The organism is Psychrobacillus antarcticus, assembly GCF_029533155.1.
GTDB lineage: Bacteria > Bacillota > Bacilli > Bacillales_A > Planococcaceae > Psychrobacillus > Psychrobacillus antarcticus.
The window spans coordinates 1-57,671 of the sequence record NZ_JAIZDB010000020.1 but is presented as its reverse complement, the minus strand read 5'-3'; the positions used below and the strand labels follow the sequence as shown (position 1 = coordinate 57,671).

Sequence of the window (57,671 nt, the reverse complement as noted above, 5' to 3'; positions counted from 1 at the left end):
ATATTGTCCGTCGGATTCTTCTATATCCACACGGGGCAATTTAGGTCCTCCGGAAAACAAAGAAACTGCTTCCTCTGACTCTAAAATATCATTTAATATAGGACCGGTTACTTTCAATGCGATATTTCCATGAAATCCACTGGCATCATGAGGGTTAGAAGACGTCACCATTGCCTTTTTCTCCGTTACTATACCCTTCCGATGATTTGCTTTTACATTGAGTAATGTCATATAGGAGGCAATCGTCATTTTAGGAGCCTCACTTGCCATCGCATTTGATATCCAGCCCTCTCCTCCAAAGTCAAACCACTGGAAAAAAGTGCGGTAAATACCCGAATAGACTGGGACAGAATCGCGCAAAAGGTCTAAATCGGTATAAACAATTTCTACGCCAGCTTCTCTCATTTTCTTAAACCATTTACTTTCATAGGATCCATAGCCTTTGTTAATTGGATCCGTGATAAATATAACAGGCATATCCGGATGGTCTAATTTTTTATTAGCTAATGTTGTAGACAACGTGTCAGCAATCTTCGGGAAGTCTTCCTTTTCATCGTAAAACCCATCAATTAGAAAGAAATCTACTACGACAAATTCTTCGGCTTCCTCGATCATCTTATAAACTTCATCAAATATATTATTTTCGTGTACCATGCCAGTTCCTTCTTGGTCCTGTGCGTAGGTTAAATCAGTAATCATCTCAACCGTATCTGTATTATGTAACTCTCCTTTAAAGGAAACCCCTTCTGGTAAAGGTTTATATGTATGCCACAGTATAGCTGCAATATAAATAAGTCCAAATATACCTATAGAACCCATCACGATCCTCTTCCGCATACTCCATGACTTTTTTTTCTTTTTAGCCATTTTTCTTCCCCCTACTAATTCTCTTTTAAATGCTTTTCCCTTAAATTGAGAAATACAAACCACTTACAGAAAACTGGGAGTTGAATAGTTAATGAATATACTGGCATTCTTCTTGTTATTGTTCATAATAAACCAAGGTTGTATTCCAAGATAAAAAAACTCCTGACGGCAAATTAAATGCGAGTCAAGAGCTCTCTTATAGAATAACTAGTCGGCATTTATGCTTTAACTAGTAATCCGCCTTCTTTTAAATATTTTTGAATACCTTCTGCTGCACGATAAGAAAGTGCACCTAGAGTACCAGTTGGGTTAAAGCTACTATTATGTGGGAATGCAGATGAACCTAAAACAAATACGTTTTCAGCTTCCCACATTTGTAGGTAAGTGTTTAGCGCTGATTTCTCAGGGTCTGTTCCCATAATTACTCCACCTGTATTATGAGTGTTTGAATCTTTGTTTACGTTAAATGGACCTTGCTCTTCATTTGTATCAATAATATCTGCACCAATTTCTTCTGCAAATTTACGCGTGATAGCCGACATGTATTTACCCATCGCACGGTCATTATCTGTATATTCATATGTCATGCGTAATAATGGATATCCAAATTCGTCTTTAAATTCTGGATCAAGATCTAGATAATTTTCTTTATGTGGTAAAGAAGCACCTTGCGTCTTAACTGGGAAGTTTGAATTTGCATATTTAATCGATTTCTCTTTGAACTCAGCTCCCCATGTTGGTGTTCCAGCAGGTACACGGTTTACTGCAATTGGGCGGTCCCCGTATTGTGTTGAACGAATACCAGCGCCATGTATGAAGTCTAGGTCAGTATGATCAAAGTTATCGCCCATATATTCAGCAATTTCCATTCCTAATGCACCAGCACCACCATATAGATTAAACTCTCTATCCTCGAAGAATAGCTGAGAACTTCCAGAAGTTACTTGATAACAATAGTTTTTACCAATTGTCCCCTTACCTGTATTTGGATCATAAGGTGTACCAATACCAGAGTTTAGAAGTAAACGAGAATTGTTGAATACATAACTTGCAACTACAACTACATCTGCAGGTTGTTCAAACTTCTCTCCAGTTAGCATATCTACATAAATAACTCCGTTTACTTTCCCACCACTTTTAGTTAATTCTAAAACATTAGAATGAGTACGAAGATCTAGCTTACCTGTTTGTTTTGCAACCGGAATTACCGTTACAGCAGGGTCACCTTTAGCTCCATATTCACATCCGAAGTTTTCACAATATGCACAGTATTGACATGCTCCACGAGAGATGCCATCTGGATTTGTATATGCTTCAGAAAGGTTAGCAGCAGGAATAACGAAAGGTTTGTATCCGAAGCTTGTTGCTGCTTTTTCGAATTCTTTCATTAATGGAGTTTTCACTAAAGGAGGCGTTGGATATGGATTAGTACGTTTCCCCCATAGTTCGACTGTTTCACCTGAAATACCAGCCATTTTTTCAAAGGTATCATAGTATGGTTCCATTTCATCATAAGTGATACCCCAGTCGTTAAGACCTTCCATCCAAGCAGGAATTTTTTCGATTCCGTAACGCTCAATTGTTTTCGAACGAATTTCAAAGTCATAAGGCAAGAATCGATATGTTTGTCCATTCCAGTGACTACCTGCACCACCAACTCCGTCTCCTACTATGAATGTACCGTAGTGGCGCATCGGTAAAGCTTTACCTGAAACTGTATTTCTATAAGTAACAGTTTCCTTTGATAGATCTTGCATTAATTCTTGACGATGTTGGTAACGAAGTTCATCATGTCCCATTGTATAGTCAGCTGTTGTACGGTCTTTTCCGCGTTCTAATCCAACAACACTTATTCCAGCTTTTGTTAGTTCAGCTGAGACGATTCCACCAGCCCAACCCATCCCTACTACTACTACAGGTACTTTAGGTAATTTTGCAACCATTTATATGTCCGCCCTCTCTATTATTAGTGTCCCATATGAGAATTTAAACTTTGTGGTTCAAGTTCGATAAATTTCTCATCTTGTATTTCAGTCACATATTGCATACGAGATCCTGGGTACTTACGCATACTCCAGCCAACCATTTCATTATTACCACCATACATTGGGTCCGCATATACACCCTCAATAGTTAATGTGCGTAGTAAACTGAAAAATTGAGCAGAAGAAACTTTCCCGTATAATTCAACTTTACCTTCACTAAAAGCAAGTAGAACTTCATCTTGTTGAGCTGCTTCTAACTCTTTAAAGTTAACTTCAAATTGTTTATTACTATACTTGTCTAAACTATCTAAACCAGCTAAGAACAAATCTTTACGAAGAATTTTAATTTGTGGACCTTGGTTTTCTTCTGCTTTATAAAACGCCCCTAAACGGTAATCTTTTACGTTAGAACCCCATGGACCAGCCAATTGGTGATCAATATAAACAGCAGCATTAAGTTCTTTGGCACCAGGGCCATTTGCATCTTCAGGGAAAATACGTTCTACTGCTGCTTGAGTAACTTGATATTGGTTTGGTGTGAAGAACATTAGAGCTACATTTGGATTAGCAGCAGGCGTTGTTGCGTGTTTCTGAGTTTCCGTAGTAGTTGTTGTTGATTTTTCATCTTTTATTAGAAGACTTCCTAAAGCTCCACCTAAAACAACTCCACCTACTGTCAAACCAGAATTTTTGATAAACGTACGTCTAGACGAAAGTTTGTCTAAAACGGAATTTTTCTTTTCTTGTTCTGACATATTAAAACCTCCCATTTAACTAGATAAATAAAAAATGTGTAAGAAATTTTCTTCCTTTAATGCACAATAGAGCTCCAATTATAAACAATTGTATGAAGAGCCGAAAAAACAAGTAATGAAACTATGAAAATAGTGTATTTTCTTCCTGACCAACAAAGCACAATAATGGCTAAACCAATTTCAGAACCTAATAGGGCAAACCAAGGGAATGGACTATTATAAAAAAAGAGTAAAAGGGCAAAATCAGCTACGATAAAAAGGGCAAGTAGCATTTGATTGAGCATCCTCAATTCTTCTAAATTGTACTGCGTCATACTTATTCTCCTTTCTTATGCAATAAATAAGAACTATTTTAAAAAGATGCTTCTTTTTGTATACAAAACAATTCTTTTTGTATACAAAATGACATCATTCATTTTACTATAAACGTTTGTTGTTTGTACACATTTAATAATTTGTATATGAGGATAAATAATTGTTAACTAGTATAAAATCTATAAAATAAATTGGATATTTATAGTAAAGTTTAAAAGAGGTTTTGAAGTTTACTTGAAAACTTTCTTAAAAGATAAGAAAGTATATAAAAATACAGCATGAACACCAGTTTTGCAGGGCTTTTAAGAATGATTGCTGCTACTGATTTGCATTTCAGTGGACGCTTTCCGTGGGCATGGCTTCAATCTCCTCGGGCCAACAGGATGTTGGTCACGAAGGTGTTGCCACACGATGTGGCGCTCTTAGCCTTTGTCCCTTTCAAACGTTCCTGCGGGGCTTTCAGCTCGTGCTGTTCCCACAGGAGTCGCCACTTTCACTCCAATCAATTAAATGAGTAGTACTAAACTAGGGGATATTGCATAGACTCTCGCTTAGATTATAATAGTAGCCAGATTTAATATAGTGAAAAACCGTCTGAAGCATTAGGGATACTATTCTGGAAAGAAGGATGTAGAAAGTAGATATCCTTTTATACCAGAGGAAATAAAGAGAAATAGTTAGTGTTCACTAAATAAAGAAGCGAAATAGCGAACGAAATTGCATCTTCGTGAGCTACTTCTCTGTATAGGAATTTAGCTTTTCTCTAGTTACCCCAAAAATGAACTAACCCGTTTCTAAAAGTTGTAGAAGGGCGACGGACAGTTAATAGCCATAAGATTACCGAGAAAAAAAGATGCTGGTCGTGACTTCAGTCACGACCAGCATCTTTTAAAAAATCAAACGGTAATTATATAGCAATAAATCTGTACAAAGCCCTTCGAAAACAGTAGAAACAGGTTTAGATCCTAGAGGACCGGGCGTTTTATTGCCCGGTTTTTCTTAAAGGGGGACTATTGCTTTGGATCATAAAGGGCGGAGGTATGGAGTTTAATGGGTATTCTTTAATGCGAATAGGTTATCTCTTATACTATTCGTGGTGAGTTGAACTTTAATGAAAAAATAATAAAACAAAAAAGCACTAAATCAATCGCTGATTGGATTAGTGCTTTTTTGATAGTAAATTGCAATTTCATCAAAGTATAAATTGCTTAAATATTTAATAATGTCCTTTTCTACCAATAATCTCTAGAGTGAAATTCATGTCTTTATATAAATGTTTGGCCATTAGTTCGCCGGCAAGTAGTTCATTCTTATTCTTAATGGCTTTGTATATTTCCTCATGCTCATCTATTAAATGTGGGCGATTATATATATCAAGCCTTAGGCTAAACAAATAGAAAATTGTCTGAGCTTTTTCTAATTTTTCAATCATTATGGGATTTTGGCATTCATTTATGATTAATTCATGAAAGCGTTGGGTTTCATTGTATATATTTTTTGAATGTCCTTCCATAAGCAAACTACGAGATTTCTTTATGGTATTCTCAAGTTCTATTACCGTTTCTGTTGTCATATTTTCCGCTGCTCTTTTTGCTGCAAAACTTTCTAGTACTATGCGTAACTCATATATGTATATCAAATCCTGTGCAGTGGGATTATAGATTTGCTTATTTTTAATCAAACCTTCTTGCTCTAATCTTTTAATTGCTTCACGAATTGGTGTACGACTAACACCAATCTCACCAGCAAGACGTTCTTCTACGAGCTTCATTCCGCCTTTATAAGTTCCATCCAGCATACGTTCTCGAATGTATTCATAAGCCAATTTTTGTGCATTCATTTTATCTGAAGCCATATCTTAACCCCTCAAAATTATTTTAATTAAATACTCACCTATTATACTTTATAAATTATTTTTATTGAAGAATACTACATCCTCAGGTAAAAGATTACTTTTTATAGACTAGTGATGAGTTATATAATCTGATAAAAGATGAGTAAAAACGTTATGAAGGTGTTACGCATGGTTGTTTAGGAAAATGGACGCATCTCGATGAATATAAAGGATTTATAGATTTATAGGGGATTTTTTATAAAAGAATTTTCTAGTTATAAAAGTTAATAACAGACAAAGAAAAGTGCCCAAATGGGCTCTTTTCTTTGCCTATTATTTAGAGGAAACGACAAGAAAACGAATTGGTTTTTCTGAATAGTTATACCAGTAATGAGATTTGCTTGCATCGAACATGATAGATTGTTGCTCCTGTAATTCCTGTTTTTCCTCATCTACAACAACGGTCAAAGTCCCTTCTATGACAAATAAAAATTCATGACCGCCGTGTGAAAAGGCATTTCCTTCATTTTCACCTGGCTGTAGTGTTACTAGTATAGGCGCATAGGATGCTTCTTTTATACCGCAGGATAAGTCCTTGTAATAGAATTGCTGTCTTATTTCTTCTAATTCCTCTGCATTCGTGTTTTCAGGGAAAAATACTGTTGGATTCACTTTTAATGCATCGGCAATTTTTTTAAGGGATTCTAGTGTAACGCTAGACTTTCCGCGTTCTACCTGAGAAAGGAAGCTAATGGAGACATTTGTCTGTTCTGCTAGCTCTTTTAACGTTAGTTTACGTTCTTTTCGAAATTCTTTTAAAATCTTTCCTATTGAATGAGAAGACATATATTATTCTCCTTAACTGTTAAGTATATCTATCATACCTTACTCTATTTAATTCTTTCTATAAATTTAGTAAAACTCAGTTGACAGAAAATTCGAAACTATTTAGAATAAAGACGGAAAAATTAAAGTGTCACTTCAATTTTAATAAGGGGAGATGTAAGATGGATCCAAAGAGTATGAGAAAAATATGGATAGCTAGTTTGGTAGGAAGCTCAATAGAATGGTTTGATTATTTCTTATATGGTACAGTGGCAGCACTAGTATTTAATCAAGTATTTTTCGTTACAGAAGACCCATCGGTAGGGCTTATACTAGCGTATGCATCCTTTGCTTTATCGTTCTTTATCCGTCCATTTGGAGGGATTATCTTCAGTCATATTGGAGATAGAATTGGACGCAAAAAAACACTAGTTGTTACGTTAACGCTGATGGGTGTTGCTACATTTGGGATGGGGTTACTCCCGACTTATCAGGCAATCGGTATTTGGGCACCAATTCTGTTAATCACTTTACGCTTAGTCCAAGGGATTGGTATTGGTGGAGAATGGGGAGGGGCATTGTTATTGGCAGTTGAGTATGCACCAAAAGAAAAAAGAGGATTATATGGATCTATACCTCAAATGGGTGTGACTATCGGAATGGTAATGGGAACAGTTGCGTTGTCGATCATGACCTTACTTCCGGAAGAATCATTCATGACATGGGGCTGGCGCGTACCATTTTTATTAAGTGCTTTACTAGTAATTTTCGGATTGTGGATTCGTAAAGGTATTGATGAAACTCCTTCATTTAAGAAAGTGCAGGAATCTGGAGATATTCCTAAATTACCAATTTTAGATACGTTAAAGTATCACTGGCGTGAGGTATTAATAGCAATTGGTGCAAAGGTTGTAGAGACAGCACCATTTTATATTTTTGGAACATTTGTGGTTTCATATGCAACAACGGAGTTAGGTTTTTCACGGACTACAACGCTGAATACGGTTATGGTAGCTACAATTATTACGACCATTCTTATTCCTATCATGGGAAGCTTATCGGATAAAATTGGACGGAAAAAAGTATATGTTACCGGAACGATAGGGATGATTCTATTCGCATTCCCGTACTTCTGGATGCTTCAACAACAATCAGTTGTTCTGCTGGTTGTGGCAACAGTAATTGGATTAGGAATTATTTGGGCTCCTATTACAGCGGTACTTGGTACTATGTTCTCTGAAATTTTTAATGCGAAGGTTCGTTATACAGGAGTCACACTAGGTTACCAAATTGGAGCAGCTTTAGCTGGAGGTACTGCACCATTAGTTGCAGCAAGCCTAATGCTACAGTTTAACGGTTCTTATGTACCAGTTGCAATTTATATTATTTTCACAGCAGTTATTTCGTTAGTAGCTATATGGGCAGTGAAAGATCGTAGTCAGGAAAATTTAGATGAAGAAAATGAAACAGTAGAAAAAGATAAAAAAAGTGTTTTGGTTAATAAAGGATTAAGCGGAGTTTAAATAACAAAACTCGTCTTTGCTTTTGATGGAAAGACGAGTTTTTCATCATTGGAGGAATACATAATGTTAGTAGTAAATGAACAACAAATTATGCATACATATAATATGAAAGAAGCGATAAAGGATATAGAAGATGTGTTGAAGGCCAAAGTAGCAGACAAAATTGCAAATCCACATCGAACAGTTATCGAATTTCCACAACATGAAGCATCGGCACTTTACATGCCGAGTGCGGATTTAGTAGAGGAAGTAACTGCAGTTAAAGTAGTAACCATCTATCCAAACAATCCATCTAATGGGAAACCGACGACCCAAGGGGTTGTATTATTATCGGATGCACAAAATGGAGAGCATGTGGCAATGTTGAACGCTTCTTATTTAACTCGATTACGTACAGGTGCACTGAGCGCTATTGCGACAAATTATTTAGCAAGAAAAAATGCAAATGTATTGACGATTATCGGTACTGGGGCGATGGCTTTTGAACAAGCTTTAGGTGTCCTTGCTGTCCGAAATATCAAACGTATTATTTTATTTAATCGGACTGCTGAAAAAGCACGTAGATTTGGAGAAAAGTTAAGAGATTTTGGAGTAAAAGTTCCATTTGAAATAGTAGAAGATGTATCGGTAGCAGTACGTCAAGCACATATCATTTGTTGTGCAACTCGCTCTAATGAACCCGTATTTAATGGAGTGGATTTACAACCTGGCACACATATCAATGGTGTAGGTTCTTATTTACCCCATATGTTGGAGATGGATGTAACAACTATTAAACGGGCTTCTAAAATAGTTGTAGATGATTTAGCTGGAGTGAAGGATGAAGCAGGTGAACTGATGCATGCAGAGAAAATTGGGGAGTGGTCATTTAATGATGCCCACGGGGAATTAGGACAGCTTGTTGTAAAGGACATAATTGGTCGAGAAAATGAAGCTGAAATTACCATATTCAAATCTGTTGGAGCAGCCTATTTTGATTTGGCTGTAGCTAAAGGTGCTTACGTAAAAGCCAAAGAACAAAACATTGGAACACATATAGAAGTTTGATGAATAAGTAGAAACTGTCTTAACAATAGGACAGTTTTTTTATTGGCGAAAATAAACTAATTGGTGTTTTCTTTTATGGTTTGGTGGAAGAATAGAATTGTTGACATGTTTAATTAACAATGTTAAAATTACTTTGAATTAGAGATGTTTAAATTAAAGATAAAATATTGGAGGAATATATATGAATCATTTAAAAGGTATGCACCATGTTACTGCCATTACAAGCAGTGCGGAAGAAAACTACAAATTTTTCACTTATGTATTAGGTATGCGACTTGTTAAGAAAACGGTCAATCAAGATGATATTAAAACTTATCATTTGTTTTTTGCAGATGATGTTGGTGGAGCAGGGACGGATATGACGTTCTTCGATTTTCCAAACATTCAAAAGGGGACACATGGTACAAATGAAATATATCGTACGGCCTTTCGTGTACCAACAGATGCTGCTTTAGATTATTGGGTAAAACGTTTCGATCGCTTAGATGTGAAGCATTTTGGGATCCAAGAGCAATTTGGAATAAAAGTACTGTCTTTTGTTGATTTTGACGACCAACAATATCAACTAGTATCAGACGAAAAAAATATTGGAGTAGCAGCAGGTACACCGTGGCAAAAAGGTCCCGTTCCACTAGATTATGCTATTACTGGTCTAGGTCCGATTACTATTCGTATTGCTGAATTTGACTATATGAAAGAAGTGCTCGAAAAAGTTTTGCTATTTAAAGAGATTGGACAAGAAGGATCATTCCACTTATTTGAAGTAGGTGAGGGTGGAAATGGTGCACAGGTTATTGTGGAGAAAAACATCATTCTTCCTCCAGGTCGTCAAGGTTTTGGAACAGTTCACCATGCAGCATTCCGAGTAGAAGATCGAGCTGTGCTAGATGAATGGACAGAGCGTATAGAAGGCTTTGGCTTCCAAACATCAGGATTTGTTGATCGTTTCTTTTTCCAATCATTGTATTCGAGAGTTGCAAACGGCATCCTATTTGAATTTGCAACAGATGGTCCAGGATTCATGGGAGACGAACCATATGAAACACTAGGAGAAAAATTGTCATTGCCTCCTTTCTTAGAGCCAAAACGCGACCAAATCGAAGGTCTCGTGCGATCAATCGATACAGTCCGCAGCACAATTGAGTTTGTAAAAGAATAATTTTAAAGAAAATCGTTTCCTGAAAGGGAGACGGTTTTTTGTATGACTGAATCAAGTACATATATATGGGGAAATTAGCCGTTTAGCAAGTAAATGATCTACGAGCGCCGGTAAATACAGTAAATGAGCAAGTAACCCGGCTAACAGAGCAAGTAAAGATCCGGCGAACGCCAGTAAACAGTTGGTAACCGCAAGTAACAAACAGTATGGAGAGCGATCAGCCATTATACGAGAGAGAGTGTGTTCTATACGAGAACGAATAAGTCCTATACGAGAGAGCCACTGCTATACGAGAGAGAAAGTGCTATATACGAGAGACCGCACCAAATTTTTTCACGAAATGGATAAAATGAAGGCTTTATCTCGAACTTTTTAGGGTAAACATGATGAAGAGTAAATATAGTAGAAGAAAGGAGGTAAGGGAGTTGATTCGTTTTGAAAATATTATCAAAGTGTTTCCAGATGGAACGAAAGCTTTGCAGAATGTCTCATTAACAATTCCAAAAGAGCAATTAGTCGTCATCATTGGACCGAGTGGATGCGGTAAAACTACACTTCTAAAACTTATCAATCGCTTAGAAACTCCTACGTCTGGTGAGGTTTACGTGGAGGGGAAAGCGATCTCCACTATAGATCCTGTGGAACTAAGGAAAACGATTGGATATGTTATTCAACGAATTGGATTGTTTCCGCATATGACGATCGAAAAAAATGCAGGACTCGTACCAAATTTGAAGGGGTGGGCAAAGGATAAGACGACTGCTCGAATTCACGAATTAATGAATATGGTTGGACTTGAACCTGAACAGTATCTGCATAAATATCCGCTTGAGCTAAGTGGTGGGCAGCAGCAACGAATAGGTGTAGTGCGTGCGCTTGCTGCGAATCCGGATATTATATTAATGGATGAACCATTTAGTGCACTTGATCCGATAAGCCGTGAACAATTGCAAAATGAGATGAAGTATTTACAGGAGAAGATCAAGAAAACAATCATTTTTGTTACGCATGATATAGATGAAGCACTAAAAATTGCGGATATGATCATCGTCATGAAAAATGGAAAGATTGAGCAAGTAGCAACTCCAACAGAGTTAATAGAAAATCCTATGAATGACTTTGTGAAAAACTATATTGGTGTCGAACGAATCAATAGGAAAAAATCGGTTGGCAAAAGAGAATTACAAGACTTTGTGTCATTTTTTGAAAGTGAAACGGCAACACATTATATAGAGGTTGATGCTTCTATGTTAGTGGAGGAAGCTATCGCTTTATTGGAAAACGACAGTACGAAGGGGATACAAGTAAAGCGAAACGATAGGGAGCTAGGCTTTGTGAATCAATCTATACTTCTTCGAGCAATACTTGCAAAGGAAGAGGTGCGATAAGTGAGCAACTTTATAGAGACGATTCAAAGTCGTTCAGATTTAATACAAGAGGCATTTATTCAGCATATTTACTTATCCTTTATTGCTTTAGCGATCGGAATTGCCATTGCCTTACCTCTAGGAATATTAGTGGCAAGGTATCGTAAACTAGCAGAGCCAGTTATAGGAATCACCGCTATCTTTCAGACAATACCTAGCTTAGCATTATTCGGATTTCTTGTTCCACTCATTGGAATAGGTGCGAATACAGCTTTAATTGCCTTAATCATTTATGCACTTTTACCTATTTTACGTAATACATATACTGGTATTTCAAATATTGATGAATCTATGATAGAGGCGGGAAGAGGGATGGGCATGACGAAAAGTCAGCTGCTTTGGCAGATTGAATTTCCGCTTGCTTTGCCATTTATAATGGCAGGTATTCGAACGGCTACAGTTCTGACTGTAGGGATAGCAACACTGGCGACATTTGTTGGAGCAGGTGGGTTAGGGGATGTAATATATCGAGGATTGCAATCATACAATAACTCGCTTGTTTTAGCAGGTGCATTACCTGTAGCATTATTAGCAATTCTGTTTGATTTATTATTAAAATGGATTGAGAAAAGAGCTACACCAAAAGGAATGAAAATGGGAGGTTAATGGGATGAAAAAGTTAATGGGGATAGTGGGACTTGCAGCAATAATGCTTTTAAGTGCTTGCTCGGATTCAGAGGAATCATTAGTAATTAGTGGGAAACCGTGGACGGAACAATTTATTCTGCCTCAAATTTTAGGGCAATATATTGAGGGAAATACAGATATCAAAGTGGAATATAAAGAAGGTCTTGGAGAAGTAGCGATAATGACTCCAGCATTGGAAAAAGGCGATATTGACCTGTATGTGGAATACACTGGAACGGGTTTAAAGGATGTTTTGAAAGAGGAATCTGAAGTGGGAGAAAGCTCAGATAGTGTGATGGAAAGAGTAAGAAAAGGCTATGAGGAGCAGTTTGAAGCTACATGGTTAAGTCCACTAGGGTTTGAAAATACGTATACATTAGCTTATACAAAGGATAATGAGTACAATGCGGAAACTTACTCTGATTTAGTAGAGGCTTCTAAAACAGGCGGTATGGTTTTTGGTGCACCTCATGCATTTTATGAAAGAAAAGGAGATGGCTTTGATGATCTAATAAATACGTATCCATTTGTATTTACGGAAACGCAAAGTCTAGACCCAAATGTTATGTACGAAGCATTGAAAAATGGAGATGTGGATGTCATCCCTGCATTTACGACGGATGGCCGAATTGAGCGTTTTGATTTGCAAACGACAACCGATGATTTAGGATTCTTCCCTAAGTATGATGCCGCTCCAGTTGTTCGTATGGATGCACTGGAAAGATTTCCAGAGCTAGAAGATACGCTAAATGAATTGGCAGGAAAAATATCGGAAGAGGATATGCTGAAGATGAATGCGAGAGTAGATATTGATGGTGATAAACCGGAAGATGTAGCTCGTGACTTTTTAGTAGAAAAAGGATTAATAAAGGAATAACAAAACACCCGGTTCTAGATTTCCTAGAATCGGGTGAAATTATTTAGATGAGTGTTTTGAAATTCAGACGCTTGTTTAAAGCAAGCATAAGCGGAGTACCAACTGCTAGGACACCGAATTCACCAATGGCAACGGTTAGCCACGTATATAAAAATGGTATATCAAACCAAAGCATTAATTCGAATGCGATAATAAACATCGTAAATGTAAATAAAATGGTATTAATAGCTAAACGAGCAATATTTCCTTTTACATACTTCGTCGCTAAAATCGATAGTGATAACGTAATGATCGAATGTGCTACTCCAAACGTTAGGTCATAAGCCATCATTGGGGAGAATAAATTTGTGATAAATACTCCTAATACAATTCCTAAAAAGTATTTTTTATTAAATACGATTAAGTGATTAAACATCTCCGCAATACGAAACTGTACTGCACCAAATGCAAAAGGAGCCACTAGTAGAGATACCGCGACATAAAGAGCGGCAATAACACCAGTTACTGCTATAGTTTTTGTTTTCATTATTCATTTCTCCTTAGTTTTTTTCCGTGGGAGGTTCTCGAACCACGTTAGTTTTCACAATCTGTTATTCTATGCGAAATGTTAACAACTGTCAAGGTATTTGTCATAAGTAAACCTTGTTTTCCTATGGTAGAATGAACAAAGTACGTAAAGGAAGGTTTTAGATGAGAACAAGTTAACGGAGGGAATCTATATGGAGCAAGAGCTACTTAAAATATTTGACGTGCATCATAACCAAATAGGTGTGGAGACCCGGGAGAAAATCCATAAAAATGGTTTGTGGCATGAGACTTTCCAATGCTGGTTTATAGGTGAACGTGATGGGAAAGAGTATGTTTACTTGCAGTTACGAAGTGAAATGAAAAAGGATTATCCTGGGCTATTGGATATTACTGCGGCTGGGCATTTATTGGCGAGTGAAACCGTTTTTGATGGGATAAGAGAGGTAAAAGAGGAGCTTGGGATTGACGTGCTCTTTGAGGAATTATATTCACTTGGTATTATGAAATATTCCGTAACAACGGGTGAATTATTAGATAATGAATTAGCCCATGTATTTTTATATAACTGTTCAGCGGAATGGGAGCAATTTACGTTGGAAGTAGAGGAAGTTTGGGGAATAGTTCGAGTGGAGCTTTCCGAGTTTGTGAAACTATGGAAAGGTGAAATAATGGAAGTAGGAATTTCCGGTTACAAATTAAAAGAAGATGGTGCTAAAATTCTGATTCATCAACAGGTTGGAAAAACGAGTTTTGTACCGCATGAGCAATCTTACTACGAAGACATTTGCAACCAAATGATAAATTTTACATTAAAAAACCAACTTTCCAGTTAAGAAAGTTGGTTATATTTTATTCTAAGATTTTAATTGTCACACTTTTACGACCCCATTTATAGGCCTCGCTTTTCGCTGCGAAAAATACATCGATTTTATTACCTTTAATGGCATTTCCTATATCTCCAGCTACTGCATATCCATAACCTTCCACATGAACTTTTGTACCAAGTGGAATTACTTTTGGATCTACTGCGATGACTTTTACATCTGGATTACGTTTAAGGTTAATGCCTGTGCTAGTGATACCAGAGCATCCGTTGCAGTTTGCTGTATATGCACTTGCAGAAACAATAATTTCTTTCACTACTTTATCATCGTTAGATCTAGACGGGATTTTCTTTTTCTTTGTAGCAGTTGCCACTTTTGATGAAATATTTAACTTTTGATCGGTCTTAATCGTATCTGATTTTAAATTATTCGAAGATATTAAAGTTGATACGGACACTTTGTGTTTTTTCGCAATTTTATACAAAGTATCTCCTTTTTGAACAGTGTAAGTTGAAGATGCGGCTAGGCTTGTGCTTGACCCGCTAACCAATATTGCAATTGTGATGATGAGTGTCCCAAGAATTCTTCTCAAATACTCTTCTCCTTGCTATTTAGTCTAAGAATATCTTACCAGTACTTTATTACGAGAGTATTACGGTAACTTACCAATGTCATTACAAATCCGAATAATATTACATATATTAACATTAGTAGATTATAGTCTATTAAATAGATTTGAATTTTATACCAAAACTTATAAAGGGCTGTAATTGTTTATAGCCCTTAACACGTCCAAACTCGCCGCTTATACCAATGAAAGCCCATAAAGTACTCAGTTTAGGCCATAACTGCTCAATAATAGCCCATAAACTCACCAACATAACCCTTAACCACTCGATTCATCCTACAAATAATACAAATAAAAAAACCTCTCTAGTTTTCACTAGAAAGGCTCTCTACCTATTATTACACTAAAATTTCTCCATCAAAGACGGTCACTGCAGGCCCTGTCATATATACTCCTTCATCGGTGTAGCGGATGACAAGATCTCCACCTAATAGTTTGACGGTTATATCGGAATCTTTGTCGCAGTGACCATTTAGGACTGCTGCTACCACTGCCGCGCAAGCCCCAGTTCCACAGGCAAGTGTTTCTCCACTGCCGCGTTCCCATACGCGCATATGAAGCGTGTTGCGATTTTCTACCGAGACAAACTCTATATTGACACTTTCCGGGAAAAAAGCATGGTGTTCAAATTTTGGTCCAATCATGGGTAAGTCCACTTGCATTGGGTCTACTACGAAGGTAACACAATGAGGGTTACCCATTGATATGGTTGTAATGTGGTAAGTTTTATCCTCCACCTGGAATGGGAAGTTAATTAAAGGGTTTGATCCTTTTGACTGTACCGGTATAAGTGCTGGTTCTAAAATGGCTTTGCCCATATTTACTTTGGCGGAAGTCATTTGTCCATTTTCGATAAAGAGTTCAATTGTTTTTATACCACTAAGTGTATCGATGCTTAACACTTCTTTTGTTGCAATATTACTATCGTACACGTATTTGGCGACACAGCGAATAGCATTCCCACACATTTTCCCTTCACTGCCATCTATATTGAACATGCGCATCTTAGCATCTGCAATATCGGATGGACATATTAATACAATCCCATCTCCACCAATACCAAAATGTCGGTCAGATAGATGCTTGCTTAGCGTATAAGGGTCATCAATAGCATGCTCAAAACAATTAATATAAATATAATCATTTCCGCAGCCATGCATTTTAGTGAATGGAATTTTCATGATAAGCGTGACTCCTTTTGTCTAAATCCTCTTTTATTTATCCCATTATAGCATAGGAATTAATGAGGAAATATACTATGGAGTTTTGCTATTAAACGTGTCCCCACCTTGAATCGTCCCGTTTTCATAGCCTTTATAAAACCAACCTTTACGTTGCTCAGAGGTACCATGCGTGAAACTTTCAGGAACGACATAGCCCATCGCTTGCTTTTGAAGTGTGTCGTCACCAACAGCACTTGCAGCAGTCAGTGCTTCATCCAAATCTCCTTCTTCTAGATATCCCATTCCTTGCGCATGCTTTGCCCATACTCCGGAGAAGTAATCAGCCTGAAGCTCAAAGCGGACAAGGTATTTATTGAATTCTTCCTCATTAAGTTTTTGACGTAGGGGCATTACTTGTTCAGTTGTTCCTAGTAAAGTTTGGACATGGTGACCGACTTCATGTGCAATAACGTAAGCCATCGCAAAGTCCCCAGGAGCATTGAATTTTGTTTGTAGTTCCTGATAGAAACTTAAGTCAATATATAATTTTTGATCACCCGGACAATAGAAGGGCCCAACTGATGCACCAGCTGCACCACATGCCGAATTGACACTTTCTGTATATAACACTAAAGTTGGCTCCACATATTCCATTCCGTTTTCTTGAAATATTTTAGTCCAAACCTTTTCTGTATCAGCAAGCACAACGGAAACAAATTCCGATAGTTCTTTTTCTTGTTCGGTTTCCTCATAAGGCACACTGTTTGATTGACCGGTTGTACCAAGGTTACCCATCAGATCTTCAGGGTTTCCACCAAGTAACGTAATAATGATTACAATAATTAGCCCTAAACCACCGCCTACGCCAGCGATGGCTTTGCCTCCACCCATTCCCCTGCGGTCTTCTACGTTGGAACTACCTGTTCGACCTTTCCATTTCATTACTCACACATCCTTTTCCACTTCAAATTGTATGTATATTATTTTTATACCCAATAATATTTAAATTAGACATTCAAGGACGACAGATTGCTTTATAATGAAAAAAAGGGGGATTTATGATGCTAATAAAACCAAAAATGCTAAAAGCTGGCGACAAGGTAGCGACAATTAGTTTGTCATGGGGAGGAGCAGGCGAACCCGATTTACGCTGGAGATATGAACAAGGAATAGACAGATTACAGAATGTGTTTGGTCTGGAAGTTGTAGCTATGCCAAATAGTTTAAAAGGTGGAGACTATTTATATGAAAACCCACAAGCTCGTGCAGAAGACCTTATGAATGCATTTAAGGATCCTTCCATTAAAGCTATATTTTCAAATATTGGTGGTAGTGAAAGTATTCGATTACTACCATATATTGATTTTGATGTAATTCGAGACAATCCTAAAGTTTTTATAGGCTATTCGGACTCTACTGTAACGCATCTATTTTGTCATAAAGCAGGGGTTTCCTCCTTTTACGGACCAGCTATATTAACGGATTTCGCGGAAAATGTGGAAATGCATGCATATACAGTTAAGGCATTGAAAAAGACTTTGTTTGCAAATGAGGCAATTGGTGAAGTAAAGCCAGCAACTGAATGGACGAGTGAACGATTAGAATGGAACATTGGAAACAAGTATAAAAAACGTCAAATGAATCCCAATAAAGGCTATGAATTATTACAAGGTTCTGGAGTAGTAAAAGGAAGATTAATCGGAGGTTGTATCGAAGTATTAGAATTTGCAAAAGGCACATCACTTTGGCCAACAGAAGAATATTGGAGAGACAGTATTTTATTTTTTGAAACGTCTGAAGAACTACCTTTACCTGGGAATTTGGAATATTGGCTTCGTAATTATGGTACCCAAGGAATTCTTCAGCAAGCAAAAGGAATTATTTTTGGTAAGCCCCAAAACGAGAAGTACTATGAGGAATACAAAGAGTCCATTCGTTTAATCATGAAGGAGCTTTTCTTAGAAAATCTGCCAATTTTGTATAACTTGAACTTTGGACATACGGAACCTAAATTCGTACTACCATATGGGGCAATGGCAGAAATTAATTGTGAAAATGTAACGTTTTCTATTTTAGATAGTGGAGTGGAGTAATCGATGACTTCTTATGTAGTTATAGGTGGGGGGATTCTAGGGGCATCAACTGCGTATCATCTTGCGAAACGAAATGTGAAAGTTACGCTTATCGATCGTCAGGATAAGGGACAGGCATCTGCTGCAGCAGCGGGGATCATTTGTCCTTGGATTTCCCAACGGAGAAATAAAAAATGGTATGAATTGGTGAAAAATGGAGCGAACTATTATAATCAGCTTGTAGGGGAGCTAGAGGCTCTAGGAGAGACTTCCACAGGTTATAAAAAGGTGGGGGCAATTGCTCTTCAGAATGATTCCAAAAAACTACAGAAAATGCTAGAACGAGCACTTGAAAAAAGAGTGGATGCACCTGAAATAGGTGAACTGAAAATATTATCACCCGAAGAAACGAAAGTCCGATTTCCTCTAATATCAGAAGATTTTACTTCTTTGTATGTGGAGGGTGCTGCTCGAGTGGATGGAAGTGCGATGCGGGATGCATTAATAAGTGCTGCTAAAAAATTAGGGGTAGAAGTAATTTACGGCAATGCCACCTTGTTAAATGGTGATTTAACAGTGGATGGTTACCTATTGGAAGCAGATACGATCGTGTTAACTGCAGGTGCATGGGGTAATGAGTTACCACAGGAGCTAGGTGTGGATATGAAAGTTAGTTTTCAAAAGGCACAGATCATGCATTTTCAAGTGGATAATATGGACACTGGAGAATGGCCGGTTGTATTGCCACCTACGAATCAGTATTTATTAACATTTGATAACGGAAAAGTTGTAGCCGGGTCAACATACGAAGAAAACACTGGTTATAATACAGAGGTCACAGAGGCAGGTAAGAACGAGCTTTTAGAGAACGCTATAAGTATCGCAAGTTCACTAAGTAGTGCAGCTATTACAGAAGTTCGTGTAGGATTTAGACCATATACGCCAGAATTTCTCCCTATAATTGGGAAGTTACCTGGTTATGAGTCCATTTATTTTTCCAACGGATTAGGGGCATCTGGTTTAACGGCAGGACCGTTTGTTGGTTCAGAGTTAGCTAGATTAATCTTAGGGGAAGAAACAGTTTTAAATCTGACAGATTATGCACCAATGTAAAGATTTATAGGGGGGTTGGAGTTTATGAATTATTCACAAGTAGAAGAAGTAAACGATATGTCAGTGGTTGAGGCTTTAGAAAAGAACTTAGCTATTATCCGATTCGATTTAGATCGTCGTGTTGCTTATGTTAATGAAAATTTTGCGAAAGAAGTCGGCTATTCCGTTAGCGAGTTAATGGGGAAAAATCATAAAGAACTATGTTTTCCAGTTTTTTTCACAAGTCCAGAATATGAAAAATTTTGGAAGGATTTAATTGGTGGGAAGAACTTTCAAGATAAGGTAGAGCGTAAAACTAAACAAGGTAATAGCGTTATGTTAGAAGCGACTTATATGCCGATATTCGGCTCTACTGGTAAGGTGCTAGGGGTCACAAAAGTTGCAACAAATGTAACGGAGCGTCATGAAATATTGGTGGGTGTGACAGAGGAACTGAAAGATATGTCAATCGACTTAAGTACGCGCGCAGAGGTTGGCACAAATAGAAGTGAGGAATTACTTCAGCGAATTGATGAAATTGCAACTAGATCAAAAGAAAATACAGAAACGTTGCAAAGTCTACAAGTTCAAGCCGATTCAATCCGTGGAATCGTGCAAACAATCCGAGAAATTGCTGCTCAAACGAACTTACTTGCATTGAACGCAGCAATAGAAGCGGCACGTGCAGGAGAGCATGGACGTGGATTTAATGTCGTTGCTCAGGAAGTGCGAAAATTGGCTGGTAGAGTGGAGAACTCAATCGTAGAAGTACGTGAAAATATCGAAGGCATTGCGAAGCAGGTTGAGAAAGTAACGACTAGTAATAACAGTTCCCAGGCAAGTATAGAAAAAAGTCAGGAAGAAATACGGTCTGCTTTGGAGGAGTTCAAAGATATCTCCTCAGCAGCGATTAAATTAGAAAGTCAAGCTGCTGAATTTGTGAAACTGATTTAAACAGGGAGAGCCATCAATATGTATATTCCCACTCCAATCATGCTAAACTAGATGAGGTATAGGAGGTACAGCGAATGAGTACATATTTCATAGGGTATATTGAAATTGAACGACAAATAGATTTCTATTTTCAAATGAAGCAGATTGAAAAACAATTCGAACTCCAGTTAACAATGGATGGAATCATAACTGAGCGGCATAAGTTTAAGCTGCAACATGTGTATGATGTATCTCATAAACCATTCTCGTTTGGAGGCGGCTTTTTGTATCTCCATACAAATCAAGGCGTTTTTTCATTTCAAATTCAAGAAAATCCATTGCACTTTATACAAGGCTTCAAGTCATTGAAAACTGAACAATCGTAAACATCTACGTTTTTAAATAAGCGTGGGTGTTTTTTTGTAGGGAACGTATAGCAGTGTGGCTCGGGCTTATGGGCTATACTCTCGGGCTTATAGCGCAAAATGGCGGTCGTTCGTTTACCGCTCGGTCACATACGCTTTTATCCTAGGCATAAAATCCCATTGGTTGTTATTTCGACTGAATTTTATGAATCATAGAACAAATCATTAAGCGATTGTAAATGTATTGGTGAGTGCTATAATGAGAAATAATAAATAGAAATAACTCGTATAATAGCAGGGATATGGCCTGCGAGTATCTACCAGCTTACCGTAAACAAGCTGACTATGGGTGGCGATGGAATACTTGGATTATGGCACTTTTGTCACGATTGATTTTATTTCGAATTCGATTTTTTAGCTCGAATGACATTGCTCCACTCCATAAATGAGTGGCTGCGATTTCAATCGGGCTTTTTGTTTGTCCAAATTAAAACTGGAGAGGAAACGATTAATTATGAAATTACTACAAGATAAAATTAAACAAGATGGTAAAGTCCTGTCGGAAAATGTATTGAAAGTAGATACTTTTTTAAATCATCAAATTGATCCAGTATTAATGCAAGCAATAGGCAATGAGTTTGCAGCTCGTTATAAGGATGCTGGAATCACAAAAGTACTAACGATTGAATCTTCTGGTATTGCTCCTTCTATGTTTGCTGGTCTTACATTAGATGTTCCTGTTGTGTTTGCTAGAAAGCGTAAATCACTAACACTCTCTGATAATTTATTTACTTCTAAGGTGCACTCTTTTACTAAAGGAGAAACAAATGATATTTCTGTATCAAAAGATTTTATCCATAACGAAGACAGAGTATTGATCATTGATGACTTTTTGGCTAATGGACAAGCTGTTTTAGGACTTTTAGATATTCTAGATCAAGCAGGAGCGAAAACTGCGGGCGTTGGGATTGTTATTGAAAAAGGTTTTCAACCAGGCGGAAAACTTATTCGTGAAAAAGGTATTCGTGTGGATTCGCTAGCGAATATTAAATCATTGGCAAACGGCAAAGTGGAGTTTTTTGAGGAGGAAACTGTAAGATGAATAACGCTTTAAAAAACACTGCTCTTGGTATTCAGCATGTCCTTGCAATGTATGCAGGAGCGGTAATTGTACCGTTAATCGTTGGAGGAGCAATTGGTCTTACAACAGAACAGCTTACATATTTAGTAGCTATTGATATATTAATGTGTGGTGTGGCAACCATTCTACAGGTTATGAGTAATCGATTTTTTGGGATAGGACTTCCTGTAGTATTGGGATGTACTTTTACAGCAGTTGGACCAATGATTGCTATAGGAGGAGATTATGGGGTATCCGCAATTTATGGAGCGATTATTGTTTCTGGTATAGTCGTTATATTAATAAGTGGATTTTTTGGGAAGCTTGTAAGATTTTTTCCTCCGGTTGTTACAGGTTCGGTTGTAACTATTATCGGGATTACGTTAATACCTGTTGCTATTAATAATATGGGTGGCGGACAAGGAGCGGCTGATTTTGGTTCCATTTCTAACATTTCATTAGCCTTTGGTACCCTTCTATTTATTGTGTTGTTATACCGATTCTCTACAGGCTTTATAAAAGCTATTTCTATTTTAATAGGGATTGTTGGTGGAACGATTGCCGCAGCATTTATGGGGAAAGTGGACTTTTCTCCTGTGCGAGATTCAGATTTTTTCCATATAGTTCAACCATTTTACTTTGGTACACCGACTTTTGAAATTTCTCCTATTATTACAATGACGTTAGTAGCAATAGTATCGTTAGTTGAATCTACAGGCGTGTACTTTGCGCTTGGAGATATGCTTGGGAAGAAAATTGAAAAAGAGGATTTAACGAAAGGCTATCGTGCAGAAGGAATTGCGGTAGTATTAGGTGGGATTTTCAACTCATTCCCTTATACTACATTTTCTCAAAATGTAGGGCTTATGCAAATATCTGGTGTGAAATCGAAAACAGTTATTTATATAACTGGTGCAATGCTGATCGTACTTGGCTTTATCCCTAAGATTGCTGCTCTAACAACAATCATTCCCGCTTCTGTATTAGGCGGAGCAATGATTGCTATGTTCGGGATGATTGTGGCACAAGGGATAAAAATGTTAAGTAAAGTAGTGTCTGATACTGAGGACAACTCGATGATTATTGCATGTTCAATCGGTATCGGACTTGGTGTAACAGTTGTTCCTGAGTTATTTGCTGAATTGCCAAAGAACATGGAAATATTGACGAGTAATGGGATTGTAGCTGGAAGTGTAACTGCAATCGTTTTAAATATCGTATTCAACATGATTCCAAGATGGAAAAATTCATAATTTTTTAGAGACTACGAAGGAGATATTCCTTCGTAGTTTTTTATTTTGGGATCCATAAACACAAAAGAAGTTTTTCTCATACTATAATGTGAGGTGAGAAAATGCCAAGAATAAAGTATCGAGATGTGGACGTTGACTTAGTGGCAAGGATGATGAGAGCGGAAGGCGAAGGCGAAGGAAACCAAGGAATGTTATATATTGGGAATGTAATTGTCAATCGTGCTGTAGCAGATTGTTTAGATTTTAGAGATGTAAGAACAATTGAAGACGTCATTTATCAGGTGCAGGGAGGAAATTATTCTTTTGAAGCTGTTCAAAAAGGTAATTTATTTTATTCGCCTGCGAGAGAAAATGAAAGGAAATTAGCAAGACGAGTTTTGGAAAATTGGAGAGAACACCCAGCGAAATTTGCACTGTGGTATTTCAATCCATATGGCGAATGCCCTCCAACATGGTACGATCAACCTTTTACAGGTCAATTTAAACAACATTGTTTCTATGAACCAATAGCCGGAACATGTGAAAGTGTTTATATGGGGTAGGTAAAAGTATTGTTTACTTGATTTGTATTTAACCAATTTAATGAGCCTTACTACATAGTGTCATGTAGTAAGGCTCTAGTTTTGTTGGCTTCATGCTTGTAAAGAAATTGTTAAATATTGAAAAATGTGAGGAAAGTCACTGTGGACAAAATACCTATTTGGTAGCATGGATAGTAGTGCTAACCACTTTGGAGGTAATAAAATGTTTAGGAAAAAACGAATTACACCATATATCAATTTGTTAAATAGACCGGATATACACTTCGATATCAGGGATAAAGATATACTGATTCAACTGCAGTTGATTGATTTCACCGAAAAGGATCTTGCTAACCTTAAGCAAATGGAATCATATTTGGTACCCCATATTCCAGGAGCAGTGAAGAACTTCTATGACTCCCTAATGGCAAATGAAGAATTACTCGATATTATAAATAAACATAGTTCACGCAATCGCTTAGAACAAACATTAATAATACACATTGGGGAGTGGTTTGCTGGAGTTTTAAACGAGGAGTACATAGAAAAACGAAAGAAAATTGCTAAAATGCATGTGCATATTCAGCTGAAAACGAAAAGCTATTTAGGAGCATGTTATCAGCTTCAAAACAGTTTAGTGGAAAAAATACAATTAGCTCAATTGCCAATTGAAAAACAACTCGAATTTGTAGCATCTATAAACAAAATAATTAACTATGAGCAACAATTAGTTGTAGAGGCTTACGATAAGTATCTCGAGGAGCAAGTAAGGGAAAAAGAAGATCATATAAAAAGAGCTATCAAAGAAACATTGGGAAGTATCGTTACTAACCTAGAATATCAATCTTCTGAGACAACCACCTCGGTAGAAGAGCTAATTGGAACTACAAAAGATGTGGAGATAGAAGTAGCGAAGGGAATCGAAATCTCACAGAGGACGATTGAAAAAGCCGAAGATGGGAAGCGAATCATACAAACCTTGACGGGTCATTCGCAGGAAATTTACGACAAAACAAAGTCGATGTCAAGCTTAATTATCAAATTAAACCGATCCTCTCAAGAAATTCTAAATGTCGTAAAAATAGTCAAAGATATTGCGACAAAAACAAATTTGCTCGCATTGAATTCAGCGATAGAAGCAGCAAGAGCTGGAGAGTATGGCAAAGGTTTTGCAGTAGTAGCAGAAGAAGTACGTAACCTTGCAGAACAAACAAAAAACTCTGTAGAGCAAATTGACTTGCTAGTTGGCGACTCGAATATTGCGCAACAGGGAGTAGTAAAATCTATTGAAGATGTTCAACGATTAGCGAATAATGGTCTGAACAAAAGTGACCAAACAGCCACTTCTTTAGCGAGTATTTCCTCCATGATTCGTGAAGCAGCGGCTGAATCAGAGATTGTCGGCAAAGATATTAAAGACTTAACTGTTGCAGTGGAATCCATTGGTGCAGCATCCATTCAAATACTAGAGTCGACTAAACTTTTGGATGAGACCATTCAAAAAATCTAGCTTATGTAGGGAATCGGTCGAATAACATCAACAATCGGTTGAATGTCACAAAGAATCGGTCGAATCCAACGAACAATCGGGTGAATTACGCTTACAATCGGTCCAATCACACTCATAAACGGTCGACTAGCACGGGTTTTCATACAACCCTCATTCATTAGTTATAAAAATGTCTATTTCGAAAATCGAAATAATGTGGTAGGATAGTCTAATTAATCAATGAGTTGTGAGGAAAAGAAAATGAGAATAAGAGATTGGGATCGTAGTTTGCAGGTCCGTTTATTTGGTGAGTTTTTTAGTAATTCAAGTTTTTGGATGGTATTTCCCTTTTTAGCGATTTATTTTGCTGATGAATTTGGTACGAGCATGGCAGGGATTTTACTGGTTGCATCGCAAGTATTTTCGGTTGGTGCTAATCTAATAGGAGGTTATTGTGCAGATAGATTTGGTCGGAGGACGATGTTGTTTTTCTCTGCAACAGCAGAAGGGTTAGCATTTATGTTATTTGCGTTTGCGAATTCGCCTTGGTTCGATTCACCGATGCTAAGCTTTGTGGCATTCACGATTGCCGGGATGGCTGGTTCGTTGTATCACCCTGCAAGTCAAGCGATTGTCGCCGATGTTGTGCAGGAAAAAGATCGAAGTACTGTATTTTCGGTGTTCTATACGTCCATCAATATTTCGGTAGTTATTGGACCGATAGTAGGTGCAATATTATTCTTTAATCACCGTTTTATGCTTTTATTAGTTTCCGGAATTATTTTCTGTTTGGTTGGATTGGCTATTAGATTTTTAACCGAAGAGACATTACCGACCGAGGTAAGGGCCAAGATGGCAAGCGGCTCGAATAATTGGATTCAGGTAGTCGTCGATCAGGTTAAAGTTTACGGGTTGATCGTGAAGGATAAGGTTTTCTTCTTATTTGTTATTGCTGGTATTTTGTTAGCACAAACATTTATGCAATTGGATATGCTTATACCAGTTTATATGAAAGACGCGATCGATAAGCAAGTGCTTGGTAATTTGTTTAACAGGGAGTGGTCAGTAACTGGAGAAGGTTCGTTTGGTATTTTGCTTTCTGAAAATGGACTATTAGTAGTGTTGTTCACGGTATTTGTTACGAGATGGATGACGAAGTATCCAGAGAAGTGGGTGTTTTTTCTATCCTCATTCTTATACGCAGTGGCAATGCTTATATTCCCGATGACAGCGAATTTTTGGGTCTTCCTAATTGCGATGGCAATCTTTACATTTGGCGAATTGGCGACAGTTGGATTACAGGAAAGCTTTGTTTCCAAGTTAGCTCCTGCGGATATGAGGGGACAGTACTTTGCGGCAGCAAGTCTGCGCTATACAATCGGTCGTACAATTGCACCTTTAGTATTCCCACTAGTCACATGGATTGGTTTTACATGGACATTTGTAATAGTAGCAGCATTAGCATTACTGAGTGGATTCATCTATCTATTGATGTTTAAAGAATACAATAAACGCCAAAAAGAAATGGCTGCATAAATTGGACAAGGGGCGCTCTCATAATGAGAACACCCCTTGATTTTGTATAGGTATAACATAACTTTTGAATTTTAAATTTCATCCCGAAAAGCTCGGGGAATAATTTCCATGAAAGGTTCCTCTTTCAATGCCGCGGTAAATTGTTCCACTGGTTGCCTTCTAACCTAAGCAACGTAAACCCTACCTTCTTTTACGTCCTTGCGACCCTATAGCCGCTCCAGTGTGAATAAGTATTATCAAAAACACATATAGCAGAATGCCAATCGAAAAACTATGTCGTACCAAATGTTAACTGAGTTATTATCTCACACAATAAAATAAATGTCAAATATGGTCAAAAATAAGGAACTAAAATGATATACTAATTTAATCAAATACTGAGTTAAGTGGGTGAAGAAATGGAGCAGTGGGATATCTTAAATGAGTTTAGAGAGAGCACAGGAAAGGCATGGATAAGAGGAGATGAAATGACTGAAGGAGACTATCATCAAGTAGTTCATATTTGGATTGTGAATGAAAGTGGTCAGTTTCTAATTCAACAGCGTCAACCATGGAAAAAGGGATGGCCAAATATGTGGGACTGTGCTGCTGCAGGTGCTGTTTTAGTTGGAGAAACTAGCGAAATGGGTGCTATTCGTGAGGCGAAAGAAGAAATAGGCATAGAGTTACAAATGGAGCACGCGGAGTTGGTCTTTGCCTTAAAGTTTTCTCGTGGTTTTGACGACCATTGGCTAGTAAAACAAGATATAGAACTAACCCAATTAAACCTACAATACGAAGAGGTAGCAGATGCTAGATGGGCAACAGTGGATGAAATACTCGAACTGGTCGAAAGTGGAGAATTCATTCCTTATCATATTTTAGAATCTCTATTTGAGATTAGTCAATCACCTATTTCTCTGAAGAAAGCTAGTTTATCAGATGCGCAGGAATTATTTAAGATGCAGAAGAAGGTTTTTCAACCTATTTATGAAAAATATCAGGATCATGACACGAGCCCAGTGTTCCAAACGTTTGAAAGGTTTAATGAACGGTTGCAAAAAGGGCACTACTTTAAAATCTATGAATATGGTTTGTTGGTAGGAAGTGTTCATGTTTATCCGAAGTCTCCGGGTATTATGCGATTACATATGATAAATATCCTCGAAGAGTTTCAAGGAAAAGGTATCGCGCAAGAAGTCATGAGACGTTTAGAAGGTATGTATCCTGAAGCAATTAGCTGGGAGCTAGATACGATTAAGCAGGAACAAAGAAATTGCTATTTATATGAGAAAATGGGCTATGTGAAAACAGATGATGAATGGAAGGTAAATGACCAGATGACCCTCATTCACTATATGAAAACAAATAGTTTAAATCATTTGAAACCAATATAAAACAGGCTATCTCTATGCGAGGTAGCCTGTTTGTTATCCAACTGTTACTGCAGAGAAAAATTCACTGTATAGGGCACGCACTATTTTGTTCTCACTACTTTCTTGAACTCCAAATGAAAGGCTGACCTCTGAAGATCCTTGGTTAATCATTTCAATATTTGCACCAGTATTTGCTATGGCGGAAGCAGCACGAGCTGCAAGCCCAGTACTATTGTTCATACCTTCTCCAACAATAACAATCATCGAAAAATGATGACGGAAATGTGCATCATCTGCTTTTAGTTCGTTCATTACACGGTTCATAATACGTTCTTCTTTTTCTGAATCGAGTTGATGACTACGCATGATAACGGAAATGTCGTCCAATCCGGATGGTGTGTGTTCATATGAAATATGCTCTTCTTCTAAAATTTGAAGCAGTTTACGACCGAATCCGATTTCACGGTTCATCAAATACTTGCTTACATATAATATAGAAAATCCGTTATCAGCCGAAATTCCAGTTACAGGACGTTTGTTTGCTTTACGTTTAGCTACGATCATCGTGCCAGGTGTTGATGGATTATTTGTATTTTTAATACATACGGGAATACCGGTTTTAAAAACTGGCATTAATGCTTCATCATGAAAAACGGAGAAGCCGGCATAAGAAAGCTCACGCATTTCACGATATGTAATTTCTTCGATTTCCGCAGGATGGTTCACTACTCTAGGATTAGCGCAAAATACAGAATCTACATCGGTAAAGTTTTCATATAAATTTGCTTTGACAGCAGCTGCTAATATAGAACCAGTGATGTCTGAGCCTCCACGATCGAATGTGCGAAGAGTCCCGTTTGGTGTATATCCAAAAAAGCCCGGGAACACAATAATGCCAGGAAGATTGTTTAATGCATGAAGATTGTCGTATGCCTGTGGCAAAGCTTGTGCTCGTTCAGGAAAATCATTGACAACTAATCCAGCAGTTTTTGGATTTACATATTGAGCTTCAAGTCCAATACTTGTGAAATAAGTAGAAATTAGTTTTGCGTTGTTATCTTCTCCACTTGCTTTAATATTGTCTACAAACAATTCAAGAACGCTTTGGTCTTCACTGATACGTGCACGTAGGTCATCTTCAATGACTTCACAAATAGTTTCATCTAGTTCTAAACCCTGTGCAATTTCCTTATAACGTTCCAATACTTGACGGAGTTTTTCTTCTACTTCTTCATTATGTATCGCTGCAACTGCCAATTCAATCAATAAGTCGGTTACTTTTTTATCATCATCGAAGCGTTTACCGGGTGCAGACACAACAACGAATTTTCGAGATGGATCTGCTTTAACAATTGCAGCCACTTTTTTTATTTGTACTGAGCTTGCAACAGATGTTCCGCCAAATTTGCTTACTTTCATCTAATCAAATCCTTACTTTATAATATAATTGTATTTATGGAAAAAACAAATGGTTTTATACAGTGTACAAATTATATCAATGAAGGTCAATAACTTTATAGTTATTTCTTTAAGTATATTTTTTATAATGCGAACTTTAATTGTGTATTAACTATTATAGTTCGTGTTTTATATCGAAAAATGTATACTAACAAAATTTATACTGAAAATACTACTAGAACACGAATTATGAAAAATAAAAATATTTTTTTAAATGAGAAAACTGCATGAAATCAACGTTTTTTGATGGAAAAATAAAATGGTAGCGTTTTCAAGTTATTTAACTATATTGACAATTTTTTTAATGGTGAGTATGATGTATTTAATTCAATAACACGTGAACAATTTTGACGGAGATAGACTTTACAAAGTGGAGATCTAAAGAGAGCTGATGGTTGGTGTAAATCGGTGGTTTCGTTTGTTAGGTAGCACTCTAGAATTGGTGGACTGAAAACAGAGGATTTAGGTTCATCCGTGAATGCGCGTTAAGCATACTAATTGAGATCTGCGAGATGATTGCAGTAAAATTTGGGTGGTACCGCGTGAGTTATTTATAAGCTCTTCGCCCCTTACATGATTGTAGGGAGTGAAGGGCTTTTTATGTTTTCAAAGGCTATGCAAGAGGACAAAAATATTGTAACAAAAGGAGAAATATAATATGACATTCAATATTCTAATCAGTGATCCACTAAGTGAAGATGGTATTTTCCCATTAAGAGAAGCAGAGGGATTTAATATTGTTGTAGATACCACGCTAACTCCAGAGCAGCTGGGCGAAAAAATTGGCGAGTTTGATGCATTATTAGTTCGTAGCCAAACACAGGTTACTCGTGAAATTATTGAAAAAGGGACTAATTTAAAAATTATTGGTCGTGCGGGAGTTGGGGTCGATAACATCGATTTAACTGCAGCCACGGAGCGCGGAATTATAGTAGTTAATGCTCCAGACGGAAATACAAACTCAGCAGCAGAACATTCTATTGCTATGCTTATGTCTCTTGCTCGCAATATTCCACAAGCCTTCCATTCTTTGAAAAATAAAAAATGGGATCGCAAAACATTTATAGGTGTAGAAGTGAAGAACAAAACGTTAGGTGTCGTAGGCTTTGGAAGAATTGGACAAGAAGTAGCATTTCGTGCCAAAGGACAACGTATGAATGTCATTGCGTATGATCCATTCCTAACGGCTGAAAAAGCAGAGAAATTAGGCGTTCAATTTGGTTCAGTAGAGGATGTTATCAAGGCGGCTGATTTTATAACAGTACATACGCCTCTTTTAAAAGAAACTCGTCATATTCTTAATAAAGAAGCATTTGAAAAAATGAAAGACGGCGTTCAAATTATAAACTGTGCTCGTGGTGGAATTATCGATGAAGATGCATTATACGATGCAATCGTGTCAGGTAAAGTTGCTGGAGCAGCACTAGATGTATTTGAGGAAGAACCATTTGTAGAGCATAAATTATTAACACTACCACAGGTTATTGCTACACCTCATTTAGGTGCCAGTACAATAGAAGCACAAGAAATTGTAGCAATCGATGTTTCTTATGACGTTGTCAGCTTCCTGAAAAATGGGACTGTGAAAAATCCAGTTAACCTTTCTTCTGTACCAAATGATGTACTTGCTAAAATTGAGCCATTTTTTAACTTAGCGGAGAAATTAGGTTCATTCCTAAGTGACCTTGCAGAAGGAGTACCGGAGGAAGTTAATATTACTTATTCTGGCGAATTAGCAAATTTAGATACTCGTCCATTATCACGTAATGCTGTAAAAGGCCTTCTAAAAAGCAAATTAGGTGAATCAGTTAATGATGTAAATGCAAAATTCCTTGCAGACCGTTTAGGAATAACTGTAAACGAATTAAAAACAACGAAATCAAAAGGATTTACTAGTTTGATAACGGTTGAAATGAAAACAGCATCTGGAACAAGAAAAGTTGCGGGTACATTGTTAAATGGCTTAGGTGGTCGTATTGTACGTATAGACGACTATATCGTAGACGTAGTCCCATCTGGTTACTTATTATTTATCCGTCATAAAGACCAGCCGGGAGCTATTGGGCGTGTAGGGACATTACTTGCTTCTGAAGGTATTAATATCGCTGCGATGCAAGTGGGACGTTCAGAAGTAGGTGGGGACGCTATTATGATGATTTCTATTGATAAACATGTCGAAGAGTCAGGTATTGATCAACTTAAAGCATTAGAAGACATCTTTGATGCAACACCAATTGATCTATAAGGGGATTGTTATTGATTGTTATCCGCCCGAGAGCAGAGCGCATACGCCCAAGCTAAGTGGCTATCTGCCCGAGATGCGACGAAAAGCCCGAGGTTGATCGTTATGCGCCCGAGAGCAGAGCGTATACGCCCAAGCTAAGTGGCTATCCGCCCGAGATGCGACGGAACGCCCGAGGTTGATCGTTAAGCGCCCGAGAGCAGAGCGTATACGCCCAAGCTAAGTGGCTATCCGCCCGAGCCACGACGGAACACCCGAGGTTGATCGTTATGTTCCCGGGAGCAGAGCGCATATGCCCGCAACAAACAAAAAAGGTGGATCTACGACAAAGTAATTGTCGTGGATCCACCTTTTGCTTATGCAAGCAGGGTTAACAGCTCCCGTAAGTTTTCAATTGTATAGGTAGGCTTTACTTCTTCACTGCTAAGCTTTTCCTCGCGGTTGATCCAAACAGATTGCATGCCGACTCTAGAGGAACCTAGAATGTCGGTCATTAGATTATCACCGACCATCAATACTTCATCTGCCGTTAGACCGACAATTTCTAGTGCGTGTTCAAAAATGGATGGATCGGGCTTCCCTTTACCGAAGGATCCAGAGATAAGTATATGGTCAAAATATGGGGCGATCTCCGGAGTAATTTTCAGTTTAATATTTTGTAGACTTGGTGAACCGTTTGTCATTAGTAGCAATGTATACTTTTCTTTTAATTGACCTAACACTTCATAGGTTTCTTCATATATAAATGGACTTTCTTTTCGCATTTTTGGAAAGTATTCTGCTAGTTCTCTTCCTAATTTTTCATTATCAATCCCTAGTTTTTTTAATCCCAGTGTCCATGCTAATCGTTGATACTCCGGTATGATGACTTTCATTTTTTGGAAATCCTCTGAAGGGTCGTCAAATGTTCCCCATAATCCTTCAAAGGGGTTGATGCCGATCATTTGAGTGAATGGACGTGTTTCGTATGTATCGTATAATGCACTTGCTTCAGCACGTACTTTTTGTTCTAAAGCAAGTGGATCTACATGAACTTGTGTCGCTGCATATGCACATGTTTTGTGAAACGCTACGGCCACGCTTTTATTATCCCATAGTAACGTATCATCTAAGTCGAAGAAAATTGCTTTTTTCATTCACCATAAACCTCCAGCACGTATTTACTTAATACTTTACCGTACTAAAGATATCGTGTCACTAGAAGGAAAGGAATTTTTCGAGAATTCCACCTTCCAGAATAATTCCTTCTATATCTTTGATGGTAATCGGAAAATAAGGGAAGCCATACGCGTATGGAGTCAATTCATACAATTGGAAATAAATAACAAGTGAGTGATCTGCGATGTAAAAATCTTGATCAGTTCGTATTTGTGTAAAATCTTCTATCAGAGGCACATCCCACTCGACCAATTTTTTGTTAATCATCTCAGAGAGAATTTTTACATAATTACTACCCGGTTTAAACAGCTCACTTAGTAAGTATTGTTTACCTGTCTTTACATCGAAAGTGAGTGATCTTGTGATGGTATGTCCGTGCGCGCCACCTGCAAATGAATAAACGGTTAAACTTAAGCTTAGAACCCCACGATTATTCGTTTTGATCTCATAGTTACCGATCATCTCAACTAAAAACTCACTGTAAAATCCTTGATCGATTAATAGTGTGTTTAGTGCATGAATAATAGCTGCATTTATCTTTTTTTCTACTGCAGGATGAGGTAAGTTAGTTACAATAGGATAATACACGTTAATCTTTGGTGAACTTTTTCTAATATATTTCGTTTCTATACGAACAGGTAAATTCAAGGCACACAACCTTTCTTCGGTAATAATAAATAATATGAGTGGGAGAGGAATCATATGTTTTTAAATAGAGTAACCCTTTTCAAAGAACCTCAAATGGAAAGTCAATATCCATTCACAATTCCAGCTATTAATAACTTTAAAGAGTTAGAGTTAACCTCTCCGGTAACTTTTTTTGTAGGAGAGAATGGGACAGGAAAATCGACTTTATTAGAAGGAATCGCGGATAAGTGTGAGTTTAATACAGCTGGAGGAAGTCGGAATAACTTATATGATGTGGATGCTGCAGAAAGTGCGTTGGGGAAATACCTAAGACTTTCCTGGATGCCAAAAGTAACGAATGGTTTCTTTTTACGGGCAGAATCTTTTTACCAGTTTGCTTCACATATGGACGAACTGGAAAGAGAAAATCCTGGTAAGGGTGCACTAGATGGTTATGGTGGAAAATCCCTTCATGAACAATCACATGGAGAGTCTTATTTATCTTTATTTCTAAATCGCTTTAATGGGCAAGCTATCTATATGTTAGACGAGCCGGAAGCGGCATTATCACCACAGAGACAATTAGCTTTTTTACGTATCATGCATGATTTGATCAAGGAACAGAATTGCCAATTTATCATTGCAACACATTCTCCTATAATATTAGGATTTCCAGAGGCAACGATCCTAAGTTTTGATAACGGTGAGATTGAAGAGATAGAATATGAAATGACCGGGCATTATCAAATTACCAAATACTTTTTAGACCATCGGGAAAAATTTTTAGAAGAGCTATTTGAAGGTGAGTAGATAAATGCATGTAATTATAAATTATTTAGATGATATGTTATTTTTTATAGGGATCGCGTTCCCGTTGATTGTCATTTGGCGACTGCTCCGCTGGAAGAAGAGAGGATTCCAGTTAAAAGAAACTTTACATGAGCTTGGAATTTTAGTGTTTTTCTCTGTCCTTGTTGGTCTGTTTTCTCAAACAATAATACCTAATACAGATGATGTGCCTGCCTATACCACTGGTGTAAACTTAGAGCTATTTCGTGTCGTAGAAGAAACGTATAATTCCATTGTTTATTTAGGGTTTTGGCAGCCGTTTTATATTAACTTCCTCGGTAATATTATTCTTTTCATGCCTATTGGTTTTCTGTTACCACTTCTTTTTAGAAGGATGGAGTTTTTTATATTTCCAGTATTTGTTGGATTGTGTATCTCTTTGTTCATTGAAATTATGCAGATTCCGCAAAGCAGGAGCAGTGACGTTGATGATTTATGGCTGAATACGCTCGGGGCTTTTCTAGGCTATGTATGCTATTACTTTATTCGGAGAGCTTTCCCATCATTTACAGCTGCTTTCAAAAGAGTAAAAAAAAGCAAGTTTATGAAACGTGAAAATGGGTAATTATATAGTTGATAAAACTTTGTAAGGAGACATTGAAATGAAGATTATGAAAGAATCACAAACAGAGCAAAAACGTGAGGACATTATTGAAGAATTTGTAAACAAAGGTGTATATAAAGTTGATGGTAGACAATTATATGAGTTGAATTTTTATGAATTAATGAAGGAATATACAATTGAAGAGGAAAGTAAATAAGTGCCTGTTTAAAGGGCACTTTTTTTTGAACAAACCTCTATTATCTATAAATAATAGTCGATAAAGAAAATATGGTACACTTGACTTAAATACAGATAAGGTGGAAAAAAATTTGACTTTTATAACTAATTTAAATGAGACATTACAAAAAAAATGGCAGGATGCAAATTTTGCAACACCAATGCCAATACAATCCCAACTAATCCCGCATATGCTAGATGGCTCTGACGTCGTTGCAGAATCTCCAACAGGAACAGGAAAAACACTTGCTTTCGTACTCCCAATATTGCAGAAAGTTGATCCTACCAAGAAACAAATTCAAGCAATAGTAATCATTCCTTCTCAAGAACTTGGTATGCAAATTGTGGAGGTATTCCGTGAATGGGTAAAAGATACAGACATTTCGGTTGCACAATTAATCGGTGGAGCAAATATTAACAGACAGATTGATGTGCTTAAAAAGAAGCCGACAATTATTGTTGGTACTCCAGGTAGATTACAAGAACTAGTGAAGATTAAAAAACTAAAAATGCATGAAATAAATATCGTTGTTCTAGACGAGGGAGACCAACTTTTAAGCAGAGAGCATCGTACAACTGTGAAAAGTTTAGTAGACGCAACAGTAGAAAGCCAACTAATTGTAACTTCTGCAACAATTACGGAAGAAATAGAATTAGTAGCTGAACGTATGATGAAGAATCCTGTTCGAATTCAAGTTTCCGCAGAGGATATGCCTTCACAAGGGGAAGTTATACACAGTTTCGTGAAGACAGAACCTCGTGATAAAACTGAATTATTACGTAGAATTTCTTATTTAAAAGGCATGCGGGGCCTAGCGTTTGTAAATAGTCTAGATCAGCTATTAATGAAGGAAGCGAAACTTTCCTACAGAGATGCACCGATTGTATCGCTTCATTCTGAAATGAAAAAAGACGAACGCAAGAAAGCACTAGATGATTTTAAAAGTGGTAAGGTAAGTTTACTGATTGCTACAGATGTGGCAGCAAGAGGCTTGGATATTACTGGTCTTACACATGTTATCCATGTAGATGTACCACATTCAATTGAACAGTATTTACATCGATCAGGACGTACAGGTCGTGCGGGAGCAGATGGAGAGGTCATGACATTATTAACTTATGCCGATGAAAAGACCTTTAAAAAATGGACAAAAGAGCTTCCGAAAAAGCCCATTCAAAAAGTATGGTATAAAGGCGAGTTAATCGAAGGAACATCTAAAACGATTACTCAAAAGGGGAAATAGAGATGGATTTTCAACAAAAACTGGAAGAGTATGCAGAATTAGTAGTCAAGGTTGGACTAAACATACAGCCAAATCAACCACTTCTTATAAATACTACTACGGACACAATTGAATTTACACGATTAATAGTGAAAAAAGCATATGAAGCTGGTGCAAAACGCGTAGACGTAAATTATACAGATGAAGTAAACGCACGTGCATTTTATGATTTAGCTCCAGATGAAGCGTTTGATGAATTCCCGAAATGGGCTGCTCTGCAACGTGATGAGCTAATCGAAAATAAAGGCGCACTATTATGGATTGATGCGGATAACCCTGACCTATTAGAAGGTGTATCCATTAATCGTATTTCAAAATTCCAAAAGGCAAGTGGTAAAGCGTTAGAGAACTATCGTAAAGCAGTGATGAATGATGTTATTACATGGTCAATCGTGGCAATGCCTTCAGAAAAGTGGGCGGCTAAAGTATTTCCAGACCTGAAACCTGAAGAACAAATGCAAGCACTATGGGAGCTAATTTTCCAAGTTGTGCGTATCGGTGAAGGTACAGCTGTTCAAAAGTGGAAAGAGCATATTGATAACCTTGAAAGTAGAGCAACACTTCTAAATAATAAACGATTCAAAAAGCTGCACTATAAAGCAGCAGGAACTGATATTCAAGTCGAACTCCCTAAAGAACATATTTGGTTATCAGGAGCAAGTAAGAATGGTCAAAACGTTCCGTTCATAGCGAATATGCCGACAGAAGAAGTATATACTGCGCCACTTAAAACAGGTGTGAATGGGTATGTTAAAAATACAAAGCCATTAGTTTATCAAGGAAATGTAATAGATGATTTTACTTTGGATTTTGAAAATGGCAAGATTACTTCTATTAAAGCTGCAACTGGTGAGAAGCTATTACATGAGTTAATTGAAACAGATGAAGGAGCAAAGTATTTAGGAGAGATTGCTCTAGTTCCACATGCATCACCAATTTCCGCTTCGAATGTATTATTCTTTAATACGCTATTTGATGAAAATGCATCCAACCATTTTGCTATTGGCGAAGCATACCCTACATGTGTAGAGGGTGCTCGTGGTTTAACTCAAAGTGAATTAGAGAACATAGGTATTAACACATCCTTAGTTCATGAAGATTTTATGATAGGTAGCGGAGATATGGATATTATGGGAGAACAAGCAGACGGAACAATGGAGCCTATATTCATAAAAGGAACTTGGGCTTTTTAAGGAGTGATTAGCTTGAAAAAAATGCTTTGTGCTTTAATCATTTTAGCTGTTTCATTTGGGACGATTACAGTAGAAGCTCAGGGGTCAGAAGTTTATATCGCACTCGGTGATTCCTTGGCAGCCGGTCAAACACCGAATCGTGCTATAGATACTGGCTATACTGACTTAATAGCGCAAAAACTGACTAGGACTGGACAACTGGCTTATTATTCGAAAGCATTGGCGTTTCCTGGTTATACTACAGCCGATGTGCTAGCAAGGGTTCAGTTAGATGAATCAAAGCAATTATTAAAGAACGCTACGTTAGTTACCATTTCGGCGGGAGCCAATGATTTACTTCAAACTGTGCAAGTGGATGCAACAAGCGGCTCCATAGCCTATAAGCAAATTACAGCTGATTTTGCGTTAAATAACGTTCGAAAAAATATAGAACAGATCATTCAAGAGGTACAGGCAATAGCTCCACAAGCAAAAATTTATGTAATGGGTTATTATTTTGCCTATCCTCATGTGAGAGCATCGCAAAAGGAAGGTCTTAAGAAAGAATTAGACCGATTGCAGACTATTTTAAAGACGCAGTCTGTGGCTAATGGGGCGACATATGTGTCCGTAGAGGAATCGTTTGGTCAGGGTGCCACAACGCTATTACCTAATCCTGCAGATGTCCACCCAACGATGGAAGGATATCGTGTAATGGCAAATGCATTCTTTTCGCAATACAACAACCGATTAGTAGTGACACAAAATGAATTACCAGCACCTAATCCGCTTACTTTTGAGCAAATTCTGAATGCAGATAAAGACCAAGAGAAATCTCCAGTGTCAAAATCAGAAGGAATGGTCAAATACTATTCATTAACAGAAATGAAGCCCCTTATTTAGTATTGGCTTTTGCATTATTTATGGATAGTTGCGCTTAGGTATTTGTAAGTTGCTCAAACAACATATGATGTTGCGTATAAGGATAAGAAAGTTGCACAAAGTTCATCGCATAAAAAAAGCTGTTCTCCTATTTAGGAGAACAGCTTTTCATCGTACGGTTTTTTTTGATTTTATTACTTTGCGTATAATGGGATAAACGATTGGTGCCCATTTAACTGCTGTTTTAACTAAGTTTTTTACATTCATCGTAATCGCTCCTTGGCTTTCAATAATAATAGTTATGTACCCACAAAAGCCTATACATAAACTTTAACATTACCGTAAAACTTTAATGCCTTGAACGATATTCCAAATCATTACAATTACATATACCAGCATGTAAATAGCGATAAGTATGAGTGGTCCGGCAGCCATCCATAACGAAGTTTGTTCATTAAATCCCGACGTAATAGGTATAAGGCTTGTAAAAACACTAATGAATAAAACTACTAACAAAATAACCGGAATGATATGGGATATTAATGATTTTTTGGCATGATATTTAACGTCAGAGTCCTGTGATACAAAATAAACGATAATGGGCAATAAAAAGGGTGCAAACAACACACTAAAATAGGAAAGTGCAGACAAAATTTTTGGATTATCCAATCTATTCAACCTCCTGTTCTTCTAAAATATTTTACCCGTGAAAACGGGCAAAATAGCTATATGGATTATTTCTTAACTAATGAAACTAAAATATTTTTATAGGCTTCCGTTGAGGAAATAGATACATATTCTTTTTCCCCATGCCAATCTCCACCACTTGGTCCAAACTCAATGGCACCCGCTCCAGTTTCTGCATAGAAGCGAGCGTCTGCCGCTCCATGCTGGCCAAATAATACAGCAGGCTTTCCTATAAATTGTGAAGTGACTTGAGCTATACGTTCGATATATGGGTTGATAGCTTCAGTAGTCACTGCAGGAGCAGTCGTTGAAATATGTATTTCACTATTGGGAAACTCTTCGGACAAAGATTGAAGGTCAGCAATAATACTCTGCATATCTTGTCCAGGAACGAAACGAAGATCATAGCCTACTTTGCACTCGTCGGGTACAATGTTATAGCGTTCACCTGCTTGTATTTTCGCCAAGTTTAAGGAAGGATAATCATAGAACTCATTGCTTGCTGTTAAAAAAGAAAGTGTGCGGAGCTGTTGGTCAAAGAGAAAAGCCTGCTCAATAGCATTATTACCTTCCCATGGACGACTTCCGTGACTTGATTTCCCCTTGAGTTTCACATCAAACTGAATAATGCCTTTTGCTTGTAAGCCGATTTGTAGATGGGTAGGCTCCCCACATATTACAAAGTCTCCGGTATATCCCTGGTCCACTAAAAACTTCGACGTCTCCCCACCTGTTTCTTCATCCGTAACAATATGTAATTGTATTTTTTTCGTAAGATTTTCAGGTTCTTTAGAGAGCTCATAAAAAGCTTGCATCATCGCAGCAACTCCAGCTTTCATATCAGCTGCTCCACGACCATATAAAAAATCTCCTTCTATAAAAGGCTCGAACTGTTCAGAGTTTCCTGGAACAACATCCACATGGCCATTCCAAATCATACATGCATCACCATCTCCAATTGTTGCCACGAGCATTAGTTTTTCCTCATGTTTTAAGATTGTAGTAGCAATCCCTCGCTGCTCGAGCCACCTCTCACAGAGTAGTAAAGCGCTATTTGCACCTTCGAGTGTGTCACTCTTTATACGAACCAAGTCTTTTAATAATGCAATCATGTAAATATCCCCCAATGCATATAGTATTTTTACTAGTATAACAAATCAATCAAAGGAGGTTGCAATACTTATTTTATTCAGCTACAATGAATTCGAACTAAATAATTCAAACCACAAGGGGCGCCGTTTATGCGGCTGAGATAGTACCCTTCGAACCTGTAAGTTAATACTTGCGTAGGGATGTGGATGGAAACTGACAATCGCGCGATGTCTGGGTCTATCCCGGGGTCGTTTTTTTGTGGTCAAAAAAGGGGATTGTCATGAAAAATCAACGAGTATTAATATTAGTAGAAATCGCTATTTTTGCAGCATTAGGATATGTTTTAGATATGATTGGCTTTGGAATGCCGCAAGGTGGATCGGTCACATTCGTTCTTGTACCAGTTATTTTAATGGCCTTTCGTCGTGGTATTGTTGCAGGATTAGCAACTGGATTTTTAATAGGCGTATTGCAAGTAGTGACAGGTCGTTTTTATGCTGCACCCTTATCATTTGAAATAGTTATTGCACAGGTAGCAATCGATTATTTCATCGCATTTATGGTTGCAGGATTTGCTGGGTTACTAAGACCTGCATTTATACAAGCATTTGAACAAAAAGATAAAGCTAAAATGATTAAAGCAGTTGTGATTGGCGCATTTATCGCCGCATTTCTTCGCTATTTGGCTCATGTGGCATCGGGTATTTTATTCTTTGGTGAATTTGCTGGTGATCAAAACCCAATCTTGTATTCGTTAATTTATAACTCTACTTATATGATTCCAGTATTTTTATTAGCTGCTTTCATTTGTTCCATTTTATTTGTTAAAGCTCCGCGCCTTGCACTGCCGAATTCTCACTAAATATGGTATAATTAGAACACATTTAGTGAAGAAGGGATCTTGTTAAGATGATTGTAAAAACTGACGAAGAGTTAGTCGCATTAAAAAAAATAGGTCGTATTGTTGCAGAAATTCGAGATGTGATGAAAGCTGCAACGAAACCTGGGATTACAACGAAAGAACTGGATGAAATCGGTGGGAAGCTATTTAAAGAGCATGGTGCAATTTCTGGACCAGTGGGTGAATACGATTTTCCAGGGTACACTTGTATCAGTGTTAATGAGGAAGTAGCTCATGGAATGCCAGGTTCTCGTGTTATTCAAGATGGCGATATCGTGAATATAGATGTTTCTGGATCACTTGATGGTTATTTTGCGGATACAGGAATTTCTTTTGTTATAGGTGAAGGATATGAAGAGAAGGAAAAATTATGTGCTGTAGCTGCTAGTGCATTTGATCGTGCAATGCTAAAAGTTAAGGCCGGTTCCCGTTTAAATCAGATCGGAAAAGCTGTAGCAAGAGAAGCGAAAGATAATGGCTTGCATGTTATTATGAACCTAACTGGACACGGTATTGGGAAATCATTACATGAAGCTCCTCAGCATGTATTGAATTATTATGATGCATGGGATCCTACGATATTAAAAGAAGGAATGGTTTTAGCAGTAGAACCGTTTATTTCTGAAAAAGCAGAGCATATTGTGGAATCTGGTGATGGTTGGACATTTGTAACACCTGATAAATCATTAGTAGCACAGATTGAGCACACGATAGTTGTGACAAAAGGTGCTCCTATTTTATTAACAAAATTAGATTAAAAAAACGCCTTCGAAATTTACTTTTTCGAAGGCGTTTTGTTTAAGAAGAATATTCCTACAATTAGGACACAGCTTAGAAAAAGAGAGGCTGTGGTTAGCAGTAGTTGATTAATATTATGGTGAATTGCTACTCCTATGAAAGTCCAGATAAAAACAATGGACATGAGACGGTCGAAATAATGATAACGAAAATGAAGAGCTATGGCTGTCGCAAAGGTTAGGAAAATAACTCCCCAAAGCGATTTGGTTATTCCAAATCCACCAAATTCATAAAACGTCAGGAGATAAGATAGATTTGTGAAGAAACTGATAAATGTCCAGCCTAAAAGCAAGGAAATTGGCAAACGGTTCTTTCGATTTCTATCATCTAAAGGATAGGTTAAATACAATATAAACAAGCAGCCTAGTAAGATAGAGATGGTAGCAAAAGCATATCCAAACTGCTCATAATGCCAACTAAATATGAACAAAATATATAAAATAGAGGCTATCCCATATAATAAAATACGTTTAGTAGGTATAGGACGAGATGATTTGTAATCCTTCATCATATTCCAAATCCACCACGCTAATGATATAACAATAAAAATCCAAATATAAAATACATAATATGCTGGAGTAAAATAGACGGGAAGTCTATTAAATATCTCACCACTAGTTTGATCATTTATGGGATGTAAAATAGATAGTAATTTAACGATTACAGTAGATATAAAAAATAACAGTAAAAGGATTATTTTAAACATTTAGCTGCCTCCTTCTATTTAATAAGTATACCTTTGATATATAGCAACAACAAATTACAATTATGAATGTTATGTGACGAAAATCAAACAATCTGCATAAGAAAACATGATATACTAGAATTCTAAAACAATTTTTTATATAGGAGGAATATTTAGATGATTGAACAAACTTATCCGATTGTCTGGGATCTAGATCGCTTTTTTGAAGGTGGTAGTAGCTCGCCAACTCTAAGAAATCATTTAGATGGAGTAAAAGAAAAGCTAAGTAACTTTGAAACTAAACTGAAAACCTTTGAATCTCCGTCATCCATAGCTGAGGTCTCAAGTATCGAGCAAACAATTTATGAATTAAAAGATATTGCGACCAGTTTATCAGAAGGTGGAGCAGTAATTGGCTGTTTTTTAGCACAGGATACAACGGATAAGCAGGCTGCATTATTACAGGGAGAGGTAGGATCGTTATATGCTAAGCTCTCTTCCCAAATGCTAACCATTCAACAAGTTCTTAGCAAAACGAAGGAAACAGTGTGGGAGGGGCTACTTCAAACAGCTGAACTTTCTCCATTTGCATTTGTATTAAATGAATGGCGAGATGAAGCAAAGAGAATGCTTTCTGAAAAAGAAGAAGACATGATTACGACACTTGGAGTAGATGGCTATCATTCATGGGGACAGCTTTATGATTTACTAGTTGGTGATATTCGCATTAAACTGACTATAGAAGGTGAAGAAAAAGAAATGTCGGTTGGTCAAGCGAATAATCTTAGTTCCCATGAGGATGCTTCAATTCGAAAAGAATCATTTGATGCGCTAGAAGCTGCATGGACCGATAAAGAAGAGTTCTTTGCGAAAACACTGAATCATATTGCGGGCTTCCGTCTTGCAATTTACGAAAAAAGAGGGTGGAATTCTGTTTTAGAGGAGCCCCTTCACATTAATCGCATGAGTGAAAAAACACTAGATGCAATGTGGGGTGCTATATCGAAAAACAAAGCACCATTCGTAGAATACTTAAACAAAAAGTCGGCGATGCTAGGCGAAAAACAAATGCATTGGTATGACTTAGATGCACCAGTAAGTACATCCACAGAGAAAATGGATTATCAACAAGGTGCAGAGTTTATCTTAAAGCATTTTAAAGAATTTGGACCAAAACTAGAATCATTTTCAAGAAATGCGTTTGAAAAAGGCTGGATTGAAGCAGAGGATCGTCCAAACAAACGTCCTGGAGGATTTTGTACAGGTATGCCTGTATCAGAGGAATCACGCATTTTCATGACATATAGTGGATCAATGTCCAATGTTTCTACTCTTGCACATGAATTAGGTCATGCCTTCCATTCATATGCTTTAAGACCGGTACATTGGATGAATCGTCAATATGCAATGGGTGTTGCCGAAACAGCTTCCACATTTGCAGAAATGATTGTAGCAGACGCAGCTGTAAAAGAAGCAAAAACGGATGATGAAAAAATTGCTCTACTTGAAGATAAAATCCAACGTAGTGTAGCGTTTTTTATGAATATCCATGCTAGGTTCTTATTTGAAACGAGATTTTACGAGGAACGTAAAAACAGCATCGTTTCTGCGGCTCGATTAAATGATTTAATGGAGGCAGCTCAGCAGGAAGCTTACGGTGATGCATTAGACACAACTCATCCACATTTTTGGGCGTCTAAACTGCATTTCTATATAACGGAAGTGCCATTTTACAACTTCCCGTATACATTTGGTTACTTATTCTCTTTAAGTATTTATGCAAAAGCTATAAGTGAAGGTGCAAACTTTGAAGAGAAGTATATTTCTTTATTGCAAGACACTGCAGTGATGTCCGTAGAAGATTTAGCATTGAAGCATTTAAATGAAGACATTACTCAGGAAGCATTTTGGAAAAAAGGTATTGACCTGTGTATTCAAGATGTCAACGAGTTTATCCAATTAACTAATGCAAAAGGGTGAAGGTGTTTGATTTATCTAGAAGGAGATACATGTTATTTACGAACATTAAATACAAAAGATGCACCAGCCCTAGCGGATCTAACCTATCGTAATAAGATGTATTGGTCCGTATATGAACCGTTACATCCAGACGATTATTATACGACTTCTGTGCAACGGGAGAAAATTAGAGAATCTCTCATTTTATCGAAGGAAAAACGAGAATATAGCTTCGGTATTTTCGAGCATCTGACAGATAGAATGATTGGCAGTGTGTCGCTTTACAGTATTAAAAGAATGCCATTTTCAAGTGGGCTTATTGGGTATTCTATGGATGAATTTTATATTGGAAAAGGAATTGCTTCTGAAGCAGTACACTTAGTGAAAATATTTGGATTTGAGCATGTTCAATTAAATCGTATCGAAGCGTATGTATCTCCTCAAAATAATGGCTCCATCAAAGTCTTAGAAAAAAATGGGTTCATGCAAGAGGGCCTACTACGAAGTCTGCTCTATATAAATGGTAAATGGAAAGATCATTTTATCTATGCATCTTTAACCGACGAGTGTTGAGAGAAATAGTCTATTTAATAAAGTGAAATCCCGGCTATTCATGAACAATGAATAGCCGGGATTTCTTTCATCCTATTGTCGATTTCCCGGGAAATAAATTACTTTTTGTCAATATTACCATCAGTTACTAAATCTAGACGACCAGTTTCAGGGTCAATAATTAGTCCATGAACTGGAATATCAGAAAGCATAAGTGGATGATTTCTTATCATATCCACACTATGTAACACACTACTCTCGACGTTTGAAAAACCTTCTAACCAATCTTCTATGTTTACGCCAGAATTTTTTACAATGTCTAATACAAGTGGATTTACGCCGCGGTCGATCATCTTATCTAGAATTTTATCTGTTTCAATTCCACTCATTCCACAATCATGATGACCAATTACGTATATCTCATCTGCTTGTAGCTCATATACAGCTACGATAAGACTACGCATAATTCCACCAAATGGATGGTTGATGACAGCACCTGCACTTTTCACAATTTTCACATCGCCATTTTTAAAATTCATGGATTTTGGAAGCATTTCTGTTAACCTTGTATCCATGCAAGTTAAGATGACAATTCGTTTGTTTGGAAATTTCGTAGTTAAAAATGGTTCATAAAGTTTATTTTCCACAAAGTAATCATTGTATTTTAAAATTTCTTTTAAGCTTGGCATCATATTCCCCCTTTAGTTGTAATTATATTTTATAGGAAATGAAAAAGAAATGCTTTATTTTATACTTGATATTGTCCCAATAAAGTAATTCTAGATACTTAATAAGGGTCAATACTACTGATTTTCGTTTCAGGTGGACGCTTTCCGCGGGCGAGGCCGAGCCTCCTCGGGTCAGCATGATGCTAGTCATTATGGAGTTGCCGATGTTAAGTTGTAAGCCTTCATACCTTTATATGCTCCCAGCGGGGTCTCGACTTTCTCGCTGTTCCCGCTGGAGTCGCCACCTTTCACTTCAATCAAATAAGTGAGTAGGTTTTAACTTGGTAATTAACCCGAGTACATATTTTAAATAACGATGTTAATTCTAAGGATAGTTTCATGGTCATCAACTAGCGAAGAGTGTTGATTATGAATTTAATTCTTGCCCAATAAGTGAGAAGTCTTGTTATAAGTTCGACCTTCAATAGTATTGAGTTTTACTGGCAAACATATATAATCTGTCATATTAGAAAGTAATTTCCTTATCAGCCCGCAATCTCCAGGATGTGTGCCTCCCAGCCGCAAGAGCGCGAAGAATGAGACTTCATAAAGGATGAAGGAGCGACAGCGATCATCCTTGAAGGCTCATGCGTAGCATGCGGCAAGCGCACATCCTTGTAGAAAGGAACTATATGGATAGATTACATTTTCATCAACATCTTTTTGAAGATGGTACCTATAGTCTATATTCTTGTTATTTATAAAAAAAGCAATAAGGTTGTTCATCGTAGTGAACAACTCTTTTGCTTTTTATTTGGAGATTTTTTATTCGAGATAGATTTAGCTCTGAGAAATAATATAATACAAGTTTTACTCCTAGAGGTAATTTCTATCTTATCTTGCTAGTTTTTGTTTTCGATCTGTTAGTAATAAAGCCTTTCCAGTTCCGATAGCAACAGACTGTAATGGCTCTGGAGCAATATGAACTGGTACTTCGATGACCTGGGTTAACCATTCGGCAATATCTTTTAATAATGCCCCACCACCTGTTAATATAACTCCGTGGTCGACAATATCTCCCGCAAGTTCTGGAGGGCAAGTTTCTAGTGTCGCGCGGATTGCCTCTAAAATAGTTTCCAATGATTCAGTTAGAACACCTTGAATCTGAGTAGATGATAAATTAATAGTCTTAGGAAAACCACTCACTACATCTCGTCCCGTAACTTGCATTTGTTCAACTGCATGCGGCACTAGAGCATGTCCAATAGTCATCTTAATAATCTCAGCAGTAGGTTCGCCAATTATGACATTATACTCTTTTCGAACAAAGTGAATAATTGCATCATCCATACGATCCCCAGCGGCCTTAACTGTATTAGATGCTACTACTCCACCGAAAGAAATAATCCCCACTTCAGTAGTGCCGCCACCAATATCCACAATCATACTAGCTACTGGCTCGTTGACTGGAAGGCCAGCACCAATTGCTGCAGCAACGGGCTCTTCCATCAATTGAACTTCTTTTGCTCCACTTTGTCTAACTGCATCTTGTATAGCTCTTCGTTCTACAGAGGTTGCACCAGATGGAGTACTCACAACTACAGTCGGTTTTCTTAACGAAGTACCAAGTTTTTTTGACGCTTTTTGCATAATCAGTTTCAATAATTGTGTTGTAATATCAAAATCGGCAATTACCCCATCCTTTAAAGGACGAATTATCTCAATAGAAGTTGGTGTTTTACCGATCATTTTTTTTGCTTCTTCTCCGAAAGCTACGATTTCACGAGTTTTCGTATTAACTGCTACTACTGTAGGTTCATCTATTAATAAGCCTTTGCTTTTTGTGTAAACTAACGTATTTGCTGTACCTAAATCTATTCCAATATGTGAGTTTGAAAACATTGGTCTTCCTCCTATTCCAATCATACTGTATAAGTATAAGGGATAAATTGAGACTTGCCATTTGTAACATTATGGTATTTTACATATATTTCAGGAGTTTTTAGGTCCTTAGATGTGAATTAAAGATAAAAAATGAATGAATAGTAATGGTTTGTCATCTATGTGTAATAGTCCTGTAATCAATTTGAAAAGAAAAAGAGATAAGATAACATAAAAAAACAACCGTCAGATTACTTGACGGTTGTTTTGTAAAGTTATTGAATAGGTTTTGAATCTATTGTAGAAGCATCTTTTGTATTCATACCTTTTGCAAAGTAATGTAAAATTACAAATCCTACGATTCCTAATATTGCAGAAAAACCAAGTACTGTAACTATGAATAAAGCCATTCTATAACACCTCACTAGTTTTCTTATATTTATTATAACGCAAAAATGAAAGAATAGTAACTAGAAATATATAGAAATCCAGTTATAAATTAAAACGCCCAGTTCCCATTACGGAATATTGGCTCTGATGTTCCATCTTCTTTAATACCGTCGATAGCCATTTTCTCTGAACCTATCATGAAATCTACATGAGTAATGCTTTCGTTTAAGCCATTTTCTGCTAGTTCTTCTCGACTCATTTTCTTGCCACCTTCTATACAGAAAGCATATGCACTACCGATTGCTAAGTGATTAGAAGCATTTTCGTCAAATAATGTGTTGTAAAATAATAGATTCGAGTTAGAAATTGGTGAGTCATGTGGTACAAGTGCTACTTCACCTAGATAATGAGAACCTTCGTCCGTTGCCACTAAGTTTTCTAGTACTTCTTTCCCTTGTTCAGCCTCGACTTTTACAATGCGACCATTTTCAAATGTAATTGTGAAGTTATCAATAATATTGCCACCGTAGCTTAATGGCTTAGTGCTTGCTACATAACCGTTAACACCTGTTTTTAATGGAACAGTAAAGACTTCCTCAGTTGGCAAATTAGCCATGAAAGAATATCCTTTTTCATTTGTACTGCCAGCTCCACACCATAAATGACCTTTTGGTAATTCGATCGTTAAGTCAGTTCCCGGAGCTGTATAATGAAGTTTTTGATAATTTTTGTCGTTTAAATAATCTACCTTTTTGTGTAACAGGTTATCATGTTCTATCCATGCCTCGGTTGGGTTTGTAACATCAGCTCGAACTGCTTGGAAAATTGCCTCCCATAATGCAGGCACTTGCTCGTTCTCTGGTAATTTAGGGAATACCTTTTTAGCCCATTCTGTAGATGGGGATGCAATTACTGACCAACTAATTTTATCAGATTGTGCATACTGGCGATATTTACTTAGAGCTTGACCAGCTGCCTTTTGGAAAGCGGAGATTCTAGAAGAGTCTATACCTTTTAAAAGGTCAGGGTTTTGGCTAATAACGCTTATAAATGCAGCGCCACCTTCAGCTAACAATTCTTTTTCTTGCGCTTTCCAAGAAGGGAAGAAATCAAATGAATCACTAGGTGCAAGCTCGTAGCGTAAGCGCGTGATTTGATCATCAGTAAGATCAACGAATACTTGTTTTGCTCCAGCTATGTAAGCTTTTTTTGTAATCAAACGAACTAATTCCACGCTATCAGTGGAAGCTGCGATAAATAAATTTTGTCCAGGTTGAATATTAACTCCTACTTCTACAACAAGCGAAGCATAGTTTTCTAATTTCGTATTAAAAGATGTCATATGGATACTTCCTTTCTATATTATCTCCATAATATCAGTTTTGAACTTCTGTTATCAATAATTAGTCGAAAAGGTTTTATTTCGTTCATAATTCGGAAACTTTATATAAACATTCTGTCGAAATTTATTAAAAAAAGTTTAATTTAGCCGAAATAAAGTAAAGAAATAGAATGTGGGGGAAGTTAAATGGATAAGTCTACAGTTTTTGGTTTAATAATAGGTTTTGTATCATTATTAGTTGGGATGGTTTTAAAAGGTGTAACCCTGAGTGCATTATTAAATCCTGCAGCAATCTTAATAATCATATTCGGTACTATAGCTACAGTAGTTATTGGGTTTCCGACGGTCGAATTAAAAAGAATACCAAAGCTTTTTGGAGTTATTTTCAAAGAAACAAAACTAGTAGAAGATGTAGAAGTAATTAAAATGTTCTCAAGCTGGGCAGATTTAGCAAGACGAGAAGGATTATTGGCACTTGAAAGTAAAACAACAGAGGTAGAAGATCCATTTCTAAAAAATGGTCTTACATTGGCTATTGATGGTCAAAATGCTGATTATATTCGAGATGTTTTAACAGAAGAAGTAGATGCACTTGAGGAAAGGCATTCAGGAGGAGCTCAAATTTTCACTCAGGCAGGTACATATGCACCGACTTTGGGTGTACTTGGTGCAGTAGTTGGTCTGATTGCTGCCTTAAGCGATATGAGTGATATTGATAGATTAGCTCATGCTATCTCGGCTGCCTTTGTAGCTACTCTATTAGGTATATTCACTGGATATGTTTTATGGCATCCATTTGCAAATAAACTAAAACGTAAATCTAAGCTAGAAATCAGACAGAAGACGATGATGCTTGAAGGAATTCTTTCTGTATTAGAAGGAGATGCCCCGCGAGTTATTGAACAAAAACTGGCTTCCTATTTATCCATGTCAGAACGTAAAAAAGTATTAAATGAAAGCGGGGAGGCTGGCCTTGGCAAAGAAGCATAAGAAACATAAGCATGAAGAAGAAGTAAGTGAGGCATGGTTACTTCCTTATTCTGATGTTTTAACGTTATTGTTAGCCTTGTTTATCGTTTTGTTTGCTACAAGTTCTGTAGATCAACAAAAATTGGAACAAATGTCGGAAGCCTTCAACCAAGTCCTAAATGGTGGAACTGGTATTTTTGAACAGCCATCTCCTATTGAGGTGCCAGATGCTCCTAATGATTCAGGTCAGGGTGAAGATGGTGAGAGCACTGCCTATATGGAAGATCAGCAAGCTTTGGCTGAAATTCAAGACAGTGTAGATGAATATATCGCAGTAAATGCACTTGAAAAACAATTCGTTACAAAACTAACCGATGAAGGCTTGCTGGTTACAATTAGAGATAGTATATTATTTGATACTGGTGAAGCAGATGTCAAAGGGGAATATCGTCAGATAGCAGAAGATATCGCTGATTTACTAGTGTTTGATCCCCCACGACATGTTGTAATCACAGGTCATACTGATAATATCCCAATATCCAGTAATGAGTATTCCTCTAACTGGGAGTTAAGCGTTATGCGTTCAGTAAACTTCCTGAAAATATTAGTAGGAAGTAATACGATAGATCCACTATACTTTAGTGCAAAAGGTTATGGAGAATTTCGACCTGTAGTCTCCAATGATACTCCAGCAGATCGTGCCAAAAATAGAAGAGTTGAGGTACTTATTCAACCTCTTGTTTTGGAAGACGGTACTTTAAACGATCAACCAGAATAATTATAAAACTGACAATCATAAGATTGTCAGTTTTTATTTGACTTTCAAAAACAAAAGTTTATAATTAAAACAAAAGTTTGAAACGAGAGGGAGGTGGACACAAAATGAATACAAAAGAAGTAAACATTTTAAAGTACTTGCGTGAAAATCCATATGCATCCCAAATGGAAATAGCAAATGAACTAAAGATGTCTAGACCAGCTGTTGCTAATATTATTTCCCAATTAATTAAAAATGGAAATATCACTGGGAGAGCTTATATTTTACCCGAGAATAAAGAAATTATTTGCATTGGTGGGGCGAATGTAGATAGAAAATATACGTTGAACAATAAGCTCCAAATGGGTACATCTAATCCTACATCAAGCTTACAAAGTGTAGGAGGGGTTGCAAGAAATATAGCAGAAAACTTAGGTAGATTAGGACATGCAGTGCGCCTGTTATCAGTTGTTGGCAAAGATATGGAGTATGAAGCGATAGAAAAAAGCTCTAGTAATTGGATGAATTTATTTTCTATTGAAAAATTACCAAATTACACAACAGGAACTTACTCAGCGGTGCTAGATTCGAACGGAGAAATGCTTCTTGCTTTAGCAAATATGGATATTTATGAACAGTTGACTGTAGATTATATAAAAAAACATGAAGCTCATTTAACGAATGCTCAGCTCATCATTATAGATATGAATTGCTCCAAAGAAGTCATTGAATATATCCGAACTGTTTCGAAAGGGTATAATGTACCACTGGCGTTAATACCTGTATCTTCCCCGAAAATGGACCGAATGCCTGAATCATTAGAGGGGATTGAATGGTTAATCGCCAATAGAGATGAAGCAGAAACGTATTTGGGCATAAGTATTGAGGATGAAGAATCGTGGGAAAAGGCAACAAAACTATTTGTTCAAAAGGGTATTTCCCATGTCATAATAACCTGGGGTAGTGAGGGTATCATGTACGCAGGTAGTGACATGGAAACGTCCTATTTTCCAGCAATACAAGTGGATGATGTAATTGATGTAACGGGTGCCGGAGATGCATTTGTTTCCGCTACTTTATATGCCTGGTTGAATGGAGAGGAAATCCCATTCACCATACAAACAGGAATGATGAATGCAAGTAAAACTATTCGCTCAAGCGATACGGTACGTACAGAGCTTTCCCGAAATAATTTAACTAATGAGATGGAGGAAATTAAAAAATGAAACAATATATCACTTATTCAGAAGAAGTAGCAAAAGGTATGCAAGAAGGAAAGGCTATCGTTGCGTTAGAATCGACGATTATCTCTCATGGTATGCCATACCCACAGAATGTCGAAACAGCTAGAAAAGTAGAACAAATTGTACGTGATAATGGTGCTGTTCCAGCGACTATTGCTATTATGGACGGAAAGATTAAAATTGGTTTATCTGATGAAGAATTAGAAACGCTAGGAACTAGTAAAGATGCAAGAAAAACTTCAAGAAGAGATCTTGCGTACGTGGTATCTTCAAAAGAAATTGGTGCAACTACAGTAGCAACAACAATGATTTGTGCAGAAATGGCAGGCATTAAGCTATTTGTTACAGGTGGAATTGGTGGTGTGCATAGAGGCGCAGAAACAACTATGGACATTTCAGCAGACTTAGAAGAACTAGCTAATACAAATGTTGCAGTAGTATGTGCTGGTGCAAAATCTATTTTAGATATTGGTTTAACACTAGAATACCTAGAAACGAAGGGCGTTCCTGTAGTTGGCTACCAAACAGATGCATTCCCAGCATTTTATACAACGACAAGTGAATTCAGTGCAAACTTCCGTTTAAACAATGAAAAAGAAGTGGCAGAAATGCTGAAAGCTAAATGGGATCTGGGGTTAAACGGGGGAGCAGTAATTGCAAATCCTATTCCTGCAGAGCATTCAATGGAAGACTCTTATATTAATACGATTATCCAAACTGCTCTACAAGAAGCTGAAGATAATGGCATTAAAGGAAAAGACGTAACTCCATTCTTGCTAGGAAAAGTAAAAGAACTAACAGAAGGTAAATCTTTAGAGGCTAATATCGAACTTGTTTATAATAACGCTCGAGTTGGATCTAAAATTGCAGTAGAATTAAATAATCTATAAAAGTAAGTAAAAGCTAACTATTGTCAGTAAGATGACAATAGTTAGCTTTTTTTAGATTAACATATACGTTAGAAATGGAAAAGAAACCTTTCGGCAAGTAAGTGGTAATCCAGTTGTAATAAACTTTATTCGGAATTACTACTATTTACGTATTTATGAAATTGACCCAGGTAATAAGAAAGATCGGACAAAAGAGATGCCCAGCTCATTTAGATAAAAACTTGTTTCTATCGTTTTCGAAGGGCTTTGGACAGACGTTTTGCTATATGATTACCGAGTGAATTTTTAGGGATGTTGGTTGGTTGACGCTCGTCACAACCAACCAACATCCCTTTTTCCCCGGTAATTTTATGGAGAATTTCTATCCGTCGCCCTCTTTCAACTCTAAGAAACAGGTAAGTGCATTTTTGGATAACTAGAGAAAAGATACTTCGTTATTAATAGAGGAAGCTCTCGAAGATACAATTTCGTTCGCTATCTCGCTTCTTTATTTAGTGAACACTTACTATTTCTCTTTATTTCCACTATTTTTAAAGAAATCTTACCTTTTTCATCCGTCCTTAAAGAGTAGTATCCCTAATACAACAGATGGATTAATAACAATATGAACAGTGACTACTCTTATCATCAAAGCGTTAGACTATGCAATATCTTAAAGTTGAGTACCACTCACTTAATTGATTGGAGTGCAAGGTGGCGACTCCAGCGGGAACAGCGTTAGGCGAAGACCCCGCAGCGTAGCGAGGAGGCTGAGGCAACGCCCGTGGAAAGCGTTCGCCTGAAACGGAAATCAGTAGTATTATTTATTCTTTCAAGTTCCATGAACCTAGTGCACAAGATACATTTTTAATTATTTTCTTTTAATAAAAAAGTTGATCCTGAGTTTATTCAGGACCAACCACAATGTTTATTTTCTTAAGTTTCCTAGTTCTGATGCAATTGCTTGCATTTCACTTGGACTGAAAGTATCTCGTTTTTTCACCATTTCGTATAGATAAACAAGATCTTCATACTGAGTTGCGTTAAAACTTTCTGCTTTCATTGCGTCTACGTTGACCATACGAAGTTTTTCTTTAATTGTTTCAACCATATATGTTACATTTTCTGCTGAGGGTTGTGATAGATTCATCCGTTTTGTAACCTGCCTTTCATACAATAGAATTAATCATTTCATGCAACGCCCACAATGTCAAACACTAAATAGATTTTCCAGCCTCTTTTTCTTCTTTTAGCTTCTCTTGAATTTTCTTCGTTTCATAAATAATTACACCAGAAAGTCCGAGAAGACCGATTAAGTTAGGAATGGCCATTAGTGCATTGGTAATATCAGAGAAAGTCCAGATTAAATCTAGCGAAATAACTGATCCAACAAATACCATTAATACAAATGCAATACGATAAACAATTAGTAGGGAAGGATTTTTGAATAAATACTGGAAACACTTTTCCCCGTAATAAGCCCAACCAATAATCGTAGATGAAGCAAAGAATATCAATCCAATTGCTACTACAATAGGTCCAAGATCACCTAAGAAGTGACCGAATGCTCCTGTTGTAAGTTCATTTGCAGCTAAACTTTTATCAGTATATATTCCAGACATTACAATCGTAACACCAGTAATGGAACAAATGATAAATGTATCAAAGAACACCTGAGTCATCGAGATAAGCCCTTGTCGACCTGCAAGATCTGTTTTTGCTGCAGCAGCAGCAATTGGAGCAGAACCTAAACCAGCCTCATTGGAGAATACCCCACGCGCAACACCATACCTAATTGCAGCACCGATAGCACCACCTGCAGCCGCTTCACCTGAAAATGCCATCTTGAAAATCGTAGCAAATGCTTCGGGAATCGCCGTAACATTCATAACCATGACAACTAATCCAGCAGCTACATAGAAAATCGCCATTACAGGCACAAAGATTGCCGTAACCTTACCAATGGATTTAATACCACCTAAAATAACTAAAGCAGCAAAAACAGTTAATACAATCCCAGTAATCCAATTTTCAATCCCAAATGTTGCGTTAACTACTCCAGCAACGGAATTGGATTGCGTACCGTTACCGATTCCAAATGCTGCAATAGCTCCAAAAATTGCAAATAAAACAGCTAACCACTTTTGTTTTAAACCATGCTCTAAGTAATACATAGGTCCGCCGGCCATTTCACCATTAGCATCTTTCACACGATATTTAACAGCTAGTACCGCTTCCCCATACTTTGTCGCCATTCCGAAGAATGCAGAAACCCACATCCAAAATACTGCACCAGGACCACCTAAAACTACCGCAGTAGCAACCCCAACAATATTACCAGTACCAACTGTTGCAGCTAATGCTGTCGTCAAAGCTTGAAACTGTGAAATATCTCCTTCTGCAGACTTATCATGATTTTTGGAGAAAACTTGCTTTAACGCAGCAGGTAACAAGCGTAATTGTAAAACTCCTAAACGCACTGTCAAATAAATACCGGTACCTACTATTAATACAAGAAGTGGGATGCCCCATAAAAAAGATGATACCGAACCTAAAAACTCATTCAATTTTTCCAAAAACATTACCCCCGGTCTTTTTGTCTGTTTACAACATATAATTTATGAACCTTTCAAACTATTCTCCTTAATTACAATATTCACGAAATATTAGAGTTAGTCAAGACAATTTTTAATATAACTAAAATTTTTGTTTGATTATATTTTTGTGAGGGTATAATTAAAGCATCTATATAGTTAAACTTGGAGGTAATTTGGATGAGTGAAAATAAATTTGTAAAAGGAATTATATGTGGTGCAGTTGTTGGTGGAGCTTTAACGATGCTCGATAGAAAAACAAGAGATTCTGTTATGAACAAAACAAGATACATGCGAAATGAAATTCAATATTACAATAAAAACCGGGAAGAATTAAAAACGAATATGCAACAACAAGTAACAAAATGGAAGTCTATCTATGATCAATTTTCTTCGGATGCAATGTATTTAACTGAAAAAGTGAATGAGGCAAAGGAAATCACCCCTCAAGTTAAAACCTTATTAACAGATACAAAAGACGCCTTCTCTCAATCAAAAGAGGAGTACAAATCAATAGTAGTTCCAGAAAAGGAAGAAAAAAGTATTTTTGAACCAAAAAAGTAATTACTGTTCTAGAAGGAGGGGATGGAGTGAAAGAATTCAATGATAAAAAAGAAAATAATAATACTTCATCCTCAAGCAACAGTTGGTATGAGAAACTCAAATTCCTAAATACAGAGAAAAAAGAGAAGAAAGAAGTGCAACATGATCTAACGACATGGTCAGGTTACATTAATCATTTAATATTACATATTCAGAAAACGGATATTCCAGGGTTTGCAGCTCAATTAGCCTATTTCTTCTTGCTATCTCTATTTCCATTATTAATTTTTATCATAACCTTGTTACCATATTTAAACATAGACGAGGCACAAGTCTTCCGTCTCTTGGAAAACTATGCTCCACAGGATGTATATATTCTTATAGAGGATACATTATCTGAGGTTTTTGTAAATAGGAACGGTGGGTTACTATCTATCGGGATTATTGGTACAATTTGGTCTGCTTCTAATGGGATGAATGCAATAGTAAAGTCGTTAAACCGTTCATATGAACTCGAAGAAACTAGACCATATTTCATCGTCAGGTTTTTATCTATTGTCTTTACATTACTAATGATTATGTTATTTTTGGTAGCACTAGTATTACCAGTCTTCGGTCAGCAAATTGGAACAATTCTCTTCTCATACTTTGGATTTGAAGAAAGCTTTTTGAAGCTTTGGAGTAATTTAAGATGGACGATTAGTCCGTTGATCATGTTTATCATATTAATCGCCTTATACTGGATTGTTCCGAATACGAAACTATTCTTAAGAAGTGTACTACCAGGAGCTGCTTTTGCAGCAATTGGTTGGCTTCTTGTATCCTTAGGATTCTCTTTCTATGTTAGTAACTTCTCTAACTATACTTCCACGTATGGAAGTATCGGAGGAATTATCGTCTTAATGTTATGGTTATATATATCGGGAAATATTTTGTTAGTTGGCGGTCAAATAAATGCAGTAATGCAGGAACGTAAAATAGCATTACAAAAAAAAGAAACAGAAGGACGCATTTAACTGTGAACTGAGCCCTATAAAGTAGACAACTTAATAAAAAGAGAGTTTGTAGTTTAGACTGCGATGAGATGGTTTCGGTATGCTTCCGGAGCCATCTTTTTTAAATCCCATTGCTTTCGTTCTGAGTTGTAATAATCTATATAATTTCCTAT

Annotated in this window: 58 protein-coding genes, 3 riboswitches and 1 other annotated feature (1 of these 62 running past the window's edge); of the genes, 34 read left to right on the top strand and 24 right to left on the bottom strand. The window is 37.1% G+C overall.

Annotated elements, in window-relative coordinates:
- The 6 genes from LDK52_RS12415 to LDK52_RS12390 all read right to left on the bottom strand — a co-directional run.
- Positions 1-867, bottom strand: partial view of a phospholipase D family protein gene (locus LDK52_RS12415; RefSeq protein WP_277586270.1) — the 5' portion only. Its footprint begins 588 nt before the window's first position; 867 of the gene's 1,455 nt are visible here — the first part of the coding sequence; it begins with the start codon at positions 865-867; the stop codon falls past the left edge of the window.
- Between the two features lie 218 nt (positions 868-1,085).
- Positions 1,086-2,810 (bottom strand): GMC family oxidoreductase, encoded by a 1,725-nt coding sequence (locus LDK52_RS12410; protein ID WP_277586269.1) that lies wholly within the window; start codon positions 2,808-2,810, stop codon positions 1,086-1,088.
- 23 nt (positions 2,811-2,833) lie between these two features.
- Entirely contained in the window at positions 2,834-3,607 is a 774-nt protein-coding gene (locus tag LDK52_RS12405) for a gluconate 2-dehydrogenase subunit 3 family protein (protein ID WP_277586268.1), read from the bottom strand.
- Between the two features lie 56 nt (positions 3,608-3,663).
- On the bottom strand, positions 3,664-3,921 hold the full coding sequence (locus LDK52_RS12400) for a hypothetical protein (RefSeq protein ID WP_277586267.1): 258 nt from the start codon (positions 3,919-3,921) through the stop codon (positions 3,664-3,666).
- A gap of 1,217 nt (positions 3,922-5,138) precedes the next feature.
- The gene (locus LDK52_RS12395; RefSeq protein WP_277586266.1) at positions 5,139-5,777 is read right to left on the bottom strand and encodes a GntR family transcriptional regulator; all 639 of its coding nucleotides are present in this window, start codon (positions 5,775-5,777) and stop codon (positions 5,139-5,141) included.
- 312 nt (positions 5,778-6,089) lie between these two features.
- Complete coding sequence (locus LDK52_RS12390) at positions 6,090-6,602, bottom strand: helix-turn-helix domain-containing protein (RefSeq protein ID WP_277586265.1); 513 nt, start codon at positions 6,600-6,602, stop codon at positions 6,090-6,092.
- A gap of 161 nt (positions 6,603-6,763) precedes the next feature.
- Between LDK52_RS12390 and LDK52_RS12385 the strand changes: the two genes are divergently transcribed.
- From LDK52_RS12385 to LDK52_RS12360, 6 genes are all read left to right on the top strand, one after another.
- Positions 6,764-8,104, top strand: coding sequence for an MFS transporter (locus tag LDK52_RS12385; RefSeq protein WP_277586264.1), 1,341 nt, complete (start codon positions 6,764-6,766; stop codon positions 8,102-8,104).
- A gap of 63 nt (positions 8,105-8,167) precedes the next feature.
- Positions 8,168-9,151, top strand: coding sequence for an ornithine cyclodeaminase family protein (locus tag LDK52_RS12380; protein WP_277586263.1), 984 nt, complete (start codon positions 8,168-8,170; stop codon positions 9,149-9,151).
- Between the two features lie 181 nt (positions 9,152-9,332).
- Positions 9,333-10,310 (top strand): ring-cleaving dioxygenase, encoded by a 978-nt coding sequence (locus LDK52_RS12375; RefSeq protein WP_277586262.1) that lies wholly within the window; start codon positions 9,333-9,335, stop codon positions 10,308-10,310.
- Positions 10,311-10,735: 425 nt separating this feature from the next.
- Positions 10,736-11,698 (top strand): ABC transporter ATP-binding protein, encoded by a 963-nt coding sequence (locus LDK52_RS12370; protein ID WP_277586261.1) that lies wholly within the window; start codon positions 10,736-10,738, stop codon positions 11,696-11,698.
- Entirely contained in the window at positions 11,699-12,343 is a 645-nt protein-coding gene (locus LDK52_RS12365) for an ABC transporter permease (protein ID WP_277586260.1), read from the top strand. It begins immediately after the preceding gene.
- A 4-nt stretch (positions 12,344-12,347) separates the two neighbouring features.
- Positions 12,348-13,241: a glycine betaine ABC transporter substrate-binding protein gene (locus tag LDK52_RS12360; RefSeq protein ID WP_277586259.1), complete on the top strand. Its 894-nt coding sequence runs from the start codon at positions 12,348-12,350 to the stop codon at positions 13,239-13,241.
- Between the two features lie 43 nt (positions 13,242-13,284).
- On the opposite strand, the gene LDK52_RS12355 is transcribed toward LDK52_RS12360, so the two are convergent.
- Complete coding sequence (locus LDK52_RS12355) at positions 13,285-13,767, bottom strand: QueT transporter family protein (protein WP_277586258.1); 483 nt, start codon at positions 13,765-13,767, stop codon at positions 13,285-13,287.
- A gap of 7 nt (positions 13,768-13,774) precedes the next feature.
- A riboswitch (PreQ1 riboswitch) is annotated at positions 13,775-13,819 on the bottom strand.
- A 141-nt stretch (positions 13,820-13,960) separates the two neighbouring features.
- On the opposite strand from LDK52_RS12355, the gene LDK52_RS12350 reads away from it, so the two are divergent.
- Entirely contained in the window at positions 13,961-14,602 is a 642-nt protein-coding gene (locus tag LDK52_RS12350) for an NUDIX hydrolase (RefSeq protein ID WP_277586257.1), read from the top strand.
- A gap of 16 nt (positions 14,603-14,618) precedes the next feature.
- On the opposite strand, the gene LDK52_RS12345 is transcribed toward LDK52_RS12350, so the two are convergent.
- From LDK52_RS12345 to ypfJ, 3 genes are all read right to left on the bottom strand, one after another.
- The gene (locus LDK52_RS12345; protein ID WP_277586256.1) at positions 14,619-15,185 is read right to left on the bottom strand and encodes a 3D domain-containing protein; all 567 of its coding nucleotides are present in this window, start codon (positions 15,183-15,185) and stop codon (positions 14,619-14,621) included.
- A gap of 374 nt (positions 15,186-15,559) precedes the next feature.
- Positions 15,560-16,405, bottom strand: a complete 846-nt coding sequence (gene dapF / locus LDK52_RS12340) for a diaminopimelate epimerase (RefSeq protein ID WP_277586364.1) — start codon at positions 16,403-16,405, stop codon at positions 15,560-15,562.
- 72 nt (positions 16,406-16,477) lie between these two features.
- Positions 16,478-17,326: a KPN_02809 family neutral zinc metallopeptidase gene (gene ypfJ, locus LDK52_RS12335; RefSeq protein WP_277586255.1), complete on the bottom strand. Its 849-nt coding sequence runs from the start codon at positions 17,324-17,326 to the stop codon at positions 16,478-16,480.
- A 119-nt stretch (positions 17,327-17,445) separates the two neighbouring features.
- Between ypfJ and LDK52_RS12330 the strand changes: the two genes are divergently transcribed.
- From LDK52_RS12330 to LDK52_RS12295, 8 genes are all read left to right on the top strand, one after another.
- Complete coding sequence (locus LDK52_RS12330; RefSeq protein ID WP_277586254.1) at positions 17,446-18,477, top strand: S66 family peptidase; 1,032 nt, start codon at positions 17,446-17,448, stop codon at positions 18,475-18,477.
- A 3-nt stretch (positions 18,478-18,480) separates the two neighbouring features.
- Positions 18,481-19,569: an NAD(P)/FAD-dependent oxidoreductase gene (locus LDK52_RS12325; RefSeq protein ID WP_277586253.1), complete on the top strand. Its 1,089-nt coding sequence runs from the start codon at positions 18,481-18,483 to the stop codon at positions 19,567-19,569.
- A 24-nt stretch (positions 19,570-19,593) separates the two neighbouring features.
- On the top strand, positions 19,594-20,502 hold the full coding sequence (locus LDK52_RS12320) for a methyl-accepting chemotaxis protein (RefSeq protein ID WP_277586252.1): 909 nt from the start codon (positions 19,594-19,596) through the stop codon (positions 20,500-20,502).
- Between the two features lie 74 nt (positions 20,503-20,576).
- Positions 20,577-20,867, top strand: a complete 291-nt coding sequence (locus tag LDK52_RS12315) for a hypothetical protein (RefSeq protein WP_277586251.1) — start codon at positions 20,577-20,579, stop codon at positions 20,865-20,867.
- A gap of 243 nt (positions 20,868-21,110) precedes the next feature.
- Positions 21,111-21,212, top strand: a riboswitch (purine riboswitch).
- A gap of 148 nt (positions 21,213-21,360) precedes the next feature.
- Positions 21,361-21,948: a xanthine phosphoribosyltransferase gene (locus LDK52_RS12310; protein ID WP_277586250.1), complete on the top strand. Its 588-nt coding sequence runs from the start codon at positions 21,361-21,363 to the stop codon at positions 21,946-21,948.
- Positions 21,945-23,219, top strand: a complete 1,275-nt coding sequence (locus LDK52_RS12305) for a nucleobase:cation symporter-2 family protein (RefSeq protein WP_277586249.1) — start codon at positions 21,945-21,947, stop codon at positions 23,217-23,219. The genes LDK52_RS12310 and LDK52_RS12305 overlap by 4 nt, the downstream gene beginning before the upstream one ends.
- A gap of 101 nt (positions 23,220-23,320) precedes the next feature.
- Complete coding sequence (locus tag LDK52_RS12300; protein WP_277586248.1) at positions 23,321-23,761, top strand: cell wall hydrolase; 441 nt, start codon at positions 23,321-23,323, stop codon at positions 23,759-23,761.
- A 202-nt stretch (positions 23,762-23,963) separates the two neighbouring features.
- Positions 23,964-25,250 (top strand): globin-coupled sensor protein, encoded by a 1,287-nt coding sequence (locus LDK52_RS12295; RefSeq protein ID WP_277586247.1) that lies wholly within the window; start codon positions 23,964-23,966, stop codon positions 25,248-25,250.
- Here the strand turns inward: LDK52_RS12295 and LDK52_RS12290 are convergent.
- On the bottom strand, positions 25,247-25,393 hold the full coding sequence (locus LDK52_RS12290) for a hypothetical protein (RefSeq protein ID WP_277586246.1): 147 nt from the start codon (positions 25,391-25,393) through the stop codon (positions 25,247-25,249). The genes LDK52_RS12295 and LDK52_RS12290 overlap by 4 nt on opposite strands.
- 97 nt (positions 25,394-25,490) lie before the next feature.
- Between LDK52_RS12290 and LDK52_RS12285 the strand changes: the two genes are divergently transcribed.
- Positions 25,491-26,765 (top strand): MDR family MFS transporter, encoded by a 1,275-nt coding sequence (locus tag LDK52_RS12285; protein WP_277586245.1) that lies wholly within the window; start codon positions 25,491-25,493, stop codon positions 26,763-26,765.
- Between the two features lie 398 nt (positions 26,766-27,163).
- Complete coding sequence (locus LDK52_RS12280; RefSeq protein WP_277586244.1) at positions 27,164-28,141, top strand: bifunctional NUDIX hydrolase family protein/GNAT family N-acetyltransferase; 978 nt, start codon at positions 27,164-27,166, stop codon at positions 28,139-28,141.
- A 33-nt stretch (positions 28,142-28,174) separates the two neighbouring features.
- On the opposite strand, the gene LDK52_RS12275 is transcribed toward LDK52_RS12280, so the two are convergent.
- Positions 28,175-29,539, bottom strand: a complete 1,365-nt coding sequence (locus tag LDK52_RS12275; RefSeq protein ID WP_277586243.1) for an aspartate kinase — start codon at positions 29,537-29,539, stop codon at positions 28,175-28,177.
- Positions 29,540-29,916: 377 nt separating this feature from the next.
- Positions 29,917-30,151 (top strand) — a binding site (T-box leader).
- 85 nt (positions 30,152-30,236) lie between these two features.
- Here LDK52_RS12275 and serA point away from each other — a divergent pair.
- The gene (gene serA / locus LDK52_RS12270; RefSeq protein ID WP_277586242.1) at positions 30,237-31,823 is read left to right on the top strand and encodes a phosphoglycerate dehydrogenase; all 1,587 of its coding nucleotides are present in this window, start codon (positions 30,237-30,239) and stop codon (positions 31,821-31,823) included.
- 353 nt (positions 31,824-32,176) lie between these two features.
- Here serA and LDK52_RS12265 read toward each other — a convergent pair whose 3' ends face one another.
- Positions 32,177-32,956: an HAD family hydrolase gene (locus LDK52_RS12265; protein WP_277586241.1), complete on the bottom strand. Its 780-nt coding sequence runs from the start codon at positions 32,954-32,956 to the stop codon at positions 32,177-32,179.
- 61 nt (positions 32,957-33,017) lie between these two features.
- On the bottom strand, positions 33,018-33,626 hold the full coding sequence (locus LDK52_RS12260) for a DUF3298 and DUF4163 domain-containing protein (RefSeq protein WP_277586240.1): 609 nt from the start codon (positions 33,624-33,626) through the stop codon (positions 33,018-33,020).
- 54 nt (positions 33,627-33,680) lie between these two features.
- On the opposite strand from LDK52_RS12260, the gene LDK52_RS12255 reads away from it, so the two are divergent.
- From LDK52_RS12255 to LDK52_RS12230, 6 genes are all read left to right on the top strand, one after another.
- Positions 33,681-34,415: an AAA family ATPase gene (locus LDK52_RS12255; protein WP_277586239.1), complete on the top strand. Its 735-nt coding sequence runs from the start codon at positions 33,681-33,683 to the stop codon at positions 34,413-34,415.
- 4 nt (positions 34,416-34,419) lie between these two features.
- Positions 34,420-35,019 carry a VanZ family protein gene (locus tag LDK52_RS12250; protein WP_277586238.1) on the top strand — a complete coding sequence of 200 codons (600 nt, stop codon included), beginning with the start codon at positions 34,420-34,422 and terminating at the stop codon, positions 35,017-35,019.
- A gap of 37 nt (positions 35,020-35,056) precedes the next feature.
- Positions 35,057-35,215 carry a Fur-regulated basic protein FbpA gene (locus LDK52_RS12245; protein WP_277586237.1) on the top strand — a complete coding sequence of 53 codons (159 nt, stop codon included), beginning with the start codon at positions 35,057-35,059 and terminating at the stop codon, positions 35,213-35,215.
- A gap of 112 nt (positions 35,216-35,327) precedes the next feature.
- Positions 35,328-36,479, top strand: coding sequence for a DEAD/DEAH box helicase (locus LDK52_RS12240; RefSeq protein WP_277586236.1), 1,152 nt, complete (start codon positions 35,328-35,330; stop codon positions 36,477-36,479).
- Positions 36,480-36,481: 2 nt separating this feature from the next.
- A complete protein-coding gene (locus tag LDK52_RS12235) occupies positions 36,482-37,711 on the top strand; it encodes an aminopeptidase (protein WP_277586235.1) in 1,230 nt (409 codons plus the stop codon).
- 21 nt (positions 37,712-37,732) lie between these two features.
- The gene (locus LDK52_RS12230) at positions 37,733-38,593 is read left to right on the top strand and encodes an SGNH/GDSL hydrolase family protein (RefSeq protein WP_277586363.1); all 861 of its coding nucleotides are present in this window, start codon (positions 37,733-37,735) and stop codon (positions 38,591-38,593) included.
- 315 nt (positions 38,594-38,908) lie between these two features.
- Here the strand turns inward: LDK52_RS12230 and LDK52_RS12220 are convergent, their stop codons facing one another.
- Positions 38,909-39,241 (bottom strand): magnetosome magnetite crystal formation protein family, encoded by a 333-nt coding sequence (locus tag LDK52_RS12220; RefSeq protein ID WP_277586233.1) that lies wholly within the window; start codon positions 39,239-39,241, stop codon positions 38,909-38,911.
- A gap of 65 nt (positions 39,242-39,306) precedes the next feature.
- Entirely contained in the window at positions 39,307-40,371 is a 1,065-nt protein-coding gene (locus tag LDK52_RS12215; RefSeq protein ID WP_277586232.1) for a M20 family metallopeptidase, read from the bottom strand.
- 106 nt (positions 40,372-40,477) lie between these two features.
- A riboswitch (TPP riboswitch) is annotated at positions 40,478-40,569 on the top strand.
- A gap of 62 nt (positions 40,570-40,631) precedes the next feature.
- Between LDK52_RS12215 and thiT the strand changes: the two genes are divergently transcribed.
- Positions 40,632-41,213: an energy-coupled thiamine transporter ThiT gene (gene thiT / locus LDK52_RS12210; protein WP_277586231.1), complete on the top strand. Its 582-nt coding sequence runs from the start codon at positions 40,632-40,634 to the stop codon at positions 41,211-41,213.
- Positions 41,214-41,260: 47 nt separating this feature from the next.
- Positions 41,261-42,010 (top strand): type I methionyl aminopeptidase, encoded by a 750-nt coding sequence (map, locus tag LDK52_RS12205; RefSeq protein ID WP_277586230.1) that lies wholly within the window; start codon positions 41,261-41,263, stop codon positions 42,008-42,010.
- A 17-nt stretch (positions 42,011-42,027) separates the two neighbouring features.
- Here the strand turns inward: map and LDK52_RS12200 are convergent, their stop codons facing one another.
- Positions 42,028-42,756, bottom strand: coding sequence for a tryptophan-rich sensory protein (locus tag LDK52_RS12200; RefSeq protein ID WP_277586229.1), 729 nt, complete (start codon positions 42,754-42,756; stop codon positions 42,028-42,030).
- A gap of 156 nt (positions 42,757-42,912) precedes the next feature.
- Here LDK52_RS12200 and LDK52_RS12195 point away from each other — a divergent pair, with 156 nt between their 5' ends.
- Together LDK52_RS12195 and LDK52_RS12190 are read left to right on the top strand one after the other, a co-directional pair.
- Positions 42,913-44,715 carry a M3 family oligoendopeptidase gene (locus LDK52_RS12195; RefSeq protein ID WP_277586228.1) on the top strand — a complete coding sequence of 601 codons (1,803 nt, stop codon included), beginning with the start codon at positions 42,913-42,915 and terminating at the stop codon, positions 44,713-44,715.
- 6 nt (positions 44,716-44,721) lie between these two features.
- Entirely contained in the window at positions 44,722-45,267 is a 546-nt protein-coding gene (locus LDK52_RS12190; RefSeq protein ID WP_277586227.1) for a GNAT family N-acetyltransferase, read from the top strand.
- Positions 45,268-45,365: 98 nt separating this feature from the next.
- Here the strand turns inward: LDK52_RS12190 and LDK52_RS12185 are convergent, their stop codons facing one another.
- The 4 genes from LDK52_RS12185 to LDK52_RS12170 all read right to left on the bottom strand — a co-directional run bounded on the left by LDK52_RS12185 (position 45,366) and on the right by LDK52_RS12170 (position 49,527).
- Positions 45,366-45,935 carry a beta-class carbonic anhydrase gene (locus LDK52_RS12185; RefSeq protein WP_277586226.1) on the bottom strand — a complete coding sequence of 190 codons (570 nt, stop codon included), beginning with the start codon at positions 45,933-45,935 and terminating at the stop codon, positions 45,366-45,368.
- Between the two features lie 873 nt (positions 45,936-46,808).
- Positions 46,809-47,816, bottom strand: coding sequence for a rod-share determining protein MreBH (gene mreBH / locus LDK52_RS12180; RefSeq protein WP_277586225.1), 1,008 nt, complete (start codon positions 47,814-47,816; stop codon positions 46,809-46,811).
- Positions 47,817-48,070: 254 nt separating this feature from the next.
- On the bottom strand, positions 48,071-48,205 hold the full coding sequence (locus tag LDK52_RS12175) for a hypothetical protein (protein WP_277586224.1): 135 nt from the start codon (positions 48,203-48,205) through the stop codon (positions 48,071-48,073).
- Positions 48,206-48,294: 89 nt separating this feature from the next.
- Complete coding sequence (locus LDK52_RS12170; RefSeq protein WP_277586223.1) at positions 48,295-49,527, bottom strand: aminopeptidase; 1,233 nt, start codon at positions 49,525-49,527, stop codon at positions 48,295-48,297.
- Positions 49,528-49,713: 186 nt separating this feature from the next.
- Between LDK52_RS12170 and motA the strand changes: the two genes are divergently transcribed.
- The 4 genes from motA to LDK52_RS12150 all read left to right on the top strand — a co-directional run bounded on the left by motA (position 49,714) and on the right by LDK52_RS12150 (position 53,387).
- The gene (gene motA, locus LDK52_RS12165; RefSeq protein ID WP_277586222.1) at positions 49,714-50,517 is read left to right on the top strand and encodes a flagellar motor stator protein MotA; all 804 of its coding nucleotides are present in this window, start codon (positions 49,714-49,716) and stop codon (positions 50,515-50,517) included.
- Complete coding sequence (gene motB / locus LDK52_RS12160; protein ID WP_277586221.1) at positions 50,501-51,274, top strand: flagellar motor protein MotB; 774 nt, start codon at positions 50,501-50,503, stop codon at positions 51,272-51,274. The genes motA and motB overlap by 17 nt, the downstream gene beginning before the upstream one ends.
- A gap of 104 nt (positions 51,275-51,378) precedes the next feature.
- Complete coding sequence (locus LDK52_RS12155; protein WP_277586220.1) at positions 51,379-52,479, top strand: carbohydrate kinase; 1,101 nt, start codon at positions 51,379-51,381, stop codon at positions 52,477-52,479.
- Positions 52,476-53,387 carry a pseudouridine-5'-phosphate glycosidase gene (locus LDK52_RS12150; RefSeq protein WP_277586219.1) on the top strand — a complete coding sequence of 304 codons (912 nt, stop codon included), beginning with the start codon at positions 52,476-52,478 and terminating at the stop codon, positions 53,385-53,387. The genes LDK52_RS12155 and LDK52_RS12150 overlap by 4 nt, the downstream gene beginning before the upstream one ends.
- A 907-nt stretch (positions 53,388-54,294) precedes the next feature.
- Here the strand turns inward: LDK52_RS12150 and LDK52_RS12145 are convergent.
- Positions 54,295-54,516, bottom strand: coding sequence for a DUF1128 domain-containing protein (locus LDK52_RS12145; RefSeq protein WP_277586218.1), 222 nt, complete (start codon positions 54,514-54,516; stop codon positions 54,295-54,297).
- Between the two features lie 67 nt (positions 54,517-54,583).
- Positions 54,584-55,942 (bottom strand): alanine/glycine:cation symporter family protein, encoded by a 1,359-nt coding sequence (locus tag LDK52_RS12140; RefSeq protein WP_277586217.1) that lies wholly within the window; start codon positions 55,940-55,942, stop codon positions 54,584-54,586.
- 198 nt (positions 55,943-56,140) lie between these two features.
- Here LDK52_RS12140 and LDK52_RS12135 point away from each other — a divergent pair, with 198 nt between their 5' ends.
- Together LDK52_RS12135 and LDK52_RS12130 are read left to right on the top strand one after the other, a co-directional pair.
- Positions 56,141-56,524 (top strand): YtxH domain-containing protein, encoded by a 384-nt coding sequence (locus tag LDK52_RS12135; protein ID WP_277586216.1) that lies wholly within the window; start codon positions 56,141-56,143, stop codon positions 56,522-56,524.
- A gap of 26 nt (positions 56,525-56,550) precedes the next feature.
- Positions 56,551-57,519: a YihY/virulence factor BrkB family protein gene (locus LDK52_RS12130; protein ID WP_277586215.1), complete on the top strand. Its 969-nt coding sequence runs from the start codon at positions 56,551-56,553 to the stop codon at positions 57,517-57,519.
- Positions 57,520-57,572: 53 nt separating this feature from the next.
- Here the strand turns inward: LDK52_RS12130 and LDK52_RS12125 are convergent, their stop codons facing one another.
- Positions 57,573-57,671: an IS3 family transposase gene (locus tag LDK52_RS12125; RefSeq protein WP_407081806.1), complete on the bottom strand. Its 99-nt coding sequence runs from the start codon at positions 57,669-57,671 to the stop codon at positions 57,573-57,575.

Bases quoted from the DNA above. Each gene is read 5' to 3' on its own strand.
- LDK52_RS12410 (WP_277586269.1), bottom strand. From the start codon at position 2,810: ATGGTTGCAAAATTACCTAAAGTACCTGTAGTAGTAGTAGGGATGGGT.
- LDK52_RS12405 (WP_277586268.1), bottom strand. From the start codon at position 3,607: ATGTCAGAACAAGAAAAGAAAAATTCCGTTTTAGACAAACTTTCGTCT.
- LDK52_RS12400 (WP_277586267.1), bottom strand. From the start codon at position 3,921: ATGACGCAGTACAATTTAGAAGAATTGAGGATGCTCAATCAAATGCTA.
- LDK52_RS12395 (WP_277586266.1), bottom strand. From the start codon at position 5,777: ATGGCTTCAGATAAAATGAATGCACAAAAATTGGCTTATGAATACATT.
- LDK52_RS12390 (WP_277586265.1), bottom strand. From the start codon at position 6,602: ATGTCTTCTCATTCAATAGGAAAGATTTTAAAAGAATTTCGAAAAGAA.
- LDK52_RS12385 (WP_277586264.1), top strand. From the start codon at position 6,764: ATGGATCCAAAGAGTATGAGAAAAATATGGATAGCTAGTTTGGTAGGA.
- LDK52_RS12380 (WP_277586263.1), top strand. From the start codon at position 8,168: ATGTTAGTAGTAAATGAACAACAAATTATGCATACATATAATATGAAA.
- LDK52_RS12375 (WP_277586262.1), top strand. From the start codon at position 9,333: ATGAATCATTTAAAAGGTATGCACCATGTTACTGCCATTACAAGCAGT.
- LDK52_RS12360 (WP_277586259.1), top strand. From the start codon at position 12,348: ATGAAAAAGTTAATGGGGATAGTGGGACTTGCAGCAATAATGCTTTTA.
- LDK52_RS12355 (WP_277586258.1), bottom strand. From the start codon at position 13,767: ATGAAAACAAAAACTATAGCAGTAACTGGTGTTATTGCCGCTCTTTAT.
- LDK52_RS12350 (WP_277586257.1), top strand. From the start codon at position 13,961: ATGGAGCAAGAGCTACTTAAAATATTTGACGTGCATCATAACCAAATA.
- ypfJ (WP_277586255.1), bottom strand. From the start codon at position 17,326: ATGAAATGGAAAGGTCGAACAGGTAGTTCCAACGTAGAAGACCGCAGG.
- LDK52_RS12330 (WP_277586254.1), top strand. From the start codon at position 17,446: ATGCTAATAAAACCAAAAATGCTAAAAGCTGGCGACAAGGTAGCGACA.
- LDK52_RS12325 (WP_277586253.1), top strand. From the start codon at position 18,481: ATGACTTCTTATGTAGTTATAGGTGGGGGGATTCTAGGGGCATCAACT.
- LDK52_RS12320 (WP_277586252.1), top strand. From the start codon at position 19,594: ATGAATTATTCACAAGTAGAAGAAGTAAACGATATGTCAGTGGTTGAG.
- LDK52_RS12315 (WP_277586251.1), top strand. From the start codon at position 20,577: ATGAGTACATATTTCATAGGGTATATTGAAATTGAACGACAAATAGAT.
- LDK52_RS12310 (WP_277586250.1), top strand. From the start codon at position 21,361: ATGAAATTACTACAAGATAAAATTAAACAAGATGGTAAAGTCCTGTCG.
- LDK52_RS12305 (WP_277586249.1), top strand. From the start codon at position 21,945: ATGAATAACGCTTTAAAAAACACTGCTCTTGGTATTCAGCATGTCCTT.
- LDK52_RS12300 (WP_277586248.1), top strand. From the start codon at position 23,321: ATGCCAAGAATAAAGTATCGAGATGTGGACGTTGACTTAGTGGCAAGG.
- LDK52_RS12295 (WP_277586247.1), top strand. From the start codon at position 23,964: ATGTTTAGGAAAAAACGAATTACACCATATATCAATTTGTTAAATAGA.
- LDK52_RS12290 (WP_277586246.1), bottom strand. From the start codon at position 25,393: ATGAAAACCCGTGCTAGTCGACCGTTTATGAGTGTGATTGGACCGATT.
- LDK52_RS12285 (WP_277586245.1), top strand. From the start codon at position 25,491: ATGAGAATAAGAGATTGGGATCGTAGTTTGCAGGTCCGTTTATTTGGT.
- LDK52_RS12280 (WP_277586244.1), top strand. From the start codon at position 27,164: ATGGAGCAGTGGGATATCTTAAATGAGTTTAGAGAGAGCACAGGAAAG.
- LDK52_RS12275 (WP_277586243.1), bottom strand. From the start codon at position 29,539: ATGAAAGTAAGCAAATTTGGCGGAACATCTGTTGCAAGCTCAGTACAA.
- serA (WP_277586242.1), top strand. From the start codon at position 30,237: ATGACATTCAATATTCTAATCAGTGATCCACTAAGTGAAGATGGTATT.
- LDK52_RS12265 (WP_277586241.1), bottom strand. From the start codon at position 32,956: ATGAAAAAAGCAATTTTCTTCGACTTAGATGATACGTTACTATGGGAT.
- LDK52_RS12255 (WP_277586239.1), top strand. From the start codon at position 33,681: ATGTTTTTAAATAGAGTAACCCTTTTCAAAGAACCTCAAATGGAAAGT.
- LDK52_RS12250 (WP_277586238.1), top strand. From the start codon at position 34,420: ATGCATGTAATTATAAATTATTTAGATGATATGTTATTTTTTATAGGG.
- LDK52_RS12245 (WP_277586237.1), top strand. From the start codon at position 35,057: ATGAAGATTATGAAAGAATCACAAACAGAGCAAAAACGTGAGGACATT.
- LDK52_RS12235 (WP_277586235.1), top strand. From the start codon at position 36,482: ATGGATTTTCAACAAAAACTGGAAGAGTATGCAGAATTAGTAGTCAAG.
- LDK52_RS12230 (WP_277586363.1), top strand. From the start codon at position 37,733: ATGCTTTGTGCTTTAATCATTTTAGCTGTTTCATTTGGGACGATTACA.
- LDK52_RS12215 (WP_277586232.1), bottom strand. From the start codon at position 40,371: ATGATTGCATTATTAAAAGACTTGGTTCGTATAAAGAGTGACACACTC.
- thiT (WP_277586231.1), top strand. From the start codon at position 40,632: ATGAAAAATCAACGAGTATTAATATTAGTAGAAATCGCTATTTTTGCA.
- map (WP_277586230.1), top strand. From the start codon at position 41,261: ATGATTGTAAAAACTGACGAAGAGTTAGTCGCATTAAAAAAAATAGGT.
- LDK52_RS12200 (WP_277586229.1), bottom strand. From the start codon at position 42,756: ATGTTTAAAATAATCCTTTTACTGTTATTTTTTATATCTACTGTAATC.
- LDK52_RS12195 (WP_277586228.1), top strand. From the start codon at position 42,913: ATGATTGAACAAACTTATCCGATTGTCTGGGATCTAGATCGCTTTTTT.
- LDK52_RS12185 (WP_277586226.1), bottom strand. From the start codon at position 45,935: ATGCCAAGCTTAAAAGAAATTTTAAAATACAATGATTACTTTGTGGAA.
- mreBH (WP_277586225.1), bottom strand. From the start codon at position 47,816: ATGTTTTCAAACTCACATATTGGAATAGATTTAGGTACAGCAAATACG.
- LDK52_RS12175 (WP_277586224.1), bottom strand. From the start codon at position 48,205: ATGGCTTTATTCATAGTTACAGTACTTGGTTTTTCTGCAATATTAGGA.
- LDK52_RS12170 (WP_277586223.1), bottom strand. From the start codon at position 49,527: ATGACATCTTTTAATACGAAATTAGAAAACTATGCTTCGCTTGTTGTA.
- motA (WP_277586222.1), top strand. From the start codon at position 49,714: ATGGATAAGTCTACAGTTTTTGGTTTAATAATAGGTTTTGTATCATTA.
- LDK52_RS12155 (WP_277586220.1), top strand. From the start codon at position 51,379: ATGAATACAAAAGAAGTAAACATTTTAAAGTACTTGCGTGAAAATCCA.
- LDK52_RS12150 (WP_277586219.1), top strand. From the start codon at position 52,476: ATGAAACAATATATCACTTATTCAGAAGAAGTAGCAAAAGGTATGCAA.
- LDK52_RS12145 (WP_277586218.1), bottom strand. From the start codon at position 54,516: ATGAATCTATCACAACCCTCAGCAGAAAATGTAACATATATGGTTGAA.
- LDK52_RS12135 (WP_277586216.1), top strand. From the start codon at position 56,141: ATGAGTGAAAATAAATTTGTAAAAGGAATTATATGTGGTGCAGTTGTT.